Origin of the sequence: Dietzia sp. IN118 (assembly GCF_032905965.1) — a bacterium.
GTDB classification, from domain to species: Bacteria; Actinomycetota; Actinomycetes; order Mycobacteriales; family Mycobacteriaceae; genus Dietzia; species Dietzia kunjamensis.
In genome coordinates this window covers 1-55,306 of record NZ_JAUMSR010000001.1, presented here as the reverse complement: position 1 = coordinate 55,306, position 55,306 = coordinate 1, and the positions used below count along the sequence as shown (strand labels likewise).

The 55,306-nt window shown below is 69.7% G+C and carries 58 protein-coding genes and 2 pseudogenes (1 of these 60 cut by a window edge); 34 read left to right on the top strand and 26 right to left on the bottom strand.

Translation table 11 applies throughout. The features are described 5' to 3' along the window. On the top strand, positions 1-126 hold the final stretch of the coding sequence (locus Q2K20_RS00300) for a hypothetical protein (RefSeq protein ID WP_200841539.1). Its footprint begins 339 nt before the window's first position; only the last 126 of its 465 coding nucleotides appear in the window; its start codon lies off the left edge, out of view; its stop codon occupies positions 124-126. Positions 127-186: 60 nt separating this feature from the next. Here Q2K20_RS00300 and Q2K20_RS00295 read toward each other — a convergent pair whose 3' ends face one another. The 3 genes from Q2K20_RS00295 to Q2K20_RS00285 all read right to left on the bottom strand — a co-directional run bounded on the left by Q2K20_RS00295 (position 187) and on the right by Q2K20_RS00285 (position 2,292). Then, complete coding sequence (locus tag Q2K20_RS00295; protein WP_119192758.1) at positions 187-465, bottom strand: WhiB family transcriptional regulator; 279 nt, start codon at positions 463-465, stop codon at positions 187-189. A gap of 239 nt (positions 466-704) precedes the next feature. Further along, positions 705-1,718, bottom strand: a complete 1,014-nt coding sequence (locus tag Q2K20_RS00290; RefSeq protein ID WP_119192759.1) for a glycosyltransferase — start codon at positions 1,716-1,718, stop codon at positions 705-707. 13 nt (positions 1,719-1,731) lie between these two features. Next, positions 1,732-2,292, bottom strand: coding sequence for a type 1 glutamine amidotransferase domain-containing protein (locus Q2K20_RS00285; RefSeq protein ID WP_067719144.1), 561 nt, complete (start codon positions 2,290-2,292; stop codon positions 1,732-1,734). 86 nt (positions 2,293-2,378) lie between these two features. Here Q2K20_RS00285 and Q2K20_RS00280 point away from each other — a divergent pair, with 86 nt between their 5' ends. Next, on the top strand, positions 2,379-3,113 hold the full coding sequence (locus Q2K20_RS00280) for an LmeA family phospholipid-binding protein (RefSeq protein ID WP_067718862.1): 735 nt from the start codon (positions 2,379-2,381) through the stop codon (positions 3,111-3,113). A gap of 6 nt (positions 3,114-3,119) precedes the next feature. Here the strand turns inward: Q2K20_RS00280 and Q2K20_RS00275 are convergent, their stop codons facing one another. Next, positions 3,120-4,676, bottom strand: coding sequence for an adenylate/guanylate cyclase domain-containing protein (locus Q2K20_RS00275; protein ID WP_227022203.1), 1,557 nt, complete (start codon positions 4,674-4,676; stop codon positions 3,120-3,122). Between the two features lie 247 nt (positions 4,677-4,923). On the opposite strand from Q2K20_RS00275, the gene Q2K20_RS00270 reads away from it, so the two are divergent. Next, positions 4,924-6,579: a DEAD/DEAH box helicase gene (locus tag Q2K20_RS00270; protein ID WP_317176501.1), complete on the top strand. Its 1,656-nt coding sequence runs from the start codon at positions 4,924-4,926 to the stop codon at positions 6,577-6,579. A gap of 123 nt (positions 6,580-6,702) precedes the next feature. On the opposite strand, the gene Q2K20_RS00265 is transcribed toward Q2K20_RS00270, so the two are convergent. The 3 genes from Q2K20_RS00265 to Q2K20_RS00255 form a co-directional block, all read right to left on the bottom strand. Next, positions 6,703-7,527, bottom strand: a complete 825-nt coding sequence (locus Q2K20_RS00265; RefSeq protein WP_069389384.1) for a thioesterase family protein — start codon at positions 7,525-7,527, stop codon at positions 6,703-6,705. Positions 7,528-7,549: 22 nt separating this feature from the next. Continuing rightward, positions 7,550-8,752, bottom strand: a complete 1,203-nt coding sequence (locus Q2K20_RS00260) for a fatty acid desaturase family protein (protein WP_119192763.1) — start codon at positions 8,750-8,752, stop codon at positions 7,550-7,552. A gap of 93 nt (positions 8,753-8,845) precedes the next feature. Then, on the bottom strand, positions 8,846-9,874 hold the full coding sequence (locus tag Q2K20_RS00255; protein WP_069389385.1) for an LLM class flavin-dependent oxidoreductase: 1,029 nt from the start codon (positions 9,872-9,874) through the stop codon (positions 8,846-8,848). A gap of 167 nt (positions 9,875-10,041) precedes the next feature. Between Q2K20_RS00255 and thiM the strand changes: the two genes are divergently transcribed. Together thiM and thiE are read left to right on the top strand one after the other, a co-directional pair. After that, on the top strand, positions 10,042-10,848 hold the full coding sequence (gene thiM / locus Q2K20_RS00250) for a hydroxyethylthiazole kinase (protein WP_372509942.1): 807 nt from the start codon (positions 10,042-10,044) through the stop codon (positions 10,846-10,848). Then, on the top strand, positions 10,845-11,558 hold the full coding sequence (gene thiE / locus Q2K20_RS00245; protein ID WP_317176500.1) for a thiamine phosphate synthase: 714 nt from the start codon (positions 10,845-10,847) through the stop codon (positions 11,556-11,558). The genes thiM and thiE overlap by 4 nt, the downstream gene beginning before the upstream one ends. A gap of 88 nt (positions 11,559-11,646) precedes the next feature. Here thiE and Q2K20_RS00240 read toward each other — a convergent pair whose 3' ends face one another. Further along, positions 11,647-12,327, bottom strand: a complete 681-nt coding sequence (locus tag Q2K20_RS00240) for a potassium channel family protein (RefSeq protein ID WP_269503548.1) — start codon at positions 12,325-12,327, stop codon at positions 11,647-11,649. After that, positions 12,320-13,696, bottom strand: a complete 1,377-nt coding sequence (locus Q2K20_RS00235; RefSeq protein ID WP_119193322.1) for a TrkH family potassium uptake protein — start codon at positions 13,694-13,696, stop codon at positions 12,320-12,322. Before Q2K20_RS00235 ends, Q2K20_RS00240 begins: the two co-directional genes overlap by 8 nt. Positions 13,697-13,785: 89 nt before the next feature. On the opposite strand from Q2K20_RS00235, the gene Q2K20_RS00230 reads away from it, so the two are divergent. Next, a complete protein-coding gene (locus Q2K20_RS00230; protein ID WP_119193321.1) occupies positions 13,786-14,139 on the top strand; it encodes a VOC family protein in 354 nt (117 codons plus the stop codon). A 5-nt stretch (positions 14,140-14,144) separates the two neighbouring features. On the opposite strand, the gene Q2K20_RS00225 is transcribed toward Q2K20_RS00230, so the two are convergent. Together Q2K20_RS00225 and Q2K20_RS00220 are read right to left on the bottom strand one after the other, a co-directional pair. Continuing rightward, the gene (locus Q2K20_RS00225) at positions 14,145-15,098 is read right to left on the bottom strand and encodes a sigma-70 family RNA polymerase sigma factor (RefSeq protein ID WP_119193320.1); all 954 of its coding nucleotides are present in this window, start codon (positions 15,096-15,098) and stop codon (positions 14,145-14,147) included. Next, a complete protein-coding gene (locus Q2K20_RS00220; protein ID WP_235027733.1) occupies positions 15,095-15,595 on the bottom strand; it encodes a carboxymuconolactone decarboxylase family protein in 501 nt (166 codons plus the stop codon). Before Q2K20_RS00220 ends, Q2K20_RS00225 begins: the two co-directional genes overlap by 4 nt. A 149-nt stretch (positions 15,596-15,744) precedes the next feature. Here Q2K20_RS00220 and Q2K20_RS00215 point away from each other — a divergent pair, with 149 nt between their 5' ends. Beyond that, entirely contained in the window at positions 15,745-16,386 is a 642-nt protein-coding gene (locus tag Q2K20_RS00215; protein ID WP_069389580.1) for a DUF1707 domain-containing protein, read from the top strand. 1 nt (position 16,387) lies between these two features. Here Q2K20_RS00215 and Q2K20_RS00210 read toward each other — a convergent pair whose 3' ends face one another. Both Q2K20_RS00210 and Q2K20_RS00205 read right to left on the bottom strand, forming a co-directional pair. After that, positions 16,388-16,855, bottom strand: coding sequence for a hypothetical protein (locus tag Q2K20_RS00210; protein ID WP_119193318.1), 468 nt, complete (start codon positions 16,853-16,855; stop codon positions 16,388-16,390). Positions 16,856-16,941: 86 nt separating this feature from the next. Then, positions 16,942-18,336: an MFS transporter gene (locus Q2K20_RS00205; protein ID WP_317176499.1), complete on the bottom strand. Its 1,395-nt coding sequence runs from the start codon at positions 18,334-18,336 to the stop codon at positions 16,942-16,944. 125 nt (positions 18,337-18,461) lie between these two features. Between Q2K20_RS00205 and Q2K20_RS00200 the strand changes: the two genes are divergently transcribed. Beyond that, positions 18,462-20,348, top strand: a complete 1,887-nt coding sequence (locus Q2K20_RS00200) for an N-acyl-D-amino-acid deacylase family protein (protein WP_410494215.1) — start codon at positions 18,462-18,464, stop codon at positions 20,346-20,348. Here the strand turns inward: Q2K20_RS00200 and Q2K20_RS00195 are convergent. After that, a complete protein-coding gene (locus Q2K20_RS00195) occupies positions 20,309-21,718 on the bottom strand; it encodes an MBL fold metallo-hydrolase (RefSeq protein WP_317176498.1) in 1,410 nt (469 codons plus the stop codon). The two genes, Q2K20_RS00200 and Q2K20_RS00195, sit on opposite strands and share 40 nt — an antisense overlap. A 149-nt stretch (positions 21,719-21,867) precedes the next feature. Between Q2K20_RS00195 and Q2K20_RS00190 the strand changes: the two genes are divergently transcribed. Together Q2K20_RS00190 and Q2K20_RS00185 are read left to right on the top strand one after the other, a co-directional pair. Beyond that, entirely contained in the window at positions 21,868-22,278 is a 411-nt protein-coding gene (locus Q2K20_RS00190) for a PPOX class F420-dependent oxidoreductase (RefSeq protein WP_067718824.1), read from the top strand. 105 nt (positions 22,279-22,383) lie between these two features. Next, on the top strand, positions 22,384-22,956 hold the full coding sequence (locus Q2K20_RS00185) for a peroxidase-related enzyme (RefSeq protein WP_096906562.1): 573 nt from the start codon (positions 22,384-22,386) through the stop codon (positions 22,954-22,956). 16 nt (positions 22,957-22,972) lie between these two features. Here Q2K20_RS00185 and Q2K20_RS00180 read toward each other — a convergent pair whose 3' ends face one another. Further along, positions 22,973-23,710, bottom strand: a complete 738-nt coding sequence (locus Q2K20_RS00180) for a superoxide dismutase family protein (protein WP_096906561.1) — start codon at positions 23,708-23,710, stop codon at positions 22,973-22,975. 445 nt (positions 23,711-24,155) lie between these two features. On the opposite strand from Q2K20_RS00180, the gene Q2K20_RS00175 reads away from it, so the two are divergent. From Q2K20_RS00175 to Q2K20_RS00135, 9 genes are all read left to right on the top strand, one after another. Continuing rightward, positions 24,156-24,377 carry a Flp family type IVb pilin gene (locus tag Q2K20_RS00175; RefSeq protein ID WP_096906560.1) on the top strand — a complete coding sequence of 74 codons (222 nt, stop codon included), beginning with the start codon at positions 24,156-24,158 and terminating at the stop codon, positions 24,375-24,377. Next, the gene (locus tag Q2K20_RS00170; protein WP_317176497.1) at positions 24,334-24,867 is read left to right on the top strand and encodes a TadE/TadG family type IV pilus assembly protein; all 534 of its coding nucleotides are present in this window, start codon (positions 24,334-24,336) and stop codon (positions 24,865-24,867) included. Before Q2K20_RS00175 ends, Q2K20_RS00170 begins: the two co-directional genes overlap by 44 nt. Continuing rightward, positions 24,864-25,784 (top strand): TadE/TadG family type IV pilus assembly protein, encoded by a 921-nt coding sequence (locus Q2K20_RS00165; protein ID WP_254050572.1) that lies wholly within the window; start codon positions 24,864-24,866, stop codon positions 25,782-25,784. Before Q2K20_RS00170 ends, Q2K20_RS00165 begins: the two co-directional genes overlap by 4 nt. Positions 25,785-25,794: 10 nt before the next feature. Next, entirely contained in the window at positions 25,795-26,514 is a 720-nt protein-coding gene (gene cpaB, locus Q2K20_RS00160; protein WP_096906557.1) for a Flp pilus assembly protein CpaB, read from the top strand. Further along, a complete protein-coding gene (locus Q2K20_RS00155; protein WP_096906556.1) occupies positions 26,514-27,746 on the top strand; it encodes a CpaE family protein in 1,233 nt (410 codons plus the stop codon). The genes cpaB and Q2K20_RS00155 overlap by 1 nt, the downstream gene beginning before the upstream one ends. Continuing rightward, complete coding sequence (locus Q2K20_RS00150) at positions 27,743-29,242, top strand: CpaF family protein (protein WP_096906555.1); 1,500 nt, start codon at positions 27,743-27,745, stop codon at positions 29,240-29,242. The genes Q2K20_RS00155 and Q2K20_RS00150 overlap by 4 nt, the downstream gene beginning before the upstream one ends. After that, entirely contained in the window at positions 29,239-30,183 is a 945-nt protein-coding gene (locus Q2K20_RS00145) for a type II secretion system F family protein (RefSeq protein WP_096906554.1), read from the top strand. The genes Q2K20_RS00150 and Q2K20_RS00145 overlap by 4 nt, the downstream gene beginning before the upstream one ends. Before the next feature lie 68 nt (positions 30,184-30,251). After that, positions 30,252-31,160 (top strand): type II secretion system F family protein, encoded by a 909-nt coding sequence (locus Q2K20_RS00140; RefSeq protein WP_254050571.1) that lies wholly within the window; start codon positions 30,252-30,254, stop codon positions 31,158-31,160. A 1-nt stretch (position 31,161) separates the two neighbouring features. Then, positions 31,162-31,815: a prepilin peptidase gene (locus Q2K20_RS00135; RefSeq protein ID WP_096906553.1), complete on the top strand. Its 654-nt coding sequence runs from the start codon at positions 31,162-31,164 to the stop codon at positions 31,813-31,815. Here Q2K20_RS00135 and Q2K20_RS00130 read toward each other — a convergent pair. The 4 genes from Q2K20_RS00130 to Q2K20_RS00115 all read right to left on the bottom strand — a co-directional run bounded on the left by Q2K20_RS00130 (position 31,779) and on the right by Q2K20_RS00115 (position 35,887). Next, complete coding sequence (locus Q2K20_RS00130) at positions 31,779-32,708, bottom strand: TspO/MBR family protein (RefSeq protein ID WP_254050570.1); 930 nt, start codon at positions 32,706-32,708, stop codon at positions 31,779-31,781. The genes Q2K20_RS00135 and Q2K20_RS00130 overlap by 37 nt on opposite strands. 167 nt (positions 32,709-32,875) lie before the next feature. Further along, positions 32,876-35,305: a heavy metal translocating P-type ATPase gene (locus Q2K20_RS00125; RefSeq protein WP_096906551.1), complete on the bottom strand. Its 2,430-nt coding sequence runs from the start codon at positions 35,303-35,305 to the stop codon at positions 32,876-32,878. Positions 35,306-35,312: 7 nt separating this feature from the next. Then, the gene (locus Q2K20_RS00120; RefSeq protein WP_007633030.1) at positions 35,313-35,528 is read right to left on the bottom strand and encodes a heavy-metal-associated domain-containing protein; all 216 of its coding nucleotides are present in this window, start codon (positions 35,526-35,528) and stop codon (positions 35,313-35,315) included. A 68-nt stretch (positions 35,529-35,596) separates the two neighbouring features. Continuing rightward, on the bottom strand, positions 35,597-35,887 hold the full coding sequence (locus Q2K20_RS00115) for a metal-sensitive transcriptional regulator (protein WP_007633032.1): 291 nt from the start codon (positions 35,885-35,887) through the stop codon (positions 35,597-35,599). A gap of 235 nt (positions 35,888-36,122) precedes the next feature. Between Q2K20_RS00115 and Q2K20_RS00110 the strand changes: the two genes are divergently transcribed. Further along, positions 36,123-36,527: a DUF4383 domain-containing protein gene (locus tag Q2K20_RS00110; RefSeq protein WP_069388650.1), complete on the top strand. Its 405-nt coding sequence runs from the start codon at positions 36,123-36,125 to the stop codon at positions 36,525-36,527. 110 nt (positions 36,528-36,637) lie between these two features. Here the strand turns inward: Q2K20_RS00110 and Q2K20_RS00105 are convergent, their stop codons facing one another. From Q2K20_RS00105 to Q2K20_RS00095, 3 genes and pseudogenes are all read right to left on the bottom strand, one after another. Then, complete coding sequence (locus tag Q2K20_RS00105; protein ID WP_007633035.1) at positions 36,638-36,826, bottom strand: hypothetical protein; 189 nt, start codon at positions 36,824-36,826, stop codon at positions 36,638-36,640. A gap of 163 nt (positions 36,827-36,989) precedes the next feature. Continuing rightward, a complete protein-coding gene (locus Q2K20_RS00100) occupies positions 36,990-37,322 on the bottom strand; it encodes a hypothetical protein (protein WP_253695454.1) in 333 nt (110 codons plus the stop codon). Between the two features lie 70 nt (positions 37,323-37,392). After that, positions 37,393-37,623, bottom strand: a pseudogene (locus Q2K20_RS00095) (tellurite resistance protein permease); the annotation flags it as partial. A 401-nt stretch (positions 37,624-38,024) separates the two neighbouring features. On the opposite strand from Q2K20_RS00095, the gene Q2K20_RS00090 reads away from it, so the two are divergent. The 9 genes from Q2K20_RS00090 (at position 38,025) to Q2K20_RS00050 (ending at position 46,609) form a co-directional block, all read left to right on the top strand. Next, positions 38,025-38,429, top strand: coding sequence for a four-helix bundle copper-binding protein (locus Q2K20_RS00090; protein ID WP_096906550.1), 405 nt, complete (start codon positions 38,025-38,027; stop codon positions 38,427-38,429). Positions 38,430-38,523: 94 nt separating this feature from the next. Next, entirely contained in the window at positions 38,524-38,841 is a 318-nt protein-coding gene (locus tag Q2K20_RS00085; RefSeq protein ID WP_043568772.1) for a YrhK family protein, read from the top strand. Positions 38,842-38,987: 146 nt separating this feature from the next. Continuing rightward, positions 38,988-41,396 (top strand): molybdopterin oxidoreductase family protein, encoded by a 2,409-nt coding sequence (locus tag Q2K20_RS00080; protein WP_227022444.1) that lies wholly within the window; start codon positions 38,988-38,990, stop codon positions 41,394-41,396. Then, a complete protein-coding gene (locus Q2K20_RS00075; protein ID WP_096906549.1) occupies positions 41,393-41,875 on the top strand; it encodes a hypothetical protein in 483 nt (160 codons plus the stop codon). Before Q2K20_RS00080 ends, Q2K20_RS00075 begins: the two co-directional genes overlap by 4 nt. 18 nt (positions 41,876-41,893) lie before the next feature. After that, entirely contained in the window at positions 41,894-42,322 is a 429-nt protein-coding gene (locus Q2K20_RS00070; protein WP_096906548.1) for a ChaB family protein, read from the top strand. Positions 42,323-42,443: 121 nt separating this feature from the next. After that, the gene (locus tag Q2K20_RS00065) at positions 42,444-42,923 is read left to right on the top strand and encodes an APC family permease (protein WP_007633049.1); all 480 of its coding nucleotides are present in this window, start codon (positions 42,444-42,446) and stop codon (positions 42,921-42,923) included. Between the two features lie 440 nt (positions 42,924-43,363). Further along, a complete protein-coding gene (locus tag Q2K20_RS00060; RefSeq protein WP_069388651.1) occupies positions 43,364-44,689 on the top strand; it encodes a lipase family protein in 1,326 nt (441 codons plus the stop codon). A 76-nt stretch (positions 44,690-44,765) separates the two neighbouring features. After that, positions 44,766-45,209, top strand: a complete 444-nt coding sequence (locus Q2K20_RS00055; RefSeq protein WP_227022445.1) for a MarR family winged helix-turn-helix transcriptional regulator — start codon at positions 44,766-44,768, stop codon at positions 45,207-45,209. Further along, entirely contained in the window at positions 45,206-46,609 is a 1,404-nt protein-coding gene (locus tag Q2K20_RS00050) for an MFS transporter (protein ID WP_317176496.1), read from the top strand. The genes Q2K20_RS00055 and Q2K20_RS00050 overlap by 4 nt, the downstream gene beginning before the upstream one ends. A gap of 75 nt (positions 46,610-46,684) precedes the next feature. On the opposite strand, the gene Q2K20_RS00045 is transcribed toward Q2K20_RS00050, so the two are convergent. Then, on the bottom strand, positions 46,685-47,050 hold the full coding sequence (locus tag Q2K20_RS00045) for a DUF1330 domain-containing protein (protein ID WP_007633060.1): 366 nt from the start codon (positions 47,048-47,050) through the stop codon (positions 46,685-46,687). A gap of 49 nt (positions 47,051-47,099) precedes the next feature. Beyond that, positions 47,100-47,837, bottom strand: coding sequence for a hypothetical protein (locus Q2K20_RS00040; protein WP_096906546.1), 738 nt, complete (start codon positions 47,835-47,837; stop codon positions 47,100-47,102). Positions 47,838-47,920: 83 nt separating this feature from the next. Between Q2K20_RS00040 and Q2K20_RS00035 the strand changes: the two genes are divergently transcribed. Then, on the top strand, positions 47,921-48,640 hold the full coding sequence (locus Q2K20_RS00035; protein ID WP_096906545.1) for a haloacid dehalogenase type II: 720 nt from the start codon (positions 47,921-47,923) through the stop codon (positions 48,638-48,640). A 287-nt stretch (positions 48,641-48,927) separates the two neighbouring features. Here the strand turns inward: Q2K20_RS00035 and Q2K20_RS00030 are convergent, their stop codons facing one another. Together Q2K20_RS00030 and Q2K20_RS00025 are read right to left on the bottom strand one after the other, a co-directional pair. Then, the gene (locus tag Q2K20_RS00030; protein ID WP_069388656.1) at positions 48,928-50,463 is read right to left on the bottom strand and encodes a class I adenylate-forming enzyme family protein; all 1,536 of its coding nucleotides are present in this window, start codon (positions 50,461-50,463) and stop codon (positions 48,928-48,930) included. Between the two features lie 116 nt (positions 50,464-50,579). Continuing rightward, positions 50,580-51,218 (bottom strand): TetR/AcrR family transcriptional regulator, encoded by a 639-nt coding sequence (locus Q2K20_RS00025; RefSeq protein ID WP_069388657.1) that lies wholly within the window; start codon positions 51,216-51,218, stop codon positions 50,580-50,582. Between the two features lie 98 nt (positions 51,219-51,316). On the opposite strand from Q2K20_RS00025, the gene Q2K20_RS00020 reads away from it, so the two are divergent. From Q2K20_RS00020 to Q2K20_RS00005, 4 genes and pseudogenes are all read left to right on the top strand, one after another. After that, complete coding sequence (locus tag Q2K20_RS00020) at positions 51,317-52,231, top strand: CoA transferase (protein ID WP_119193243.1); 915 nt, start codon at positions 51,317-51,319, stop codon at positions 52,229-52,231. Continuing rightward, the gene (locus Q2K20_RS00015; RefSeq protein ID WP_069388659.1) at positions 52,228-53,433 is read left to right on the top strand and encodes a thiolase family protein; all 1,206 of its coding nucleotides are present in this window, start codon (positions 52,228-52,230) and stop codon (positions 53,431-53,433) included. Before Q2K20_RS00020 ends, Q2K20_RS00015 begins: the two co-directional genes overlap by 4 nt. A 51-nt stretch (positions 53,434-53,484) precedes the next feature. After that, complete coding sequence (locus tag Q2K20_RS00010) at positions 53,485-55,158, top strand: long-chain-fatty-acid--CoA ligase (protein WP_096906541.1); 1,674 nt, start codon at positions 53,485-53,487, stop codon at positions 55,156-55,158. Further along, a pseudogene (locus Q2K20_RS00005) lies at positions 55,155-55,306 on the top strand (2,3-dehydroadipyl-CoA hydratase); the annotation flags it as partial. The gene Q2K20_RS00010 and the pseudogene Q2K20_RS00005, both read left to right, overlap by 4 nt.

Genomic DNA, 55,306 nt, shown 5'->3' with positions numbered 1-55,306 from the left:
CTGGACAGTGCGGTGCGCGACGAGCTCACCGGAGGACGACGGCATGTCCACGAGGCGGAGATGAAGGAGGCCAACCGGACCGGCGGCCGCCGGGGGCACGAGGCCACCCCGCAGGATCGCAACTAGATCCCGCGGACCGCCAGCCTGCCACCCGGGTACACGGCCGCCGACTCGCCGCCCGGGTCGTCAGCCGGTGCGGTGGCGGCCGGAGATCCTGTGCCTCTCGGCCTCGGTGAGTCCGCCCCACACTCCGTAGAGTTCACCGGAATTGAGGGCGAACTGCCGACAGGTATCGAAGACCGGGCACGTGGCGCAGACCGACTTGGCCTGCTCCTCCTTCTTGCGCCGCTCCGCCTTCGACTCCTCCTCCAGGCTGTAGAACAGGTCTTCGTGCCCGATGCACGCGGCGTTGTCACGCCAGGACCAGAAGTCCGAGGTGGGTTCGAGGTTCCTGTATCTCGGCATTCATCCTCCGTCCCTGCGCCTCGCGAAGTGCCCTGCCTCGAGCCCTGAAAGTTCGTCGTTCGCAGTCGATGACGCAATACTGTCAGGGTTCCGGGGACGTCCCGCCGCACTTTCGGGGCCGTGAGATGAAGTATCGCCCCCGGGGACGGCATGTGTGCAGCAGTTATCAGCCTTCGTGATGGCATCGTGAGAAAACGCCTAGGCGTGGTCCGGGTGGCGTGGATCACCCGAAAAGGGGCCTACTTCGTCGTCGTCGTCGCCCGGATGACCTCCGCGGCGCGGTGTGCCGCCCCGTCCACCCCCCACCACGACCGGATCCCGGCGGCCTCGCCGTCGAGGGCGCGGTCCACCTGTGCGCGCACCTCGCGCGCGACCGCCGTCGGGCCGTCGCCGTAGCGCAGGACCGACGCGCCGGGGATGGAGCCGAGCGCCTCGGCGGTGGCGTCGTGTTCGCCGTACTCGTGCTTCCCGGGGACGACGACCAGCGGCACATCGGCGCAGGCCGCGTCGGCGACGGACGCCTGACCCGCGCCGGTCACCACGACGTTCGCAGAGCTCAGCACGGGCCAGGGGTCGGAGTGCCACTCGCCGTCGGGCCCGCCCAGTTCCACCCAGTCCGTCACGCCCAGCTCCGCCGCGGTGGTCCGCACGGCGCGCCAGAAGCGGTGGTCACCGCCGGTGCCGGAGGCGTTGAGGTGGACGACACGGGGGCGACGACGAGCCCGCTCCTCGCGTCCGCGTCGCTCGAACCGGGAGACGCCCCCGATCTCGCTCACCCGCTTCTCCGCCCGCGCCACGGTCTCGCGGTGCACGCCCGGCGGCCAGGCGGCGATGAGCCTCTCGGCCGCCCGGCACCGCAGCAGATGCGGTTCGTCGTCGCGCACGCCCGGGGGAAGGGTGCTCACCATGGGTGTACCGGTCATGCGGGCGGCCAGCGACATCGCCGGGGAGCCGTCGACCCACAGCGCGCGGGGGCGTTCACGGTCCATCCACGCCACGGCGGCACGACGGGCGGCGAGGGTGATCTCGTCCCGCGCCGGCGGTCCGGCCGCGTGCGCGGCGGCGGGCCCGGTCCGTGCGTCCGGCTCTGTCGGCAGGTGGACCACGCGGGTCCCGGGGGGACGCTGGGTGTCGTCGAAGGGGCCGGTGACGAGCATCGTGACCTCGTCGCCCCGGTCGCGGAGCGCGGCGACGACCGGCAGCACCCGGTGCAGGTGCCCCCGTCCACGGTTGTGGACGTACACGCCGATCATCGCCCGGTCGCCCCTAGGCCGACCCCCGGGCGGCGCCGACGAGCGCCTCGCAGAAAGCCGGGAGATCGTCGGGCCGGCGGCTCGTGAAGACCCCGTCGTCGCTGACGAGCTCGGAGTCGACCCACTCCGCGCCAGCGTTGACCAGGTCGGTCCGCAGGCTCGGGAAGGAGGTGACCTTCCGGCCGCGCACCACGTCCGCCTCGATGAGGACCCACGGCGCGTGGCAGATCGCGAACACCGGCTTGCCAGCCTCGACCATCTCGCGCACGAGGGTCACCGCGTGCTGGTCCCCGCGCAGGGCGTCCGGGTTCGCGACGCCGCCGGGCAGGACGAGCACGTCCACGTCGGCCGCGGAGATGTCCGCACTCGTGCGGTCCACGGGCCGGGTGCCGGCCGGGCTGAGGTGATCGACCAGCCCGACCTCGCCGTCCTCCGTGCTGACGAGGACCGGCCGGAAGCCGGCGTCGGAGACGGCGTCCCACGGTTCGGTGAGCTCGACGCGCTCGATCCCCTCGGAGGCCACGAGGAAGGCGACGGTACGGGTGTCAGTGAGTGCATCCTGTGTCTCGGTCATGATCCCGATCGTGAGGTCCTGCTCGCCGCGCCGCAACCGGTCCGGCGACGGTAGACCCGGGTGCTCCGGTCCGGCACGATACCCCCATGGGCAGACGAGATCGGATGGACCGCAGAGGGCGTCGTGACAATAGGCGCGGTGGGTGCGGGTGCGGGTGCTCGCTGGTCCTGCTGCTCCTGCTTCTGGCGGGTCTGGTGGTGGCCGCGGAGTTCGGCGCGCGCTGGTACCTGTCGGACCGGGCCGAGCGCGAGGCGTCGGCGGAGCTCGGGGCGCCGGTGTCCGTGGAGTTCGGGACCAGCCCCGTGTTGTGGGACCTGGCCACGCAGCAGGCCGTGGGCACGGTCCGCCTGACCTCCCCCGGTGACGCCACCGTGCCGCGGATCGACGTGACCGGCTACTCGGTCTCGCAGGTCGACGGCGGTATCCGCGCCGAGTCCGCGGACGGCACCGCCACACTCAGCGCCGACCAGCTCGCGGCGGCCGCCGCGGAGGGCAACCCAGCGGAGGGCTCGCCGATCGCGGGCATGACGGAGGTGCGCTCGGTGCGCCCCGACGCACCGGCCGGCCTGCTGCGCGCCGACATCGGCGGCATCGCGGAGATCGGGGTGCAGCCCGGGGTGAACGACGGGCAGCTCACGCTCACGCCGCAGCAGACCTCGCTGCTGGGGTTCCCGCTGCCGGACGGGCTGTTCTCCGGCATCACCGGCACCGTCGACACGACCATGGCCTCACTGCCCGAGGGAGTGGTGATCGAGGACGCGCGCGTGGTCGACGACGGCCTCGAGGTGATGCTCGGCGGGCGTGACGTGGTGCTGCGCTAGGGGTGGTCAGTCGGGCGCCGGCGCGCACAGTCTCGTGGGCTCGGTGCGGCCGCGCACGACCTCGGACCCGACCTCCTGCCAGCGGCCACGCTCGGACTCCGCGGCGGCGTCGGCCGCCACGCCGGAGGCCAGCACCAGGCCGGGCTGCTCCTTGGCCAGCTCGCACAGCCGCGAGGCCTCGTTCACGGCGTCGCCGATGACGGTGTACTCGAAGCGGTCGTCCGAGCCCACGTACCCGGCCACGACGTCCCCGTAGGACGCCCCTATGCCGGCGCGGCAGTCCGGCACCCGCGCGGGCAGGCGCTCGGCCAGCACCCGCGCGCAGGCCAGGGTCGCGGTCGCCGGGTCCGCCATCGACCGGGGCGCGCCGAACACGACGAGCGCGGCATCGCCGAGGAAACTGTCGACGATGCCGTCGTACTCCTCCACGGTCTCCACGACCACGGAGAAGAACCGGTTGAGCACGTCCACCACCTCGCCGGCCTCGGACCGCACGGCCATCTCGGTCGAGCCGATGAGGTCGACGAACACCACGCCCACGCGCGAGTCGCGCCCGCCCAGCTCGGGATCGTCGAGCTCCGCGGCCTCGGCAACCTCGCGCCCGACGTGTCGACCGAACAGGTCGCGCAGCCGTTCGCGCTCCTGCAGCCCCGAGGCCATCTCGTTGAACCCGCGCTGCAGCTCACCGAGCTCCGTGGCGTCATAGACCACCACGCGCCGAGAGAGCGTGCCGTCGCTGATGTCCTGCATCGCCCACCGGACGCTGCGCAGCGGGGCGATCATCGACCCCGTCGCGAGGGAGATGAGGAGGAACCCGGCCAGGAGGGACGTGGCACCCAGGACGATGACGACGACGGCGAGGCGTTCCAGCGACAGGGCACGGCCCGCGAGTGTGTAGATCGCGACGATGATCAGGCCCGTGACGGGCACCCCGCTACCCAGGGCCCACGCCACCCGGAGCCGCGTCATGGCGCCGAGGAACCGAGCCCGCGGGGCGCGGCCCGTGGACAGTGCGACCGCCGCCACGGGCCGCAGGCCGAAGTCGGCGAGCAGGAACGCGGCGCCGCACACGACCATGCCGGCGAAGGAGATGGTGAACCCGACCACCGGGATCGACGTGGGGTCGACCAGGCCGTACGCGGGGGTGACGACCGCGACGCCGAGCAGCCACAGGAAGGCCTGGATGAGGGTGATGCGGGCGGGCAGGCGCAGGGTCCGGGCGCGGTCACGGTCGGTGGGCTCGCGGCCGTCGAGGAACCACCGGACGCGGCGGTAGACCGCACCGGTGACCCAGATCGTGCCCACGATGACCGCCATCGTCACGTAGACGGGCACCACGATCACCGAGGGGACGAGGAACTCCCGCGACAGCACCGCCGGGCCCGGCAGCACGAAGAAGACCAGCACCACGGCCACCGCGACGCCCACCAGGTTGGAGGCGAGCAGGGTCAGGAGCAGCAGGATCCGGACGCGCCACGCGCGCAGGCGGGCGGACTCCTCCTCCCGGCCGAGAAGCACAGACCCCAGTTCCGGTCGACGCAGCAGGGACAGGTCTATTCGCACGCCTCGTATCGTGCCACCACGGGGAGGCGATCGTGATGCCCTCGTCACACCCGGGCCGCGGGGCTGGGGTGTGGGGCCCGCTACGCGTAGGGTGGTCCTCGGACGGCCCGCACCACTCTTGCCTCGGGCCGTGCGGTTGTCGACCTCCCCGTGGTCGCGCACCGGGCGCATCGCTCATCGAAGTGGATGCGACTCCCCGCGAGCGCGCCGGGCAAGACGCCATTCTCTATGTACGGAGCCTTCTCCCTTGTCACGTTCTTTCGCCGATCTCGGCGTTCCTTCCCCCCTGCTCGACGTTCTCGGCAGCGCGGGGATCACCACCCCCACCCCCATCCAGTCGGCCACGCTGCCGGACGCACTGACCGGCCGTGACGTGCTGGGCCGGGGCCGCACCGGCTCCGGCAAGACCTACGCGTTCTGCATCCCGCTGGTCGCCCGCCTCGCCGCGTCCGGCGGCCGCCGCGCCCGCAACTCCCCGCGTGGGCTGATCCTGGCGCCGACCCGTGAGCTCGCCCGGCAGATCAACGAGACCCTCGAGCCGCTGGCGACCTCCATGGGCCTGAAGACCACCGTCATCTTCGGCGGCGTCTCCCAGGGCCGTCAGGTCGATGCGCTCAATCGTGGCGTCGACATCGTCGTGGCCTGCCCGGGTCGACTCGAGGATCTCATGGGGCAGAAGCACTGCCGCATGGACTCGATCGAGATCAGCGTGCTGGACGAGGCCGACCACATGGCCGACCTGGGCTTCCTGCCCGGCGTCACCCGCATCCTCGCGGCGACCCCGTCCGGTGCGCAGCGACTGCTGTTCTCCGCAACCCTGGACTCCGGCGTCCAGAAGCTGGTCACCAAGTTCCTCACCGATCCCGTGGACCACTCGGTCGACGACGGCACCGCCACCTCCGGCCCGACCGCCCACCACGTGGTGCGCGTCGACGCCGACGACCGCGTCCGCGCGCTGGCCGACCTGGCCGTGGCGCACCCGCGGACTGTGATGTTCACCCGCACCAAGCACGGTGCCAAGCGTCTGGCCAAGCAGCTCACCGGCCGCGGCGTCGTGAGCGTGGACCTGCACGGCAACCTGTCGCAGAACGCCCGCGTGCGTAACCTCGACGCGTTCTCCTCCGGGCAGGCGACCGTGCTCGTGGCCACCGACATCGCCGCCCGCGGCATCCACGTCGACGACGTCGGGCTGGTCGTCCACGCCGATCCGCCGGCCGAGCACAAGGCCTACGTCCACCGTTCGGGCCGCACCGCCCGCGCGGGCGCCATCGGCACCGTCGTGACCGTCGCCACCTCCGACCAGGTGCGCGAGGTGCGGTCGCTGCTGCGCGCGGCCGGGGTCACCGCCGGCGAGATCGAGCTGCCCATCGGCGCCGATGCCGCCGTCGCGTTGGCCGACGCCCCGGAGCCGCCCGCGCACGTGCCGTCCGACGACGGCGCCGAGGGCCAGTCCGTTCGCGGGCAGGCCCGTCGCAGCCGCGGCCAGGGCCGTCAGAACCAGAACCAGCAGCGTCAGGGCCGCGGTGCCGGTCAGGGGCGCGACGGCGAGCAGAGCCGCGGCGGCGGGCAGGGTCGTGACGGCGGTCAGAGCCGCCACGGCGGTCAGAGCCGTGACGGCGCCGGCCGTGGTGGTTCAGAACGCGGTGGTTCAGAACGCGGTGGCCGTGATCAGCAGGGCTCCGGCACCGGCGGCGCTCGTCGTCGTCCCCAGACCGCCGACGCCCACGGTTCGCCCCGCCAGGGCTCCGCACGTCAGGGCTCCGGCACCCGGGGCTCGGGCGGGCAGCGCTCGGCCGGCCAGGGTTCCGCGACCCAGGGCTCCGGCGCCCGCCAGTCGGTGGGCCAGGCGGCCGGGCGGCCCCGCAGCGACCAGCGTCGCCGCTCCACCCGCACCGCCGGCTGACCCGAGGGGAGCCACCCCTCCCCTCCCCACCCGAAAATCCGCTACTCGAAATCCGGATCGGCTACTCCAATCGGACTAGCCGATCCGGATTTCGGGTAGCGGATTTTGGCGTTGGGGCGCCGGTCAGCCGAAGACTGTGATGGTCTGCCGGCTGATCGCCACCAGCTCGCCGTCCGGCCGCCACAGCATCGCGTGGGTGTGCGCGTAGCCGTCACGGGCGGTATCGGTGGCGGCGGCGTATCCGAGCATAGAGTCGGCCGGGAACGCCTCCGGGCCCACCTCGGCGATCAGCTCCAGCGTCCACGTCAGGCTGCTGCCGGGCGCGAACCCGTCGAGCATCTGGATGGGAGCCGGCGGCCACGCGTCGGCCAACACCACCAGGTGCTCCTCCTCGAACCGCTCCGGAGTCTCGCGCAGCGACGCCCACCCGGACAGGTCGGCCGTCTCGGAACCGGAGAACGGCAACTGGCCGCCGACCTGCCGCAGCTCGACAAACTGGTAGAACTCCGGCGTCAGCTTCTCGATGTAGGGGAACGCCTCGATCGCCGTCGGATCGCCCAGCGCCGGCATCGGATGGGCGGGCGCGACCGAGATCGACGACTGCCGGTGCTTGCCGAACGCGGCCAGCGCGGTCGCGACGATCGCGCCCTCCTGCCGAACGGTCGCCTGGCACTGGACGACGTTGGAGCCCACGCGCAGGATCTCGGCGTCGACCTCGACGGGGCCGGTCGTCGCGGGGCCGATGAACGACACGGTGATTGACCTCAGTGGGTGGACGACGGGGGCCGAGCCGTCTCCGGTGTCCCGGCTGCGCAGGCACCCCTTCATCGCGGCGAGCAGCAGGGCGCCGGTCAGGCCCCCGAAGATCGCCCTGCCCTGCGTCCAACCCTGCTCGACCTCGACGGTCCCGCCGCGCGCAGCGGCCTCCAACATGTTCGTCAGCGACATGCGGTCATTCTGTCACCGGGGGTCAGCGGCTCTGGTGGGCGCGTCCCTTCCGGACCCCGGCCAGCGCAGTGGCCAGGCCGGGCATGCGCGGCCCGAGGGCGAACATTTTCTCGCTGCGGGTCTCCGGGGCGTTGTCGGCGGTGCGGCGCAGGTAGCGGTCCGGCAGGGACAGCCGCGCGATGGTGCGCCACGACTGCAGGTACTGCTTCCACAGCGGCCCGCTGACGTACGGCAGGTCGTATCGCTCGCACAGTTCGCGGACCTTGAGCGAGATCTCCGAGTACCGGTTGGACGGCAGGTCCGGGAACATGTGGTGCTCGATCTGGAACGACAGGTTGCCGGACATGAGGTTCATCGCCGGGCCGCCGTCGAGGTTGGCGCTGCCGAGCATCTGCCGCAGGTACCACTCCGCCTGCGTCTCGGTCTCGATGTCCGACAGGGTGAACTTCTCGGCGCCGTCGGGGAAGTGCCCGCAGAAGATCACGGCGTTGGTCCAGATATTGCGGATGATGTTGGCCGTGATCGTGGCGGTGAGGGCCTGGCGGCCGCTCGGTCCGGCGAGCACCGGGAACAGGATGTAGTCCTTGAGGATCTGCTGGCCGGCCTTGCGCAGGAACGCGCGGGCCCGGCGGCGGTCGGCCGGGGACGCGTCGCGGTCGAACGCGTCGGCCGTGTCGACCGCCTGCAGGCCGATGCCCCACTCGAAGCCGAGCATGAGGACGGCGTTGACGAGGATGTTCCCGGCGAACCGGGGCTCCCAGGGGATGTCCCGGGTCACGCGCAGGACACCGAACCCGACGTCGTCATCGATGCCGACGATGTTGGTGTACTTGTGATGCAGGTAGTTGTGGGTGTGCTTCCAGTCGGCGGAGCTGCCGACGAGGTCCCACTCCCAGTTGGTCGAGTGGATCTCCGGATCGTTCATCCAGTCCCACTGGCCGTGCATGATGTTGTGGCCGAGTTCCATGTTCTCGAGGATCTTGGCCACGGCGAGTGTGCCGGTCCCGAGGGCCCACACGGTGCGGTTGCGGGCGCCGAGGTACAGCAGCGCGCGGGCACCGAACTCCAGGCCTCGCTGGAGTTTGATGATGCTGTGGATGTAGCGGTAGTCGCGCTCACCGCGGGAGGCGATGACCTCGGCGCGGACAGCGTCGAGCTCCCGCCCGAGCTCCTCTATCTGATCGGAGCTGAGGTGGGCGTATTCGCCGACATCGGAGATCGCCATGAGTTCAGGATAGGCCGGTTCGGGTGCCCGCGGCTACGGCTGCGGGTCCGGCCGCCCTGCTTTCGTGATCAAGGGCACCCGATCCGACCGGCGTCAGTCACTCCAGGCGCGGCGCAACACTTCCAGGGAGCCGTGGATCCGCTCGACCGTCGATCCCACCGGCGCGATCATCAGTTCGTCGGCCCCCGCCGTGCGCGCGAAGTCGGTGAGGTACTCGCGCACCGCCGGCCCGTCGCCGACCGCCGTGTAGTGGATCATGTGCAGGATCTGGCGACCGCCGGCGGACTCCATGATCATGTCGAGTTCCTCGTCGGAGAACTCGCGTCCGCGGCCGGCCATGAGCTTGACCCGCTGGCGGCGGTACCACTGCAGTTCGCGTTCGGCCCGCTCGGTATCGTCGTCGGCCACCACGTTGACGGCGGCGATCATGTACGGCTCGGCCAGCTGCTCGCTGGGCTGGAAGCGCTCGCGGTAAACCTGCGAGGCCTGTTCGAGGGCGTCGGGCGCGAAGTGCGAGGCGAACGCGTACGGCAGCCCGTAGGCGGCGGCGAGCTGCGCGCCGAACAGGGACGAACCGAGGATGTACAGCGGCACCTTGGTGCCCCGCCCGGGGATGGCCGCGATCCCGCGCGTGCGGGCGAAGTCGGAGGGCGAGTCGCCGAGGAACGCCTGCAGTTCGCGGACGTCGTCGGGGAAGTTCTCCGCCGCCGACGGTTCGCGGCGCAGCGCACGCAGGGTCTGCGGGTCGGTGCCGGGGGCGCGCCCCAGGCCGAGGTCGATGCGTCCGGGGTGTAGCTCGGCGAGGGTGCCGAACTGCTCGGCGATCACGATCGGCGAGTGGTTGGGCAGCATCACGCCGCCGGAGCCGAGCCGGATCCGCTCCGTTTGCGAGGCGATGTGCGCCATGAGTACCGCCGGCGCCGAGGAGGCGATGGACGGCATGTTGTGGTGCTCGGAGTACCAGACCCGCTCGTAGCCCAGTTCCTCCGCCTTCTGCGCCAGCGCCACCGAATCCCGCAGTCCCTCCCCGATGCTCTGGCCGGGGCGGACGGTCGCGAAGTCGATGACGGACAGAGGCAGGGCGGCACTGGACTGGGGGGAGCTGGTCTCGGGGGAGGTCATGCCCCGTGCAACCCGGGCCCCCGGCAGGCTATTCCTGTTGGCGCCCGGGCGGGGGCGGCAGACTGGGGGGCATGTCCCCCGCTGCTGACCGCCCCGCTGACCGCCCCACCGACAGCCCCGACAGCCCCGCCGGCCGTCCCATCGACCTCGCCCGCCTCGTGACCGTCATGCGCGAGACCGGCCCGCTCGTGCACTGCCTGACCAACTCGGTGGTCCGGCAGATCACCGCGGACGTGCTGCTCGCCGCCGGGGCGGCGCCCGCGATGGTCGACCACCCCGACGAGGCCTCCGATTTCGCCGCCATCGCCTCCGGCGTGCTCATCAACGTGGGCAACCCGACGGCCGAGCAGGTCGAGGGCATGCACGCCGCGATCGCCTCCGCCCGCGCCGCCGGCACCCCGTGGGTGCTGGACCCGGTGGCGGTCGGCGGTCTGGTCCTGCGGACGGGGCTGGCCACCGACTGGCTCGAGGCCGGGCCCGCCGCGATCCGGGCGAACGCGTCGGAGACCATCGCGCTCGCCGGCACGGGAGCGGGCGGCCGGGGCGTGGATTCCACGGAGGACGTCCTCGCCGCCGAGTCCGCTGCCCGGGACCTCTCGGCCCGGTCGGGGGCCGTGGTCGCCGTGACGGGGCCGCGGGACCTCGTCGTCACCCAGCGCCCCGGCCACCTCGGCGAGGCCGCGCCTCCCACCCGCACCACGTGGGTCGAGTCGGGTCACCCGCTGCTGCAGAAGGTCATCGGCACCGGCTGCGCCCTCGGGGCGCTCACGGCGGCCTATCTCGGGGCGGCGCGGTCGGCCGGGATCGCGGACCACGACGCGGTGGTCGCCGCTCACGCCCACGCCGGCGCCGCGGGGACGGTCGCCGCGCGCACCGCGGCGGGCCCGGGCAGCTTCGCCGTGGCGTGGCTCGACGCCCTGTACACGCTGACCCCGGAGGAGATCGCGGGCCTGGTCACGGTGTCGGAGGCGTGAGCGGCGCCGGCGTCGACTGGCGGCTCTACCTGGTCACCGACCCCCACCTGGGCGGCGGGCGCGACGCGGTGCCGGGGATCGTCCACGAGGCGGTGCTGGGCGGGGTGGGTGTGGTCCAGGTGCGGGACAAGGAGTGCGACGACGACGAGTTCGCCACACACGCCGCCGCCGTCGCCGAGTCCGTCGCGCGGGCGTGCACCGAGACGGGCCGTGACGTGCCGGTGTTCGTCAACGATCGTCTCGACGTCGCGCGGGAGCTGGGGCTGCACCTGCACATCGGGCAGCGGGACGTGCCGTTCGCGGCGGCCCGCGCGGCGCTGCCGGACGGGCTGATGCTCGGGTTGTCGATCGAGTCGGACGCGCAGTTGGCGGCTGCGATGACGGGGCCGGGACCGGCGCCGGACGTGATCGGGGTGAGCCCGGTGTGGTCGACGGCCACCAAGACCGACACCGCCGAGGCGCTCGGTCCCGAGGGTGCGGACCGGTTGGCCCGGGCCGCGCACTCGTACCGCCGACCCGGGGGCGTCACCGGCGTCGCCGACGCGGGCATCCGCGCGGTGGGCATCGGCGGGGTCACGCCCCTGACCGTCGCGCGGTTGGCCGCCACCGAGCTGGACGGGGTCTGCGTGGTCTCGTCGATCATGGCCGCCCCCGACCCGCGGGCCGCGGCCGCCGACCTGCTCGCCCGCTGGGACGCCGCACGCCGCTGATCCGGGCACGGGTGCAGGGACCGGGCACGGGTGCAGGATGCGGGCCCGGGGCGCAGGTCCGACCCGGCCCACGGGCGCGTGGCGCTCGTTATCTCTTGCGCTCGGAGAAGTCGGCGAACCGCTCCAGATCGCGGACGTGGCCGGACACGATGATGACGTCGTCCGCGCCGATGATGGTCTCCGGCTGGGCGTACTGGAACGGGCTGCCCGGGGCCTTGATGCCGACGATGTTGACCTTGTGACGCTTGCGCGGGTGGCAGTAGTCGATCGACTTGCCGATGACGTCCCGCGGTGGCCGCATCTTGACGATGGCGAAGTCCTCGTCGAATTCGATGAAGTCCATCATCTGGTTGGCCACCAGGTGGGCCACGCGGACGCCGGCGTCGTGCTCGGGGAACACCACGTGGTCGCATCCGATGCGGGTGAGGATCTTGCCGTGGGCCTGGTTGATCGCCTTGGCCCAGACCTGGTCGATCCCCAGGTCGACGAGGTTCACCGCGACCAGCACGGACGACTCGATCGAGGTGCCCACGCCGACGACGGCGGTGGAGAAGTCCTGGGCCCCGAGCTGTTGGAGCGCCTCGAGGTCGGTGGCGTCGGCTTCCACCACGTGGGTCAGGGAGTCGGCGTACCTCTGGACGAGTCCGTGGTCGCGTTCGACCGCGAGGACCTCCCGGCCCTGGCCGACGAGTTGGGTGGCGAGGGAGACGCCGAACCGGCCCAGGCCGATGATGAGGACTGGGGACTGGCGACGGGTGCGATCAGCCAATGATCGGCCTCTCTGTGGGTAGGCGATACCTGGTCCGCTTTGCTCGCATGGTCAGCGCGGTGGCGAAGGTGATGATGCCGACTCGTCCGGCGAACATCAGCCCGGACAGAAGGTACACCCCCGCCGGCTCGAGTTCGGCGCTGAGACCTGAACTCAACCCGCAGGTGGCGAAGGCGGAGATGGACTCGAACAGGGGGCGTCCGAGATCCTCACCGGTGAGGATCATCAGGGCCAGGGCGGATCCGGCGACCAGCGTGAGCCCCATCCCGGCCACGGACACCGCGACCCGGATCGACGAGGTGGGCAGCGCGCGCCCGTGTGCCGTGGCGTCCTCCCGGCCCCGGGCCTCGGCGAGGAAGGCCAGGAAGATGACGGCCAGGGTGGTGACCTTGACGCCGCCGGCGGTCGAGACCGAACCGCCCCCCACGAACATCAGGGCGTCGGTGATGAGCATGGTCGACGCCGTCGTGTCGACGGGGTCGATGATGGCGAAACCCCCGGAGCGCATCATCACCGAGGCGAACACCGAGTGCTGCAGTTTGTCGACCACGCCCTCGCCACCGAGGGTGGCCCCGTTGCTCCACTCGAGCGCGGCGAACCCGAGGGCGCCGACGAGCATGAGCAGCACGCTGACCTCGACCGTGAGGCGGGTGTGGAGGTTCCAGCGTCCCAGGTGCCACTGGTGCTTCCACAGCACCAACAGGACGGGGAAACCCAGACTGCCCAGGAACACGGCGCAGATCAGCGCCCAGAACACGACCGGGTCGTCGGCCACCGAAGCCAGGCCGTCGGGGTGGAGGACGAACCCGGCGTTGTTGAACGCCGACACCGCGTAGAACACCGCGCGCCACAGCCCGTCCCCGAACGTGCCCTGCTGGGCGATGAACCGGGGCGCGAGGATGAGCGCGATCACGAGTTCCACCAGGGCGGACGAGACGACGATGGTCTTGATCAATGATCGGACCTCGCCCAGTCCACCCGCCGACACGCCCGTCTGGGCGAGCAGCCGGGTACGCACCCCGAACTGCCGGGTCACCGAGAGTGCCAACAGGGAGGAGATCGTGACGATCCCCAGGCCACCGACCTGGATGCCCGCCAGGATCACCACCTGCCCGGCCGTGGACCAGTGGGTCGCGGTGTCGACGGTGGTCAGGCCGGTCACCGACACGGCGGAGGTGGCGGTGAACACCGCGTCGTGCAGGTGTGCGTGCTCTCCCGAGGAGGTGGCCCAGGGCATCATCAGCAGCACCGTGAAGACCGCGATCGCCGCGGCGAACGCCAGGAGCGCCGAGCGGGCCGGGGAACTGTAGGTGAACGCCCGGGCTGCCTGCGCGCCTGAGGACAGGACCCCCGGAATCGTCGAGACCATGCCGCGAGGGTAATCCCGACCGCCGCGTCGGCCACAGTTGGTGCGCGAAGTCGTTACTGAACGGCGTCAACACTCGTAACGTCGGCGGTATGCCACGGATCCCTCTCGAAATCACGCTGGTCGAGTTCCCCAGTACCTCGATGTCCGCCACGAGCGAGTTCCTCGCGACGGTCTGCGGCTGGGAACCCACCGTGTACGGGGAGTCGTACGCATGCCTGGTCGGCGGGGGCATCGACGTGGGCGTGCAGGGGGACGACGACGAGCAGTCCCCCGCCCCGCTCATGGTGATCCGCGTGCCGGACCTCGACGAGGCCCGCGAGCAGGTCGAGGCCGCCGGTGGCATGGTGACGTTCGGGCCGTTCGACTTTCCCGGTGGCCGCCGTTTCCATTTCCGTGAGCCCGGCGGGAGCGAGATGGCGATGTGGGTGCCGGCGCCAGCCTAGAACCGTCAGGCCGGCGCGAACCCCTCGGGCAGTGCCAGCCGGGTGAGCTTGTCCGGGTTGCTGTGGAAGTAGAGGCGTGAGATCTGGCCGTCGACCACGCCGACCTGCGCCACCCGCAGGACCCCGCGGGCGAGGACCGCCAGCGCGACCTCGCCGTTGACCTCGACGGGCGCGATCATCCCGCCCGAGAATTCCGTGGCCTTGATGAGGAAGTACGCACACTTACGGGCCCCCACGATGTCCCGCCGGGCGGCATTGACCTTGCCGCCGCCGTCCGAGATCACGCGGGCATCGGCGGTGAGGGCGGCGATCGTCTGCGGAAGATCGCCGGCCAGGACGGCCTCCACCAGGGTCGAGATCACCGCGTCCGAGGCGGGTTCGGGTGGACGCAGGTCGGACTCCAGGCGGTGCCGGGCCCGGCTCACCCACTGGCGGACGGTGGCCACAGCCGCGCCCAGGGTGTCGGCGATCTCGGCGTAGGGCAGGTCGTACGCCTCACGAAGGACGAACGCCGCGCGCTCATCCGGGCCCAGCTGTTCGTAGGCCAGCAGCACGGCGATCCGCAGATCGTCGCGGCGCTCGGCCCGGTCCGCCGGCAGCAGGGCGGTGTCGACGGGCTCGGGCAGCCACTCGCCCGCGTAGTCCTCCCGCTTGCGCCTGCGCAGCCGGTCCAGACACAGCCGCGTCGCCACGGTGGTCAGCCACGCGTCGACGTTCCGGGGCGCGGACGACGGATCGAGCGCCACCCACCGCGCCAGTGCCTCGTCAGCGGCGTCCTCGGCGTCGGCCCAGGTCCCGGTGATGCGGTAGCCCACCCCGAGCAGTCGGCCCCGCACCTGCTCCAGCGCGGCGCGGTCCGCCAGCGCGGTGCCGGCCGTGCTGGCCGTACTGGCTGCGGCACGGTCGGCCACCGGCGCCGCCCCATCGGCCACGGGGGTCGCGGGTGGGGCCACGGTCATGGCCGGGTCGCCGGTTCCAGGTCGCTCGGGACGAGACCGCGCAGCGTCGCCAGGTCCTTGCGGGTGGCGATCGCTATCCGGTTCCATGCGTTGATCGTGACGATCTCCATGACCAGCTGTCCAGCCCCACCTTCGCCCCGGTGGTGGACCACCTCGTCCCACAGCTCGTCGGGCACGGAGTCCTCACCGTCGATGCGGGTGACGGCGTCCGCGAACGCCAGGACCGCCCGCTCGGCCGGGGACAGCTCGTCGGCGTGGGCGTGCCAGTTTTCGGAGACCGCGATCCGGGTGCCGCTCCAGCCGTCCCTGCGGGCATCGCGTCGGTGCATGGCCAGGCAATAGCGGCAGCCGTTCACCGCGGAGACGCGGAGCCGGATGAGGTGGCTGTCCTCCCGGGAGACCCGCGCCCGCGAGTAGGCCTCGAGTGCCAACATGGGTGCCATCGCGCCCGCGCTGACCTGTTTGCGCTGTTCGGTGCTGCGTCGTGGTGTGCTCATGCCTCTTCGACGCACGAGCACCGCGAAGTGTGACACCGAGTCGCCACGCCGGACCCGCGCCCCAGCCCGGAAAGCCACCGGCACCCCGCCGGGCGCATCGGGGCGTTCCCCTATGTCATCGAGGGCCTAGCGGTTCTAGCATTGAGCCCATGACCGACCCGGACGACCTGCTGCTCTCCGACTCCGAGCGGCTGCACGCCCTCATGGCGCTCGGCGACCACTACGCGTCCGGCCGGCTCGACGACGCCGAGTTCCACGCCCGGTCCGGCGACGTGGCCGCGTCCCGCACCCTCGGCCAGCTCCGCGGCTCGTTCGTCGACCTGCCCGGCGGGACGCCGCTGACCTCGGTCGACGGCATGATCGTGCAGTCGGCCACTGCCACCGGTGGCGAGCTGGAGGTCTCGTCGTCGTCCTCGTCGACTTCGTCCGCCCTGTCGCCGGGGTCCCCCACAGGCGCCGGGGCGCCCGCGACCCGCGGCACCGACGCCGACCTGGAGGACCTGCGCAGGCGCGGGAAGCTGGTCGAGTCGCTCGACGGCGTGGTGATCGGACTGACGCTCATCACGTTCCTCGTCCTGCAGATCATCGTGGACTGGCAGTACGCGTGGATGGTGTGGCCTTCGCTGGTTCTCACGCTGGGCCTCCCCCGGCTCGTGCTGCGCTACACGGATTCCGACGAGAAGACGTACGAGAAGCTCAAGAAGGCCGACGAGAAAGCGCGCGAGGAGCGGCTGCGGGCGGCGACCGAGCGGATCCGTGAGCTGGGTGACGGGCGGGAGAACCGCGACTGACCTACCCGGTCGCGTTCGGTGGGCCACCGCTCCCCGCGCGGGTGCCACTGCCCCCACCGCTAGTGCCGCTGTTCCGCCCGCCGATGCGGTCGGCCTCATCACGCCTGGCCAGGGCAGTGGCCACCACGGGGAACAGCCCCATCCCCACGCCGACGGCCACGATCGTCGCGCCGATCCCCAGGGAGGCCAGCACGGGGACCCGGCGCTGGGCGAGCGCGGCATCACACGCCTCCTGCGCCTCCGTGCTCGGCTGGGGGCGCTCTCCCCGGAGGAGGTCCTTCCAGCTCAGCGAGGTGAGGGCGTTGTCCTTGTCGCGAGCCTCGGTGTAGTCGGGGCTGAAGTAGGTCCCGCAGTCCACCCGCTGCACGAAGCCCCCCGTGGACACGCCGATGCTGCCCAGCAGGATCCCGCCGAGCACCACGAGCAGGCCGAGAACCGCAACGAGTGCGCCGATCACGCGAGTGGTCACCGCGCCATCGTCACATCCGCGGGGCCGCACCGCATCCGCGCCGGACGCCCGCGGTCAGGTGTCCTCGGGCTCAGGTGTCCTCGGGCTCAGGTGTCCTCGAGTGCGACGCCCTTGCGCTCGGGAAGGGTGAAGGCGGCGAGGGCGGCGACGACGAAGGCCGCGGCGAAGACCCCGAAGACCATCACAGTGTCGCCCAGATCGAGCAGGAGCGGCACGAGCAGTGGCGCGATGATCGAGGCGATCCGCCCGAACGCCGCCGCGGCGCCGGTGCCGGACCCGCGGGTCGAGGTGGGGTAGAGCTCCGGGCCGATCGCGTACAGGGCTCCCCACGCGCCGAGGTTGAAGAACGACAGCGCCATGCCGGCGGCGATGATCGTGGCCGGGGAGTCCGCCAGGCCGAACAGTCCGGCCGCCACCGCCGAACCGGTGAGGAACACCGCGAGCGTGACCCGCCGACCCCAGATCTCGATGAGCCACGCCGCCACCGCGTACCCCGGCAGCTGGGCGAGGGTGATGATGAGCGTGTAGCCGAACGACTTCACCAGATCGAAGCCCTGAGAGACGAGCAGGCTGGGTAGCCAGATGAAGGCGCCGTAGTAGGAGAAGTTGATCCCGAACCACACGACCCACAGAGCGGCGGTGCGCTTACGCAGGCGCGCGGACCAGATGGACTCGGCGGACTCGGCGGGCGATGCGAGCGCCGCGCCGGCGGAGGCGGACGCGGCCCCGGCGTGAGAGGGCGTGGCCCCGTCGGCGCCGGCATGAGCGGGCGCCGACGCGGACGGCCCGGACGGCGCGGCCGGCGGCTCGACCCCCGCGGACGCCTCGTAGTCGCGGACGATCCGCTCGGCCTCGTCGACGCGGCCCGTCGATTCCAGGTAGCGCACAGATTCGGGCAGTCCGAATCGCACGACCAGCGCGTACGCGGCCGGGATGATCCCGATGGCCAGGGCCCACCGCCACCCGTCGTCGCCGACCGGCACCACGAAGTAGCCGATGAGGGCGGCCATGATCCAGCCGACGGCCCAGAACCCCTCGAGGATCACCACCACCCTGCCGCGGATCCGGCGGGGCGCGAACTCGCTGACCAGGGTGGACGCCACCGGCAGCTCGGCGCCCAGGCCGAGGCCGACGATGAACCGCAGCACGATGAGCATGGCGATGCCGGTCGACAGGGCCGCCGCGCCGGTGGCGAGGCCGTAGACCAGCAGGGTGACGGCGAAGACCTGGCGTCGACCGATCTTGTCGGCGAGCAGTCCGCCGAGGGCGGCGCCGATCGCCATCCCCACGAACCCGATGGACCCGACCCAGGACAGCTCGGTGGGCGAGAGCGACCAGTGGACGGCCAGCGCGGCCATGACGAAGGAGATGAGGCCGACGTCCATGGCGTCGAGTGCCCAACCCACGCCCGAGCCGAGCAGCAACTTGCGGTGCTTGCGGGTGAACGGCAGACCGTCCAGGCGCTCCGTGCGGGTCGTCATGGCGGCCACGCTACTCGGCGACCCCGACACAGCCCGGTGCCAACCCGGGCTGGACGTGGACGAATGTCCGAGTAACCTGCGGGTAGCTGTGTTCCACATCACATCAAGAGGAGTTCCTCGTGAGCATCACCGAGAACGCCGATCGCGCTGAAAACGCCGAGAACGCGGAGAACGCCAGCCCGGGTGGGACGGACTTCGACGTCGTCATCCGCGGGGGCACGGTCTTCGACGGCACCGGCGCCCCCGGTGTCCGCGCGGACGTCGGGATCCGGGCCGGCGTCGTGGCCGCGATTAGCCCTGCGCCACTGCCCGTCTCGCCCGGCACACAGGTCGTGGAAGCCGAGGGGCGGTGGGTGACACCCGGGTTCGTGGACACCCACACCCACTACGACGTCGAACTTCTCGTCTCCCCGGGCCTGGGGGAGTCCGTCCGCCACGGGGTGACCACCGTCCTGGTGGGCAACTGTTCCATCTCGGGCGTGTACTCGGGCACCGTCGACGTCGCCGACCTGTTCAGCCGCGTCGAGGCCCTGCCCCGCGACTCGGTGCTCGAGGCGCTCGAGCAGAAGAAGACCTGGTCGGGGCCGGCGGACTGGCGGCGCACAGTCGAGGACCTGCCACTGGGGCCCAACGTCGCGTCGTTCCTCGGCCACTCCGACGTCCGCGCCTCGGTGATGGGGTTGGGCCGGGCGACCGACCCCACGCAGTCCCCCAGCCGCGACGAGTTGCGCAAGATCGACCGTCGCATCAACGCCGCTCTCGACGAGGGCTTCCTGGGCGTGTCCACCATGACCAATCCGTGGGACAAGATGGACGGTGACCGCTACCGCTCACGGACGCTGCCCTCCACGCATGCCTCGTGGGGCGAGTTCCGGCGGATCAGCCGTCTTCTTCGTCGTCGTGACCGGGTCCTGCAGGGCGTACCCAACCTCAACACCAAGGTCGACGTGGCCTTCTACGCCGCCACGAGCACCGGGCTGTTCCGCAAGCCCCTGCGTGTCTCCCTGCTGGCCGCCGCCGACACGCTGGCCGAGCCGTGGGTCAACCGCATCTTCCGGCCCATCGCCTTTGCTGCCAACACGCTGGGCAAGGGCAAGTTCGTGTGGCAGCACCTGCCCACGACGTTCAAGGTGTGGGCCGACGGGATCGACCTGGTGGTGTTCGAGGAGTTCGGCTCCGGCCGCGAGGCACTGCACCTCGTCGACGAGATGGCCCGCACCGACCTGCTCGAGCAGGAGAGCTACCGGCGCTGGTTCCGCCGCGACTTCGAGAAGCGCTTCAGCCCACGCGTGTGGCACCGGGACTTCGACGACGCGCTCATCGTGGCCTGCCCCGACGAGTCACTGGTCGGCCAGACCGTCGGCGACGTCGCGCGCGCCCGGAAGCTCCACCCGGCGGACGCCTACCTCGACCTGGTGGTGGAGTACGGCACCGACTTCCGCTGGACCACCACCATCGCCAACGCGCGGGAGAAGGTCGCCAACCGGCTGGCACGGACTCCCGGTGTGACGATCGGTTTCTCCGATGCCGGCGCGCACCTGCGGAACATGGCGTTCTACAACTTCGGGATCCGCCTGCTCGAGCGCGTGCACCAGGCACAACTCAAGGGCGCGCCGTTCCTCACCACCGAGGAGGCCGTGTACAAGCTCACCGGCGAGCTGGCGGACTTCTACCGCCTCGACGCCGGGCGCCTGCAGGTCGGCGCCCGGGCCGATGTGGTGGTGGTCGACCCGTCCGGGCTCGACGGCGAGTCCCTCGAGTACCACGAGGAGGCCATGGACGAGTTCGGCGGGATCCGCCGGATGGTCAACCGCAACGACCGGGCGGTCGCGGCGACGATCATCGGCGGCCACGTGGTGTGGTCCGACGGTCAGTTCGCCGAGGGCTACGGCCGGAGGTTCGCGGCGGGCCGGTTCCTCCCCTCGGGCGAGGCCGTGGGGCCGCGCCCGGTGGCGGCGCCACGGCCGGCCGGTCACTCCGTGGGCATCCCGGCGTCCTCCCAGGCGGAGTAGCTGCCCTCGAGCTCGGTGACGTCGTAGCCGACGCTGCGCAGTGAGCTGGCGACGACCGAGCTGCGGGTGCCGGACTGGCAGTAGGTGACGATCTTCCCCGAGTCGGGGAGCTCGTCCCGCTCCCACATCACCTGGCCGCCGTGCAGCTGGGTGGCGTCGGGGACGTGGCCGTCGGAGTACTCGGAGGTGGCGCGGACGTCGAGCACCATGGCGTGCTCGTGGGACTCCAGGTCCTTCGGGTCGACGGTCTCCGGGTGGAACGTGGGCAGTCCGTCGGTGGAGGTGACGTACCCGCGCGTGGTGTCGACCCCCACCCGGATGACGTGGCGCCGCAGCTCGTCGGCCTCCTCGGCGTCCTCGGCGAGGAACACCAGGCCGCGGGTGTCCTTCTCGGGGTCGATCGCCCAGCCGGCGTAGGTGCCCGCCTGGCCGGCGGGGAGGTTGATGGCGCGTTCGACGGTGCCGTCGTGGACGTCGTCGGCGGGGCGGGGGTCGACGACGACGAGGTCACCGGAGTCGATGCCGGAGGCCACCTCCTCGGCGGGCAGCTCCCGCAGCTCTGGTAGGGGATTGCCGAGCACGGAGGGGCCGTCCCGGTTCTCGCGCTTCATCCGCCCGAAGTACGCCGGCGCGTCGGGCTGGCCGTCGAGGAGTTCGGAGATGAAGCCCTCCTCGTCGTCGTTCTCCACGTACTCGGGCCACCACGCGAACTTCCGCTCGTAACCCACCGAGCTGGACGGCAAGGCCCCCAGGGACTTGCCGCAGGCCGAGCCCGCGCCGTGGGCCGGGAACACCTGGACGTGGTCGGGCAGGGTGAGGAAGCGCTCGCGCAGGCTGGCGAACAGCTGCTTGGCGCTGTCGACGCGGGTGTCCTCGTCGTTCGACGCGTTGCCGCCGGTGGTCTCGTCGAGCAGGTCCGGTCGGCCGAGGTCACCACAGAACACGAAGTCGCCGGTGAGCGCGTAGCCGGGCTCGTCGGCGAACGCGCCGTCGGTGACGAGGAACATGAGGTGCTCGGGCGTGTGGCCGGGGGTGTGCACGGCCTTGAGCTGGACGTTGCCGAGCTCGATGGTGTCGCCGTCGCGGAGCCGCTCTCCCTCGAAGCCGTAGCGCCAGTCGTCACCGCCCTCGTCGGAGAGGTAGACGGTGGCGCCGGTCGCGGCGGCCAGCTCGCGGGTGCCGGACAGGTAGTCGGCGTGGATGTGGGTCTCGGTGACCTTGACGATGCCCATGCCGTGCTGGTCGGCCATGTCGAAATAGGCCCGCAGGTCGCGGCTGGGGTCCACGACGATCGCCTCGCTGCTGCTCTGGCAGCCGATGAAGTAGCTGGCGTGGGCCAGGTCGTAGTCATAGATGCGTTCGAAAAGCATCGTGCTGTGTCCTTTTTCCTTGGGGGAACAGGTACATCAGCCACCGTAAAACCCTGCGGGGTATCTGGCTACCGACCGGTTCGTGCGCCGTCGCGGTCGGGCAGCGCACACTGGGGGCGAACCGCAACGCCGATGGAAGGATCCCCGCCGTGACCGATTCCCACCTGGACGACGACACCCGCGCCGTCCTGCTCGCACCCAACCCGGCCGTCATGGCGACGCTGCGCAAGGACGGCTCCCCGGTCACCGTGCCGACCTGGTACCGGCTGGTCGAGGGCGACCGGATCCACCTCAACCTCGACGCCGGCCGCGTGCGACTGCAGCACCTCCGGCGCGACCCGCGGGTGGCACTGTCCGTCATCGCGTCCGAGGACTGGTACACCCACGCGAGCATCCAGGGGCGGGTCGTGGAGATCGCCGACGACCCGGACCTGTCCGGCATCGACGCCCTGAGCACGCACTACACCGGCGAGCCGTACCCGGTGCGCGACCGCGCCCGCGTGGACGCGTGGGTGGAGATCGACCACGTCCACGTGTGGGGTCAGCTCCGCGAGTCCTGAGCGCAGGTGGGGAGCGCGGGGGAGGGCCCGCTGAACGCGTCCGGCGATCCCGCGTGCGTCCTACGCTGAGGCGACCCCTCGCCCGTCTACGCCCCGGAGACCTCCATGTCGGACCGCTATCCCCTCGCCGAGCTCAACGACCTGCCCGATGACCTGCGCGAGCGGATCCTCGCCGAGCAGGAGAAGGCCGGGTTCGTGCCCGAGGTGTTCCTGATGTTCGGGCGCCGCCCCGCCGAGTCGCGGGCGTTCTTCGCCTATCACGACGCGTTGATGGAGCGCGAGGGCAACCTGTCCAAGGCGGACAAGGAGATGATCGTGGTGACCATCTCCGGGCAGAACAGCTGCCTGTTCTGCGTGGTGGCGCACGGGGCGATCCTGCGGATCGTCAAGAAGGCGCCGATGCTCGCCGACCAGCTGGCGGTGAACTACCGCAAGGCCGACCTCACGCCGCGCGAGCGGGCGATCTGCGATTTTGCGACCAAGGTCAACCTGCACTCCGACGAACTGGGCGACGCCGACTTCGCCGCCCTGCACGAGCACGGCCTCGACGACGAGGACGCGTGGGACATCGCCGCGATCACCGGGCTGTTCGGGCTGAGCAACCGGCTGGCCAACGCCACCGACATGCGCCCGAACCCGGAGTTCTACCTCATGGGCCGGGTGCCGCGGCAGAAGTAGTCAGTTCTGCTCGGTGTCAGTTCTGCTCGGTGACGACCCCGCAGGCCGCGCGGCTACCGCCGTCGCCGGCGTTGCGCGTCTCCTCGTCGGCCCCCTCGGGCGCGTAGCGCTCGGGGATGTTGGCGAGGTTGTCCGAGTTCTCGTGGACCATCACGGCCGAGCCGTCCTCGTCCAGGAGAAGGTCGCGGTCCAGGCGGTCGGTGAGCGTGACGATCCGGGCCGTGCCGTCCTCGGTCACGTAGAGGGTCGGCAGGTCCCCGGCGTGCTCGGGGTGGCTCGCTTCGCCGCCGGGACCGGCCAGGTGCCCGCCGGCGGAGAGGAACGCGCCCCGCTCGCCCGGCTGGGTGGGGTTCTCACTGTCGGGCTCGCACAGGCCCGCGCCGTGGATGTGCAGGCCGTGGAATCCGGGCTCCAGGTCGGTCGCGTTGACGGTGACGAGAGTGCCGCCATCGGACTCTACGAACTCGGCGGTACCCCGCGGTTCACCCTCGGGGTTCACCAGTTCGGCGGTCGCGAACGCCTGGCCGCCGGCGTTCTGGCCGGACGTCTTTGTGGTGGTCTCGGAGGTGCTGGTCTCGGACGCTGCGGTCTCTGACGTGTCGGCCGCACCGTCCTGGGGCGTGACGTCACCCCCTGCGGCCGGAGAGTCCTCTCCGGTGCCGCATGAGGCCAGCAGAAGCGCGGCTGCAGACAGGGCCACGAAGGTCGAACTCCTCCGGGCGCGGCGGGCGGTGGACACGGTGCGTGCGGTCATCACAAACCTCCTCGGACGGCGTCGTGTAAGTGACGGTACCGAGGCGGACCCGACACGCAACCGCGCATGTGACAGGCATTTTCGCTGGCAGATCACACACCGGCGACCACTACCACAAAGTAAGAAGTCACTTTCACTCCTTACTCAGGTGCCGTTCACCTCGCAGCCGAGCTAACGGACCGGCGTCCTGATGTCGTGCACGAGCGGACCGGCCAGCGCCTCCGAGACTCGTTGCGCTGGTCACTATCTCGGGGGAGCAGGGACCGCGAGCATGGCAAATGCGCGCCTCCTATGAAGTTCATCACGCAAACATATCTGAACGCTTGCACAACCTGAGAAGCGCGTGCATACTCTTCTCAGCCCCATCACAGACTGTTCCGACAGCCGAGGGGGCGTCCCTCCCCCTCGAGCCACCGGCTCAATCCCTCGCAAGAAAGGGTTCATCATGAACCAGGTCTATGCCCTCATGGCCACCTTCCAGGCGTTCCTCGACGATCGCTTCGAGAACCGCAAGGACCGCGGCGCGACCGCCGTGGAGTACGGCCTGATGGTCGGGCTGATTGCGGTCGCAATTATCGCCGCGGTCATCCTCTTGGGCGACAGCCTCACGGATCTCTTCACCGATGTTTCGACCACCATTCCCGAGGTTCCCGCCGCTGGCGCCTAGGGCTAATCAAACCGGGGCCAGCGCAGCGTCACACCTTTCGCTGCGCTGGCCCCGAATCTCCTCCCCCACGTCCCTCCCACCCTCTCCCTCAGGCGCCGCAATGCTCACGCCCTCACGTGACCGCGGATCAGCCGCTGTCGAATTCGCGCTTGTACTGCCCATACTTCTGCTCTTGGTTATCGGAATTCTGGAGTTCGGGCGCGCCTACCACGTGCAAACGACACTCTCCAACGCTGCCCGCGATGGCGTTCGGGTGATGGCGCTGCAAGATAGCGCCACGGCTGCACGTGCGACGGTTGCGGATTCCGCCCCCTCCCTCACCCTCACCGACGCGATGATCGACGTCACACCCTCTAGCTGCTCTTCCGCTACCACCACCCCTGGACAGGTATCGGTCACCATCTCGTACCCGTTCGCGCTGGTTTCAGGGTTCCTCCCTATAGATGACCTCACCCTCACTGGCAGGGGGACCATGCGATGTTTCGGATGAGAGATGATCGTGGCGCTGTCGCCGTCATAGTCGCCGTACTCATGGTGCCGCTCATCGGGTTCGCAGCGATCTCGATCGACATTGCCGCTGTCCATGCTGAGAAGCAGCAAATCCAGGCAGGCGCCGACGCCGCAGCCCTGGCGATCGCCCAGGACTGTGCTCGCGACGCCTGCGGGTCGCCGCGTGCGACCGCGCAAAGCTTCGCAGAACTCAACAGCAACTCGGGCGAGGTGGTGGCTAGCCTCCCGTCCGTTCCGACCGCGGCTACAGGCCGAGTTACCGTGGCCAGCTATGCAGTCCGCTCCCACTGGTTTGCACCCGTCCTCGGAGTGGACTCGACCGAGGTTGCAGCCTCCGCGAGCGCAGCCTGGGGCTCTCCCATCGGTGGAACAGCCGTCCTTCCACTGATCTTCTCCCTATGCGACTTCAAGGCCCAGACCGGCGGCGGTCTCCCATCGGGCACCCTCGAGCGCATCATCTTGTCCACCAAGACCGCGAACACCGGGTGCACTGAGAACGGGAACTACGTGCCCGGCGGATTCGGCTGGCTGGAAACAGACACTGGCAATAGTTGTCACGCAACCACCCGAATCGGTACGAACGCGTACAGCGAACCAGGCAACACCCCGAAGCGGTGCGACCTTTCCACGATCCGAGGAAAGACCGTCCTCCTACCCGTGTTCGACGGCGAGTTCGGCGGGAACGGCCGAGGCGCCTGGTACCGGGTCTACGGCTACGCCGCCTTCACCGTGACCGGATACAACTTCTCCGGACAGAGTTGGAACCCGCCCTGCCGCGGGAACGACCGCTGTATCGGCGGGTACTTCACCGAGATGCACACCACAGACCCCGACTTCGACTACGGCCCGGGCGCACCGAACCTCGGCGCTTCCGCCGTCCACCTACTACCTGACTAGTGAGAGACCCATGAACAGACGTCTCGTCTCGGCTATTGCAGCCGGTGCGCTCGCCGTCCTCGGCGCAGTCCTGCTCGTCAGCTACGTCAACAACGCGGACAGTCGCGCGATGGCGAACATGGACCCGATCGAGGTGCTGGTCGTGTCCGCACCCATAGCCCAGGGGACACCTGCTGAAGAAGTCGCCGCGTCAGTGACGATCCAGCGCCTGCCCAAGGCTGCGGTCGGACCCGATGCCGTCCGCTCACTCGCAGAGGTGGCCGGCCGCGTTGCCGCGACCGACCTCCAGGCCGGCGAGCAGGTCCTTGGCGCCCGATTCGTGACCCGCCAGTCATTGGAGCGGTTCGGAGGCATTCCGGTTCCGGAGGGCTACCACCAGGTGACCATCCCCCTCGAGGCACCGCGAGTCGTCGGCGGTACCGTCACTCCCGGGGACACGGTCGGCGTGTTCGTCACCCTCGGCGACGGATCCACCCACCTGGTCCTGCGGAAGATCCTCGTGACCCGCGTCCAGGGCGGGCTCGGTGCGACCCAGCCGAACGAGGGGATCGAGAACCCCGACGCGGCACCCGTCCCAGAGGGTGGCGCCATGATCACGATGGCGCTCACAACTGACCAGGCCCAAACGGTCGCGTTCTCAGTCGAGCACGGGAGCATCTGGCTGTCACTCGAGGATTCCACCGTTCCGCAGGACGGCACCGGCCGGGTCGATGCAAGGGATTTCTACTGATGAGCCGCATACTGATCGCCACCGATTCCGCCGACCTCCGCGGGAGGGTCGCCACCGCGGCCGGCGAGCCGATCTCGATGATCGCGGGGCGCCCGCTCCCCGGCGGGCCGTCGCAGTTGTTCCAGGAACTCGGACCGGGCGTCGCCATCCCCCAGGTCGTGGTGATCGACGTCGCCGCCGGCCGCAACGAGGCTCTGCAGCTCTCGTCGCGGCTCGCCGCCGAGTGCCCCGGCATGGCCGTGGTGCTGGCGAGCGAACATCCCGACGCTTTCGCCCTCGCCGCCCTCCGTGCCGGCGCGTGCGACGTGGTGCACCCCGAAGCCGAGGTCGGCGAGCTGGCCGCGGTACTCGGCCGGGCCGCTCAGGTCGCCGCCTCGACCGCACCTCAGGGTCCGGGCGACCCCGCAATGAACGGCAGCGCAAGCACGCGTGGCCGCGTCATCAGCGTCGTCTCGCCCAAGGGTGGAGTCGGCAAGACGACCGTCGCCACCAATCTCGCGGTCGGCCTGGCCCGGACGGCCCCGCTCTCGACCGTGATCGTCGACCTCGACGTGCAGTTCGGCGACGTGGCCAGCGCCCTCAACTTGGACCCCGAGCACACCCTCCTCGACGTGGTCCGCGGCCCGGCCGTCCAGGACTCCATGGTGCTCAAGACGTTCCTCACCCAGCACCAGACGGGCCTCTACGCCGTGTGCGGACCGACCTCACCCGCCGACGCCGACGACATCACCGCCGCCGACGTGGCCCAGCTCCTGCAGACCCTCGCCTCGGAATTTCGTTACGTCGTGGTGGACACCGCTCCCGGACTCGACGACCACGCCCTCGCCGCAATCGACCAGGCCGACGAACTGGTCACGCTGACCAGCCTTGACGTGCCCGGGGTCCGCGGTTTGCGCAAGGAACTGAACATCCTTCGCGACCTGGGACTGAATCTCGAGAAGCGGCACGTCGTGGTGAACTTCGCCGACCCCCGCAGCGGGCTGACCAAGGCCGACGTCGAGGCCACCATCGGCACCGGCGTCGACCTGGTCCTCCCCCGCAGCAAGGCGGTCCCCGTGTCGGTCAACCAGGGAGTGCCCCTCCTGCAGAGCGACGGCCGCGATGCGATGGCCAAGCAATTGCGCAAGCTGGTCGACCGGTTCACCCCGGCCCCCATGCGCCCCACCGCGACGGCCGTACTGACCGCCGAAGGTGGCCGGCATCGACTCCGCCGGAAGCGGGTGAAGGCGTGAGCCTGTCCGAACGTCTCCGCGCGGCCCGCGTCGCTCCGAGCGGAACTGACACGCCCGCGTCCGACGCCGCATCGTCTGCCCCCGCCGCGCCGCCCTCGACGCCGACCGTGGTCGCCCCGACGGGGACGACGACGAAGCCGGCCACGGCCACCAGCATCCCGTCCACGAAGACCTCCGGGAACGCACCCGCCGACGATCCCACTGTCGATCCGCTGGTCGCCCTCAAGGAGCGCGCGGCCAGCGCGCTATTCGAGCGCATCGGTGCTCGCCTGAACAACCCCTCGCTCACCGAGGAACAACTCCACGCCATGGTGCGGAGCGAGCTCAATAAGGTTGTCGAGGACGAGACCGTCCCCCTCACCAGCGACCAGCGGGTGCGACTTATCACCGACGTGCAGGCCGACGTGCTGGGTCACGGCCCGCTCGAGAAGATGCTCGACGACCCGGAGATCACCGAAATCATGGTCAACGGACCCGACATGATCTTCGTCGAACGCGCAGGCCAGCTCACTCGACATCCCTCCAGGTTCGCCTCGGAGGAACACCTCCGTCAGGTCATCGAGCGGATCGTCTCCCGCATCGGCCGCCGCGTCGACGAATCCTCCCCGCTGGTCGACGCCCGACTCGCCGACGGTTCGCGAGTCAACGCCGTCATCCCGCCGCTCGCTGTCAACGGCTCCTCGCTGACCATCCGGAAGTTCTCCAAGGACCCGTTCAAGGTGCACGACCTCATCCGGTTCGGCACTCTCACCCCGGAGATGTCCGAACTGCTCCAGGCGTGCGTGGAGGCACGGCTCAACATCATCGTCTCCGGAGGCACCGGCTCCGGCAAGACCACCCTGCTCAACGTGCTGTCCTCGTACATCCCGGAGGGCGAGCGGATCGTCACCATCGAAGACGCCGTTGAGCTGCAGCTCCAGCAGGACCACGTGGTCCGTCTCGAGTCGCGCCCGGCCAACATCGAAGGCCGCGGCGAGATCACGATCCGCGAGTTGGTGCGCAACTCCCTGCGTATGCGGCCCGACCGCATCGTCGTCGGCGAGGTCCGCGGCGGAGAGACCCTCGACATGCTCCAGGCCATGAACACCGGCCACGACGGGTCACTTTCCACCGTCCACTCCAATTCGCCACGTGACGCCATCGCCCGACTGGAGACCCTCGTCCTCATGGCCGGCATGGACCTGCCCCTGCGGGCCATCCGCGAGCAGATCGCCTCCGCGGTCGACGTGATCATCCAGCTCACCCGGCTCCGCGACGGCACCCGTCGCGTCACCGCCGTCACCGAGGTCCAGGGCATGGAGGGCCAGACCGTCACCCTGCAGGATGCCTTTCTCTTCGACTACTCCGCCGGTCTCGGCCCGGACGGCAAGTTCCTCGGCAAGCCGCAGGCCACCGGCGTCCGGCCCCGCTTCACCGACCGGTTCAACGAACTCGGCATCACCCTGTCCCCACGCGTGTTCGGCGCGACCACCGAGAACCCCGGATCCATCCGATGAGTCAGACGCTGCTGTCCCCCGCGGGGTTCGCGATCGCCGCCCTCACGCTCGCGCTGCTCACGGGCGGCTACCTCATCCTCTCTCCCGCGCCGGGGCGGATTCCCCGGGAACGCCGACGGCCCGGCATGGCCGAAGGACCCGGACCGATCAGCCGCGCGGCCACCGCCGCCACCGAGGCAATCGATTCCCTCCTGCGCCGCCGCGGGACCACCGGAGCCGGCCAGCTCGAACGCGCCGGAGTCCGCATGGGGCTCCAGGACTACGTCTTCCTCGTCGTCGTCGCCTCGATCGTCGCGTTCGCCCTCGGCCTCATCCTCGTCGGTCCGCTGATGGGCACGTTCCTGGCCCTTCTCGCGCCCGCAGGTGGCTACGCCCTTCTACAGATTCTCGCTTCTCGCCGTCGCGCCAAGTTCGCCGACCAACTCGACGATTCCCTGCAGCTCATGTCCAGCAGCCTGCGCGCCGGACACTCCATGCTGCAGGCGCTGGCCTCCGTCGCACGCGAAGCCGAACAACCTACGTCCGAGGAGTTCGCGCGGATCATCAACGAGACCCGCGTCGGCCGCGACCTCGGCCCCGCCCTCGAGGAGACCGCCAACCGGATGGGCAGCCAGGACTTCGTGTGGGTCACCCAGGCCATCGCGATCAACCGCGAGGTCGGCGGCAACCTCGCCGAGGTTCTCGACGCCGTGGGCCACACCATCCGCGAACGCAACCAGATCCGCCGGCAGGTGGCAGCGCTCGCCGCCGAAGGGAAGCTGTCGGCGTACGTCCTCATGGCGCTGCCGTTCGGCATCGGCGGGTTCCTGTTTATCTCCAACCCGTCCTACATCGGCGTGCTCACCCAGAGCCCGCTCGGCTGGGGGATGATCGCGGCCGGCGTCGTGATGCTGACAATCGGCGGCATCTGGTTGAGCAAGGTCGTCCGCATCAAGTTCTGACAGGGTCGGCCCCTCCCTCAGGGTCACCCTTCCTCCCCTACCCTCTCGCCCCTCGAAAGGAGCCCCGCGTGAGTTCACTGCCTGCCGCGGTGGCCGTGTTCGTTCTGACCGCTTCGGTCTTCATGCTGGCCTTCGCGGTATTCGCCGGCCGCGACACCGTCCGCGCGCGCACCGTCGCCAACCTCCGCCGGGGGATCGACGAGGGGTACGCCGCCGCGCCCGTTGACCTCACCGGGGTCGACGACGACGACTCCCGCAGTCGCCTGTACGAGGTCGCCCGCCGACTCACGCCGACGGGCACCATCCGCAGGCTCGAGAGGCTGACCATCCGCGCCGGCCGACCCACGGGCTGGTCACTCCCGCGGCTGGTGGTGGCCAAGATCGTCCTGCCACTCGTCGTGATCCTGCTGGGCCTGCTGCTGCTGCGGGCCAAGCCGGAGCCGCTCCTGCTGCTCCTTGTTCTGGGCACGGCGGCGGTCTGCTACTTCCTGCCCGAGCTGCTCCTGAGCAGCCGCAGCCAGGAGCGCAATGACGAGATCCAGCTCGAGCTTGCCGACACCCTCGACCAGATGACTATCGCGGTCGAGGCCGGCCTCGGCTTCGACGCCGCCATGGCCCGAGCCGGTCGCAACGGCACCGGCCCGCTCGCCCAGGAGCTCATCCGCACCCTGCAGGAGATCCAGGTGGGCCAGCTTCGCCGTACCGCCTACGAGTCGCTTGCCCTGCGGACCGACGTCCCCGACCTGCGGCGCTTCGTCCGGGCGATCATCCAGGCCGACGCCTACGGCATCTCCGTTGCCGACGTCCTGCGCACCCAGGCGAGCGAAATGCGAGTCAAGCGTCGCCAGCGCGCAGAGGAAAAGGCTCAGCAGGTGCCCGTCAAGGTGATCTTCCCGCTCCTGACGTGCATCCTGCCCGTACTGTTTATCGTGCTGCTCGGTCCCACCGTGATCAACATGATGGAGGCGTTCTCCTGACATGCTCGTCGTGATCGCCGTGGCCTCGGCCGTCGTATCCGGGCTGGCCGCGGCGGCGCTCGGGCGGTGGATGCGCTCCCTCGCCGAGTCCGATTCCCGGTGGTTGCGCAGTGGCCTGCACGTGGTGCTGGCTGCGGCCGGAGGCTTCGGTGCCGCGTACTTGGCTCTGGGCTGGGCCGATCTGGTGACGTTCGCTGCACTGGCTGTGGGGTGCGCGCTACTGATCGCGGTCGACCTCGCGGTCTTCCGACTGCCCGACAAGATCGTCCTGCCGCTGTACCCCGTGGTGTTCGGCGGACTGGCCGTGACGGCCGCGATGTTCGATGTCTGGGGTTCGCTCGGTCGGGCCGCCGCCGCCGCGGCCGCGCTGCTCGCGTTCTACTTCGTGCTGGCGCTCATCAATCCGTCCGGTCTCGGCCTGGGCGACGTCAAACTCTCCGGCGCGCTCGGCGCGTTCCTCGGCTGGCTGGGCTGGCCCGCCGTGCTCGCCGGGACGTTGGCCGCGTTCGTCATCAACGCCGTCGTCGCACTCGTGCTGCTAGCTGCGGGTCGGGTGGGGGCCAAGAGCGGCATCGCGTTCGGCCCGGCCATGGTGATCGGCGCAGTCGCGGGCGCCGCCTACTGGGCCGTGCGCTCCACGGCGTTGGCTGGCTGAGCCGCTCGGCGCCGCTGCCTCTTGCCGACCGTGAGTCGCCGGACGAGGGCAACGACGACCACCACGACCGACGCGATCGCCGCCGTCCACACCAGGGCCGCCGATTCGTGGGCGCCCGAGGTGCGACCGTAGGCGACCCACGCCAGCCCCCAGGCCGTCGCCAGCGCCGGTGGGATGCGCCCGCCACTGATGAGCGCGGTCGCCACGCCGACAGCCGCGGCCACGACGATGCCGACGATCCCGAAAGGCACCTCGGTCACCACCTCGACGCCGGCGCTCGCGAGCCACGCGTAGGTGTTGGCGAAGAACGCCACCGACACCCAGCCCAGGTACAGGCCGAACGTGCCGTCGGTGACCACGGTCTCGACCACCCCGCCGATGCGCGGCGCGCCGAGAATGAACATGATGCGGATCAGCACCGCCAGCAGCAGCACGATCACGATGACCGAGCCGAGGATCAACCCCAGTTGCACTGACCAGATCCACGCGGCGTTGAGCAGCACCGAGGCCAGCGCCCACGGCCGCAGCGCCGCCTGTCGGGCGGAGCGCCGGGCCATCGGGGTCAGCTGCCAGATCGCGTACGCGGCGAGCCCGAGGTAGATCACGCTCCAGATGCTGAACGCCGACCCGGCGGGAGCCACCGGGGTCGCGTCGGCGGACAGCACCCCGCCGGCAGCCTCGGCGATCGGGGTGCCGCCGAGCGCTCCACTGCCGATGAACGCGGCCACGATCGCGGCGGCGGTCCCCAGCAGGGTGATGATGGGCAGCGCCCAGCCGGTGGGGGCGCCCAGCTCACCGGATCCGCCGGCGTCGGCGGGCCCTCCCGGCAGTCCGGCGGGCCCCGGGCCTGTCGCTCGGTCACGGCTAGCGGGGTTACCGCTCGCGGGAGTCATGTGAGAGCTCATAACTCCACCGAACCACGCGACACCCGACGGTGCAGCCGGTCGCCGACGCACCCCGGCCGCCCCCAGCCGCGAAATCGGCTACTCCGAATCGGGATCGGCGAGCCCAATTGGACTAGCGGATGCCGATTCGGAGTAGCGGATCTGCGAGGGGGTGGTCAGATGGTCGCGCGGAACCTCCGCAGCCGCAGGCTGTTGGCCACCACGAACACCGAAGAGAACGCCATCGCGGCGCCCGCGATCATCGGGTTGAGCAGCCCCGCCGCGGCCAGCGGGAGCGCCGCGACGTTGTAGGCGAACGCCCAGAACAGGTTGCCCCGGATGGTGCCGAGCGTGCTCCGCGAGAGCCGGATCGCGTCGGCCGCCGAGCGTAGATCGCCGCGGACCAGCGTGAGGTCGGAGGCCTCGATCGCCGCGTCCGTGCCGGTGCCGATCGCCAGACCCAGGTCGGCGGTGGCGAGGGCGGCCGCGTCGTTGACGCCGTCGCCCACCATCGCGACGACCCGGCCCTCGGACTGCAGGCGGCGGACCACCTCGACCTTCTCCGCGGGCATGACCTCGGCGATGACGGTCTCCGGGCCGGGATCGATCCCGACCTCGGCGGCCACCGAGGCGGCCACGGCGGCGTTGTCGCCCGTGAGCAGGACGGGCGTGAGCCCGAGCTCGCGGAAGCGACGAATGGCCTCAGCCGAGGTGTCCTTGATCTGATCGGCCACCACGAGAACCCCGCGGGCCTTCCCGCCCCAGCCCACTGCGACCGCCGTGCGGCCGGCCTGCGCGGCCTCGCCGAGGGCCACCTCCAGCTCCTGCGGCAGCGGCATGCCCCGCTCTGCCAGTAGCGCGGGCCGGCCCACGACGACCACCTCATCGTCGTCGACACCCTCCACGGCGTCCGCGCCGACCGCACCGCGGGCACCGGCGCCGCCACCTACCCGGCCCGATACGCCCAGGCCCTCGTGGTTCCGGAAGCCCTCGACCGCCGGAAGCGCGCCGACCGCCTCGCGCGCGCCGGCGGCGATCGCACGGGCGATGGGGTGCTCGGAGGCGTCCTCCACGGCCCCGGCGCGGCGCAGCACCTCGGCTCGATCCTCACCGGTCGCGACAGTCGTAGAGACCAATGCGTGCTGACCGGTGGTGACGGTGCCGGTCTTGTCCAGGACGATCGTGTCGACCTTGCGGGTGGACTCCAGGACCTCGGGGCCCTTGATGAGGATGCCCAACTGCGCGCCGCGGCCGGTGCCCACCATCAGGGCCATCGGCGTGGCCAGGCCGAGCGCACACGGGCAGGCGATGATGAGCACCGCCACGGCCGCGGTGAACGCCAGGGCGGCGCCGCCTCCGGTGAGCATCCAGAAGGCGAACGTCGCCACGGCCAGCACCAGCACGACGGGGACGAAGATCCCGGAGATGCGGTCGGCGAGGCGCTGCGCGGCGGCCTTGCCGGACTGGGCGTCCTCCACCATCTGCGCCATCTGGGCGAGCTGGGTGTCGGAACCGACGCGGGTGGCGCGCACGGTCAGGCGGCCGCTGGCATTGACGGTGCCGCCCACCACGGCGTCGCCGGGACCGACCTCGGCGGGCACGGACTCGCCGGTGACCATCGAGGTGTCGACCGCGGAGGCGCCGTCGACGATCTCGCCATCGGTGGCGATCTTCTCGCCGGGGCGGACGACGAACTCGTCGTCGACCTGCAGATCCTCCACCGGGATGCGGGTCTCCACACGCCCGCCATCAACACCCCCGCGAAGCACGGCGACGTCCTTGGCGCCCAGCTCGAGCAGCGACCGCAATGCGGCGCCTGCCGTGCGCTTGGACCGCGCCTCGAAGTAGCGGCCCAGCAGGATGAACGTGGTCACCCCGGCCGCGGCCTCGAGGTAGATGTCGCCGGCGCCGTCACTGGGCGAGAGGCTGAACTCGAACCCGTGGGTCATCCCGGGCATGCCCGCGTGGCCGAAGAACAGGGCGTACAGCGACCAGAGGAACGCCGCGGACGTGCCCAGGGACACGAGCGTGTCCATGGTGAACGCACCGTGGCGCAGGTTGATCGCGGCGGCGCGGTGGAACGGCCACGCGCCCCACACGATGACCGGGGCGGCCAGCGTCAGCGACAGCCACTGCCAGTTGGTGAACTGCAGCGCCGGGACCATGGCCATCGCGATCACGGGGATCGACAGGACGGCGGAGATGATCACGCGTTGGCGCAGCTCGTCGACCCGGTCGGGCGCGGCGGTGTCGTCGGTGGCGTTGCCTGCGTGGCCGGTCGACTGCCCGGCGTCGGCCGCGGCACCGGACGCGTCGCCCCCGCCGGGCGCGGACGTGCGTGGCTGAGTGCTCCGGGGACGCGGCAGCTGCGCGTGGTACCCGGCCTGCTCGACGGTATCGAGCAGCAGCTGCGGCTGCAGGCCCTCGGGGATCCGGACGCGGGCCTTCTCTGTGGCGTAGTTGACCTCGGCGGTGACGTCGTCGAGTTTGTTGAGTTTGCGCTCGATCCGGTTGGCGCACGAGGCGCAGGTCATTCCCTCGATCTGCAGCTCGACCAAGGTGGTCCCGGCGGAGAGCGCCGTGTCCCGGCTGTCGGTGGTGGTCATGGTGTGCTCACTCCTGCGCTGTGACTGTGTACCCGGCCTCGTCCACGGCGGCGCGGACCGCCGCGGGATCGACCGGGTCGGAGGAGACGACGACGAGGCGACCCGACTCCAGATCGACTTCGACCTCGGTGACTCCCGAGATTTCCGAGACCTCCTCCGTCACGGAGGCGACGCAGTGGCCGCAGGTCATGCCGGAGACGGTGTAGGTGGCAGTGGCGGACATGGTGTTCTCCTCGTTCGGGTGGTGGGTGTGCGGTGACTGTCGGGGCCCGCGATCGGACGGCGCGGTGATCAGGACCTGACCAGGCGGGCGATGGCGGCGTTGGCCTCGGCGAGCTTGGCCTCGGCTTCCTCCGGGCTGCCGCTGGCGATGGAGCCGGCGACGCAGTGCCCGAGGTGCTCGGAGAGCAGGCTCAGCGAGACGGACTGCAGGGCCCGGGTCATGGCGGAGACCTGCGTGAGGATGTCAATGCAGTACTTGTCCTCCTCGACCATCCGTTGCAGCCCGCGGGCCTGACCCTCGATGCGGCGCAGCCGCTTGAGGTGGTCCTCCTTGTGCGGGGTGTATCCATGCTCGGCCATGGCACATACGGTACCCCCCTAGGGTAAGTGCCGCAACGGTGGATCGCGTTCTCCGACGAGCGCTCCGACCCCCGGCACCGGTTTTCAATCCGGCCCCTGCTGTTTAAGGTCGGGACAGCGTCACTTCCGATGTCGATCAGTCGAGAAAGGAATGGACTCATGACGGACACGACCCAGACCCGCTCGCCCGGCCCGGCACCGCTCCCCCGTCCAGTACGTAGCCCTCGCCTTCGGCGTGGTGTTCCTGCTCGTGGGGATCGCCGGCTTCATCCCCGGGATTACCGCCGCGTACGACACCATGCAGTTCGCCGGCCACGAATCCGAGGCCATGCTGCTGGGCCTGTTCCAGGTGTCGATCCTCCACAACATCGTCCACCTGCTCTACGGCGTCGTCGGGATCCTGATGTCCCGGACCGCCCCACAGGCTCGTATCTACCTACTGGCCGGCGGCATCGTCTACCTGGCCCTGTGGGTCTATGGCCTGGTGATCGGCCACGATTCGGCGGCCAACTTCGTGCCGCTCAACACGGCCGACAACTGGCTGCACCTGATCCTGGGCCTCGCCATGGTCGCCCTGTCCTTCCTCCACCGCGACCGCTTGCGCGAACAGCGTCATCAGGCTGAGCCGCGGCAGCCCTGAGGCGACACGCTCCATTCGACCCCTGTCGACGATCTCGGTCGTCGCCAGGGGTCGTCTGGCACAGCAGGGCCGCAGCGCGGACGGTTGGCCGCGGTGGGTGCCCACCTCGCCTACCCTGTGTCGTCGGCGCGCTCACCGTGACGGGGTCTGAACCAGGACCACACCATCATCGCGGTGGCGACGAGCCACGCGAGGAGGGCGACCCACATCCACGCCGCACCGATCTGCTCCACGATCGGCAGTGAATCGGCCCGCCCCACATACATCCCGGCGACGGCGTACATGCCGAGCGGGAACACGACGCTCCACCAGGACGACTCGTACGCAGCGGAATGTGGTGCACCACGTGTCTCCACACCCCGGCCGAGATGAGAAGCGGGATCAGCCAAGTCGCCCAGGCCCACCACAGCACGGTAAGTCCAGAAATGAGTCCGGCCGTCGCGTCCACCATCGGGGCGGACGTCAGCTCGACGATTTTGGCGCCGCGGCGACCACCGTGATCGCCGCGGCGCCCATCGCCACCCAGTACGGCGGGTCAAGATCCCGTGGCCGCAGCGGATAGAGCATGAGACGCAGGGCCACGAACACCGCACAGGCGGCGTAGAGAACGATCCCCACCGACCATGCCACCACCGCTACGACGGCGAGTTCGCCTCTCCCGGTGGGCACCAGAGGTTCGAGACTGGCCGACGCGGTGGCGATGGACTGGACGGCGACCACCCAGATGAACCAGGTCCCATCGGCCTCGGACAGCACCGGTCGCTCGGTCCGGGACAGGACTGCGGTCCAGGGCACCGCATAGGGCGAGCAGCAGCCCGGTGACGAAGCCGAGAGCGAGCAGCCCCACCGCGAGAAGGCGGTAATCGTCGGCCAGTCGGACGGCGAGCACATTCGTCCCCGCCGCGAGCGTGAAGAACCCGAAGGCGCGGCCGGGGTCATGGATATCGGCCACGACCCGGTCGCGATACCAGAGAAGTCGGCCTGCCGTGAGCATGAGAAGAGCCACCCAGGCGGTGCCGGCCAGGACGAGGCCGATGCGCGACGCCCCCGCCAGTTCCTGCCGGGACAGTCCGACCGAGAGGATCCCCGTCGCCATCACGAAGGCGAAAGCTCCCGGCGGCAGCCCCATGACGGCCTCCCGTATGCGGCTCGTCACCATCGACCTCCTGAAGATCATCGCCGTGGGCGCCGGGGCGGTCCCCGCTACTGCCAGGCGAAGAAAGCGAGCGTCACCCACGGCGGAGCGGTATTCCACAACAACGGCGGGATCTTTATCCCCGCACCCTACGAGCCCGTCCACTCGGGGCTAACCGCTCCATCAGCGGCGAGTGATTCTCTCGGTGGTGACGTCCTCGCGGTCGGCGTAGCGTCGTGGACGCCTACGAGCCGGGGAGCGAGGCTGTAGCGCCGTGCTACCGCCGATCACCATCCCGGCCGTCCGATTCGACAAGCCATGCTCCTGCTACTCGGCAGTGAGACGACGAAGCGGAGGAACCCATGAGCATCAGCTCGATCATCACCACCCACCCCAATCCGACTGCGGATCTGCAGGTGGACCACCTCGCCGAGGCAATCGACGCCGCCGCCGCGTGCGCGGTCACGTGCGCCGCGTGCGCGGATGCGTGTCTCGCCGAGGACTCGGTCGCCGACCTGCGTGACTGCATCCGCACCGATCACGACTGCGCTGCCGTGTGCGCGACCACCGCCTCGGTGCTGAGCCGCCGGACCGGCAGCGACTTGGGCACCGCCAAGGAACTGCTCACCGCGTGCCGCGCCGCGTGCGCGAGCTGCGCAGACGAGTGTGAGAGCCACGCGAGCATGCACGAGCACTGCAGGATCTGCGCCGAAGCGTGCCGACGCTGCGAGAAGGCCTGCACCGACCTACTCGGAGCCATCGGCTGATCTCTCCACCTCCCCCGGAGGTCCACGTCGCACTCCGTCCCCGGTGGTCACGCGGCCGCCGGACGCGCCGACTCTCTTAAGAGGTTGCGTTTTCATGAGCACCAACACTCACACCAGCAGCGGACCGTCCCCCGGTTCCTCATCGCTCCGGCTTCTCGTCGGGCGCGAGGAAGTGGTCATCAACGACCGCTACGAGACGCTGTCGATCGCCAATGACGTTCTGATAGCCCTGTTCTTCCTCGTGGGCAGCGTCCTGTTCTTCTTCGACTCCACACAGACCATCGGCACCTGGTTGTTCCTGCTCGGCTCTCTGGAGTTCCTCGCACGACCGGCCATCCGTCTCGCCCGTCGGGTCCACCTGAAGCGGATCGGCACGAACTCGGGGAACCACGGCAGCGACTACGACTACTGAGCCGAAACGCCACCGCCCGCGAACCGCTCCGAGAGACACTCCATGGCGTCTCCGGTCCGGGCTCTTCACGCCGTTCCGGTGGTCCGTTCGCCGGGCCGCGCGTACGGTCGGCAAGCAGCCCACAGACCTCGTCGCGAGGAATGTCAATGTCACACGGGAATCAGTCAGCCCCCGATCGAGTGGAACGCCCCTGGGGCGAACGCACCCCCTACGGCCCCGGCGAGCAGTGGCCGGTCCGAGTGGACACCTACCTGGCCGACGGAATGGCCGAGGCGGATGTCGACCGCTGGGTACAGACGGCGTCGATCCTGCACTCCAACGGCGACGGACTGGACATCGCCGTGAAGGACGACCGAATCTGCGGGGTGCGTGGACGTGCCGACGACCGGGTCAATCGCGGACGACTGGGGGTCAAGGACCTCTACGGCTGGCAGGCGAACTCCTCACCGGACCGGCTGACCCGCCCGCTGGTACGCGAGAACGGCGTATTGGTGGAGACCGACTGGGACACGGCGATGGACCGGGTCGTCGGCCGGACCACCGAGTTGCTGGACGAGCAGGGCCCCAGCGCGATCGGTTTCTACACCACCGGGCAACTCTTCGCCGAGGAGTACTACACCCTCGGTGTGATCGCCCACGGTGGCATCGGCACCAACCACGTCGACGGCAACACCCGGCTGTGCACCGCGACGGCCGCCGCGGCGCTCAAGGCGTCCTTCGGATGTGACGGTCAGCCCGGCTCGTACGCCGACATCGACCACGCCGACGTCGTCTGCCTCTACGGACACAACATGGCCGAGACGCAGAGCGTGACCTGGATGCGGATCCTGGATCGTCTGGCCGGGGACGACCCGCCCGCGATCCTGTGCGTGGACCCACGCCCCACCCCGGTCGCCGAGCACGCCACCCTCCATCTGACCCCGAGGCCGGGCACCAACCTGGCGCTGATGAATGGTCTGATCCACGAACTGCTCGAGGCCGGCCACATCGACCGCGACTACATCGACCAGCACACGGTCGGATACTCGTCACTGGCCGAGCAGGTCGCCGACTACCCGCCGGAGCGGGTGGCCGAGATCTGTGACGTGCCGGCCGAGCAGATCCGCCGGGCCGCCCGGCTCATCGGGGGCGCCGAGCGGCTGATGTCCACGGTGCTGCAGGGTTTCTACCAGTCCAACCAGGCCACCGCGGCCGCTGTGCAGGTCAACAACATCCACCTGCTGCGCGGGATGCTCGGCCGGCCCGGGTGCGGCGTGCTGCAGATGAACGGCCAGCCCACCGCCCAGAACACCCGTGAGTGTGGCGCCGACGGCGACCTGGCGGCCTTCCGGAACTGGTCCAACACCTCGCACGTGCAGCACCTGGCCCGGGTGTGGAACGTCGACCCGATGGACATCCCGCATTACTCGGCACCCACCCACGCCATGCAGATTATGCGGTATGTGGAGGACGGTTCGATCCGGCTGTTGTGGGTCAGCGGCACCAACCCGGCCGTCTCCCTGCCGGAACTCACACGCATCCGCTCGATCCTGTCCCAGGAGCGACTGACACTGGTGGTGCAGGACATCTTCCTCACCGAGACCGCCAGGCTCGCCGATGTCGTCCTGCCGGCCGCCACATGGGGCGAGAAGACCGGCACGTTCACCAACACCGACCGGACGGTGCACCTGTCGGAGAAGGCCGTCGATCCGCCCGGCCAGGCCAGGGCCGACCTGGACATCTTCATCGACTTCGCCCACCGCCTGGGGCTCAAGGACAAGGACGGCGGGCCGCTGGTCAAGTGGCACGACCCCGAATCGGCGTTCGAGGCGTGGAAGGACTGCACCGCCGGCCGGCCGTGCGACTACACCGGGCTGACCTACGACAGACTGCGCGGCGGCTCCGGTATCCAGTGGCCGTGCAACGACGACAACCCCGACGGCACCGAGCGGCTCTATTCGGACGGGAAGTTCTGGGCGGACCCGGATTACTGCGAGAACTACGGTCGCGACCTGGTCACCGGCGCCCCCAAGGACGCCACCGAGTACACGGCGATGAATCCGGAGGGCAAGGCGATGCTCAAGGGCGCGGAATACCTCCCCGCGCACGAACCGCCCGACGAGCACTTCCCCCTGCAGCTGATCACGGGCCGGACCATCTACCACTTCCACACCCGCACCAAGACCGGCAGAGCCCCCGAGTTGCAGGCAGCCGCTCCGCAGGTGTGGGTGGAGATCTGCGCCGCCGACGCCGCGGCCGCCGGCATCACCGAGGGAGACCTCACGGAGATCGCCACCCCCCGCGGACGGGTGCGGGCGGCCGCCCGGATCACCGGGATCCGACCGGGAGTGATCTTCCTGCCGTTCCATTACGGCTACTGGGACACCGGCGACAGCGCCGGACCGGAGGGCGACGCCGTGGGGACGGCGGCCAACGAGCTGACCCCCACGGACTGGGACCCCGCCTCCAAACAGCCGATCTTCAAGACCGCCGCCGCACGCATCGCCCGGGTCGCCGACCGCGACACCACCTCCCGTGGCCGCCCGACACGCGTATCGACAGGAGGCCCGACATGAGGCTCGGACCCGTTCTCCGCGAACTACACCGCTCCGAGGTCGGGCTCGCGCACAAACTTCTGCAGGTTTCCGAGCGCCACAAGGTCGATCATGAGATCTACCACGTCGCACGGGACCTGGTGGGCTGGTCCCGCAGCCACATCGCCGGGATCGCCCGGATCGGTGGCGACTACGGCCAGGACCTCGACCCCGCCCCCCGACTCGAACTCGGACTGGCCGAACGGGCGCGGGAGAAGGGCAGCGAACTGCTCGGCAGACACCACACCCCGGAGCTGCTCCTGCTCGAGGACCTACGGACCGTCTACATGGAGGCCTCCGGGGTCGCCATGGACTGGCTCCTCATCGCCCAGGCCGCGCAGGGCCTACGGCACCGCGACCTTCTCGAAGTCGCGGAGAAATGCCAACCCCAGACCACGCGCCAGGCCACATGGGCCCAGGCCAAGCTCAAAGAGACCGCCACCCAGATCCTGGTGAGCTGACAAACGAGAGGAATCGCCATGCCGAAGACAGACAGCGACGGGAACGCGAAGGACAGCGAGCTGCCCTCGACGCTGCAGCGAAGCGACCAGAAGGCCAAGGACACCTTCGCCAAGGCCTATGACTCGGCGGAGGAGGAGTACAGCGACGAGTCCCGTGTCGCGCGGACCGCCTGGAGCGCCGTCAAGCACACGCACGAGAAGGTGGGCGACCACTGGGAGCCCAAGGACGGCAAGGGACCCTCGGATTCACGCTCGGAGAGCGGCGGCCCGAACCCCTCCGGAGAGTCGAAGGGCGGGGTGGACGCCAACGCCAGCAAGGACCACCTCTACGAGCAGGCGCAGCGGCTCGACATCGAGGGCCGCTCCGACATGACGAAGGACGAGCTCGTGGAGGCGCTGCGCAAGGCCAACGACCGGAAGACGAGGGAGAGCCGAGACGACTCGTGAGCCCGGCAGGACGGGTCCCGCCCCGGCCCCCTCGCACCGAGGATGAGACCACAGATGGACCACGCCCGTGCCCGGGAATCACTCTCACTCACCGGCTCGGTCGCGCCGGGCACGGGGGGCCATGATCGGAGCCGGCATCCTCGCGCTGGGCGGCCAGGTCGGCGAGCTGGCAGGCGGGTTGATGCCACGGGCGTTGTTCGCCGGGGCCGTGGTCGCGGACTTCAGCGCCTACTCGTACATCCGGAATTCGGCGAGCACCCCGTCGTCCGGTGGTATCGCGATGCTGCTCGAGGCCGCGTACGGCCTCGCAGTGATCGCCGGCTCGTTCTCCCTTCTCATGTACGTGTCGATGATCCTCGCCGAGTCCCTCCTCGGGAGGAACCGCGGCGACCTCGACCCCGACCTGGATCCGGAGACGGTCGTGACCACGCTCGTGGCGCCACTGGTGCTGACGCCGCTCGTTCCCGTCCGATCGCTGCGTCAGGGGGTGCGCCTCGATGGATTCCGGCCTGGCCTCAAGATCGGACTTGGCCGTCCGGACGGACTGATCGACCTTCCACAGGTCGTGGACCGTCCATCACGGCCGGGTAGATATTGCTGACGTACCCCTTGTGGCCGGCCGCCTGGCGCGACCGCTCGCTCGGTGCCTCGTCCGAGGTGACGTTCTGTCCGATGACCTCGACGAACCGTTGCTTCTTCAGTGGTTCGGCCCGGTCGGCCTCCTCGAGGGCATTCAAGTTAGCCGCCGAGAGCATCCCCACATCGGCCACGACTACCATGTCAGCGATCGTGTGCCGCCCCCCCGGAAGGCGGTGATGACCGGGATCAACGTCTTGGTCTCTGCCTTGTCAGACCCACCAACCCGGGTCCCGCTCAATTGGTGACCCCCGCGCCACACGCTCAGCCTCATGAATTGCAGCAAACCTAGCGAATCAGCCGGGAACGACGTCAACTTGCGGAACTCAGGTTAGACTCAGCTCAATTTTGTGAGACAGAACACAACCAGCCCCAGGGGGGACCGTGCAACTTCGCCGAACCGGAATGCGCGCAGCCGCATTCGCCACCGCCATCGCCACCGCATTCGCCGGAGGGGCCGTGGTCGCCCCCGCCGCCGGCGCGCAGGGATCGTCCAACGACCCGGCGCCCGCCTTCTACCAGCCGCCCGCGGACCTGCCCGCAGCCTCCGGCGAGCTCATCAAGACCGAGCCGTTCCCCCTCGCCGCCGCGATCCCGCCGATCCCCGGCGCCGACTCGATCTCCGATGCAGCCGGACCGCTGTCCACCGACGCGCAGCGCATCATGTACACCTCCGTCGGATCGCGCGACCAGGCGATCGCCGTGACCGGCGCCTATCTGCAGCCGCGCGCACCGTGGACCGGCCCGGGCACCCGCCCCCTGGCCGTGATGGCGCCCGGAACCCAGGGGCAAGGCGACCACTGCGCGCCGTCCAAGACGTTCCAGAACCTGGCCACCGTCCGCACCGACCCGCCGGGAGTCGGGTTCGGTTACGAGCTGTTCCAGACCTACGCGCTGCTCGCCCGCGGGTACGCCGTCGCGATGACCGACTACGAGGGGCTCGGCACCCCTGGGCTGCACTCGTACGTCAACCGCGAGTCGCAGGCCCGCGCAGTGCTCGACCTCGCGCGCGCCGCGTCGTCGGTACCGGGCGCCGACGTCGAGCCGGACGCCCGCACCGTGTTCGTCGGCTACTCCCAGGGCGGCGGGGCGGTGGCCGCGGCCGCCGAACTCCACCCGCAGTACGCGCCCGAGATCAACTTGGTGGGTACCGCCGCGGGCTCCCCGCCGGCCGACCTGCTCGCCACGCTCGAGCAGATCGACGGCACCGCCATCGCCGGGGCGATCGGCTACGCGATCAACAGCCTGATCGACGCCTACCCGGAGATGGGCCCCCTGATCAACCCGTACTTCAACGACCGGGGCCGGGCCATGCTCGCCGTCACCTCTGACCAGTGCATCGGCGAGACCGCGGTCCAATTCTTCCAGCAGCGCACCACTGACTTCACGATCTCGGGCCTGTCGGCCGGCGACATCGTGCGCAGCGAGCCCGAGATCCTGGCGTTCCTCGAGCGTCAGCGCATCGGCCGCCTTGCCCCGACCACGCCCGTGCGTGTGCTCTCGCCCGTCAACGACGACGTCGTCCCCGGCCACCAGTCGCAGCAGCTCGGCCGAGACTGGTGCGCGCAGGGCGCCGCCGTCGACATGGTCATCGACCCGATGCCTCCCGTCGCACCCGGTCTGGCGATCGGCCACGCCGTGCCCATGCTCACCGGTCTGGAGGGCAACCTCCGGTACCTCGACGACCGCGTCAACGGAGTCCCGGCGTCGAGCAACTGCGGAACCTACTGAGGCCGGGCGGGCCCCGGCGCCGGACCCGCCGCCCTTATGCAAGCAGGTTGCGCAACTCGGTTGTAGACTCGCCGGAGTGACGCCCACCGACCCGCCGCCCGACATCGCCGCCCTGGCGGACGATCTCCGCCACGCGCTGCGCCCCCTGTGGCGACGGTTCAACTCCCACCGGACGTTGTCGATGGGCAAGGTCGGGATCCTGTCCCACCTGGAGCAGCGCGGGTCCCTGACTGCGACCGACCTGGCAGGCCTTGAGCGGATCAGCCATCAGGCCGTCGCCAACGCCGTCCGCGAACTCCGCGACCTGGGCCTGGTCTCCCGCAGCCCGGACCCCGCCGACGGCCGACGCACCCTCGTCACCATCACTACAGGCGGGCGCGAGAAGCTCCGCACCGAGCGCGCCGCGGGCCAGGACTGGCTGGCTCACGCGATCGCCGACCACCTCGATGACGCCGAGCGCGACCGTCTCGCGGCCGCGGTCCCCCTGCTCCGCCGCCTCGACTCCGAGGACGCCCGATGACCCCTCACCGGCGCCCGGCGCCCCGCTGGTTCGTCGAGGCCCTCGTCTACGCCGCCCTGACCAGCTCGATCGTCAGTTCCCTCGGCATGCTGCTGGTGCCGTCGGTCTCGGCGGAGTTCGGCATCCCGGTGAGCACGGCGCAGTGGATGCTCACGGCCAACCTGCTCGTCGGCGCGGTCGCGACCCCGATCATGGGCCGCCTCGCCGATGGTCCCCATACCCGGAGGCTGCTCCTGACCAGCCTCGGCGTGATCTTCCTCGGGTCCATCATCGCCACCGTCGCGCCGAACTTCACCGTCTTCCTCATCGGCCGCGCGATGCAGGGGCTCCTCTACGGCACGGTGCCCATCACCATCGCCCTGGCCCGCCGGCACCTCACCTTCACCGAATCGCAGCCCACCATCTCGACCCTCTCGGTCACGGTGTCGGTGGGGATGGGGCTGGGTTACCCGCTCACCGGCATCCTCGCGGCGACGTTCGACCTGCGGGCCGCGTTCGCCTTCGCGGCGCTGTTCGTGGCCACCGCGGCGTTCGGCGTGTGGCGATTCATCCCCGCGGGCCCCGATCCGCTCGCGCCCCGCACGCCGTTCGACATCGGCGGGGCCCTGCTGTTGGGCGGCGGTCTGGCCGCGCTGCTGCTGTGGATCTCCGAGGGGCAGATCTGGGGCTGGGGGTCCGCGACGGCGCTCGTCGTCCTCGTGGTCGCGCTGAACACGCTGCTCTTCTGGATCGTGCACAGCATCCGCACCCTGCATCCCCTGGTCAACCTCCGCGCGGTCCGCCGGCCGGAAGTCCTGCTGGCCAACGCCACCGCGATCGGCCTGGGCACCGCGATGTACATCGGGTTGTCCATCGCGAGCCTCGTGGCGCAGGCACCCGCCGACACCGGCTTCGGCCTGGCGGTGCCGCTGATGTGGGCGGGCTTCATGATGGCGCCGCTGTCGGCGGGCAGTCTCGTGGCCAACCGCACGGTCCGTGCCCTGTCCCGCCGCTACGACATGGCGGTGTTCCTCCCCGTCGGCGCGGCCGTGATGACGGTGGCGTCGGTGCTGTTGTGGTTGCGGCACGGCGACTTCTGGACGCTGGCGATCGGCATGTTCCTCTTCGGCGCCGGGATCGGCTCGGGTTACGCCGCGATGCCCGCGCTCATCGCCCGCAGCGTGGCGGTGGACCAGCTCGGCAGCGCGGTGAGCTTCAACCAGGTGCTGCGCACGGTCGGCGGCGCGGTCGGCGCGGCCCTGTCGGCCGCCGTCCTCGCCGCGCACCCCTCCGACTCCGCGTACTCGACCGACGAGGGCATCACCATGGCGTTCGGCGTGGGTGTGATCTGCTGCGCGACGGTGATGCTCGCGTTGGTGCTTCACGCCATCGCAGGTCGACGACGACGAGCCCAGCAGTAGCCCCGGCGTCCCGCATTCTGCGCGCGATCGCACTCGGGCATGCGCGTCGGATTCGACGTGCCTACGGGGTCGGAGTCAGGCCCAGGGGGTCGTGGCCTGAAGCACCGCTTCCTGCAACGCGCTGGTACGCAGTGCCGTGACGGTCTGATATTCGGGGTCGGCGACCATCTCGCTGAACGCGGCGCGGCTGGGGTACCGGACCAGCAGAACGGCATCCCAGTCCTGGCCGGTCTCGGCGACCAGGGCTGTGGAACCGTCACCGGCGTAGAGCACCTCGGCGCCATAGCGGGGAAGGAAGGTCTCGTTCAGCGCCGCGGCGTACTTCGCGTAGTCCTCACGCCCGCCATCGGCGAACCGGAGCAGGTTCAGCATCACCACCGGGCCGCCGGGGTCGTCGGCGAGGTAGCGCTTGAGGTCTCTTCCGCGGGGATCGATAGCCATCAGGCGAGTATCTCCGCCAGTTCCGCCGCTGTGGCGCGAACGGCCATCCTCACTTCTTCTGCCGACGGCTTCCGCCGTGCCAGTCCTCCTGCGTGCCGACCGTGTCCGCGTCGACTCCGAACGCGGCGAGCTGCGGCTTCTCGCGCAGGCTGCGCTTGAGCTCGGCGAAACCCGGGAAGCGGGCGAGCCCCACCACGTGGTCCCAGAGCTCGGCCGCCGAGTCCTCGTGTGGCAGCCGGCTGATCACGGGTCCGAAGAAGGCGACACCGGTCGGTGGTTCGAAGTGGATGATGGGCGTGCCCACATCCTTGCCCGTCAGCGAGAGCGCCTCGTCGGTCTCCCGGCGGATCTCGGCGTCCCACGACTCGTCGTCGACGGCGTCCGCCAGTTCGAGCGGCAGGCCAGCGTCGGCGAGGACCAGCCTGGCGAACTCGCTCGTGCCGCGCCGCTCACGCTCGTCGCCTTCGCTGCGGTCGTCGCCGGCGTCCGGAGCGGTGTCGAAGATGCGCGCCCCGAAGGCGGCGTACAGCGGCGCCATCGCCTCCCGGCCGTGCTCGGCTCGCGCCCGAGCCGCCACTCTCAGGAGCCGCAGCCCGGCGGTGTGGCCGGCTTCGTACTCAGGGGGGAAGTGCGCGTCGTAGTCGACCTCGGCGTTGACCAGGCGCAACGAGATGAACCGCCAGTCGACGGTGTAGTCGCGCTGCGCTTGTACTTGGCGCACCCATTTGCTGGTCATCCAGGCGAAGGGGCAGACCGGGTCGAAGTAGAAGTTGATGTCGGCGTCCATGCGCCCACCCTAGCCAGGTGTTCCGGCCGCGCAGCCCGCTGGCGAATAGCATGGTGCACAACCGGTGGCCAGGAGGACTCCGCGTGACCGACACACCAGCCGATCGCGAACAGAACCGGGGCGACGGGCTTGGGCTTCGCCGCCCGCGGGTGATCGTGTTCGACGTCAACGAAACCCTGTCCGACACCACGGCGATGGCGGCCCGGTTCTCCGACGTCGGGGCACCCGGCTCGATGTATCCCCTGTGGTTCGCCGACCTCCTGCGCGACGGCTTCGCCCTCACCGCCGCAGGCGCCGCTCGCCCGTTCGCTGACATCGGTACCGGGCTCCTGCAGGTCATGCTGTCGGAGGTGGAGCTCAACCGACCTCTCGACGAGGCGATCGAGCACATTATGAGCGGGTTCGTCGGACTCGACCCCCATCCCGATGTCGCCGACGGCGTCACGGCGTTGACGGAGCTGGGGATCCGGTTGGTCACCCTCAGCAACGGTTCGACACACGTCGCCGAGAAGCTCCTCACGTCAGCCGGTGTACGACGCGACTTCGACTTGCTGCTGTCGGTCGACTCCGCCGGCGCGTGGAAACCAGCCGCCCCTGCCTACGAGTTCGCACTCGAACAGTGTGCTGTTGCCCCCTCGGACGCCATGCTCGTGGCCGTCCATCCCTGGGACATCGACGGCGCCCACCGGTTCGGCATGACAACGGCGTGGATCAACCGCACCAACGGTGTGTACCCGAAGCACTTCAGCAACCCGGACCTCGAGGTCACGGACATCACGCAGTTGGCCCGCCGCCTCAGTTGAGAAAGCGGTTGACCATTCCCTTGGGCTGCGGGTCTCGGGCAACCCTCGGCGCGAGGCTTCAGAACACACTGCGGGCGAGAGTTCCTATCGCCATGCAATGCCATAGAGGGGTCCAACAGTTCCCGCGCACCTGCTGAAAGCCGAAGCCGAAGCGCCACTCGTGCCGGCACCGATAACCAGACGTTATGACAAGTAGACGATGCCGAGTATCCCGCGAACTCGACCCCTCCCCGAGCGGGCCAAATGGCAGGTGGATCAGCAGAGGAACCTAACGAGCTATCCGATTGCTAGTTGGTGGCGACTGCGCCTTCCGTGATTGCATCGCGCAGCACGTGCTTGAGAATCTTCCCCGAGGGGTTACGCGGAATGGGCCGGGTGATGAGCTCGCGCGGAAGCTTATAACCCGCAATGTACTGGGATCCGTACTCGCGGAGTGACTCCAAGGCGACGTCGCGGCCCTCAACCGGGGTGACGACGGCGATGATGCTCTCCCCGAACATCTCGTCCGGCCGCCCGACGACCGCCACATCGGCCACGTCCGGGTGGCTGGCGAGGGCCTGTTCGACCTCCACCGAGTAGACGTTGCGCCCGCCCGTGATGATCATGTCTTTCATCCGATCAACGATTGTGATAAACCCGTCAGCGTCCCGGACCGCCACGTCGCCGCTGTGCAGCCAGCCGTTGCGGAGCGCATCCATGGTGGCCTCGGGTTTGTTCCAGTAGCCCTTCATGATGGTCTCGCCTCGGTAAATGATCTCCCCGGGCTCGCCGACCGCGGTGTCGTTGCCCTCGTCATCGACGATCCGCGTCTCGGCATTGGTGATGGACATCCGTCCGGTGGCATCCGGGCGGGCGCGTACTTCGTCCGGGGTGAGGAAGATTCCGGTCGGGCCGCCCTCGGTCTGGCCGCACAGCTGGAAGAACTGCACGTGCGGCAAGGTGGCGAGCAAGCTGGTCGCCGCGTTCGGCGGCATTGGTGCGGCGCCAAAGAAGCCCAGCCGCCATGCGGACAGATCGCGCGTGCCGAGTTCGGGGTACTGCAGCAGCATCTGGTACATGGTGGGCACGCCCAGGAACACGGTGATGCGGTGCTTCTCCAGCGCATCCAGGACCGCCTTGGGCTCGAACGCTGGCAGCACCACGTGAGTGGTGCCCAGGCTGAACCCTGACATCACGAACAGGACCAACTCCGCGCAGTGGTACATCGGCGCGACGTGCAGATTCCGGTCGAAGCTATTCATGCCGAGTGCGGAAACCGAGTTCCCCACCCACAGCATGCGGTGGTGGTCGAACAACGCTCCCTTGGGGCGCCCGGTCGTGCCTGAGGTGTAGAGGATGATGCAGTCGTCGTCCTCGATGACCTCCGCCTCCGGCGCGGTGGTCGGCATGGTGTCTGCGAGCCGCGCGATGCCCTGCGCTGCGGCCTCGTCCAGCACCAGGCTTTGCGGCGCGGACGGCAGCGGATCGAGCTCGTCGAGACCGGCCACCACCACCGCGAGCTCCTCGGAATACAGCAGCACCGTCGCACCGGAGTCCTCGAGCAGGTAGCGAAGTTCGCGGGCCGGCACGCGAGGGTTGAGAGGCACAGCGATGGCCCCCAGTCGGAACGCTCCGTACAAGCCCAGGACGTACGCATCGGAGTTCGGGCTCAGCAGCGCCACCCTGTCGCCCTTACCGACTCCGAGCGACGCCAACGCATGCGCGTACTGATCGGTCCGGGCCGCAAGCTGCTCATACGAGTAGATGCTCTCGCCGAAGATCAGTGCAGTTTTGTCCGGGTGCCGACGGGCATTGAGCGCGAGGGCGCCTCCGAGAGTGGCCATGGTGACTCCTGAGGTGTTGAAGACTCCGGGATCGGACATGTGACCCCGGACACAGCCGAAACTGTAACCGCCAGCGCGGTGCTTGTACAAATGTTCAGTGAAGCCGGAAACGCGGCTCAGGTGGCGGGCCCGGGGAAACGATCGACAGCTCCACCCTCGGACACGCTCACGCCGAGTTCGGGCTTGCTGTGCCCCTCGGTGTGAGTGAAGGTCCCGAGGTGAGTCCAGACGGCATCGACCAGCGGCTGCAGGAACAGCCGGCCCATCTGGTTGATCATCACGTCGACCACCTGGACGGAATCGGCGCGACCTCGCGAGGCCGCGCCAGTCTCGCGCATCGCAACGACCTCCCGGTGGGTGAGTTCGGTAAGTCGCTCCAGCAGTTGCCCCCGCCGGCCACCGGGTTCAAGTAGCGCCTGTCGGAGGTAGTTGACCACCTCCGGGTTTCTGACCAGCATTTCCGCGACGGACTCGTTCCGGACGCGAGCGATTTGTTCGCCGGCCCCATCGGTCGGGGCAGAAGCAAGGGCCGACGCGAAACGTTCCACGACGATCTGCTCCACAGCCTCGCGGAGGCCGTCTTTGGACCCGTAGTGATGAACCACCAGCCCGACGGTCACCCCGGCGGCGGCCGCGACTGCCCGCATCGGTGTGCGGTCCTCGCCGTTGGCCGCGTAAAGCTCGAGAGCGGCGTTGCGGATTCGCGCTTTGGCGGTGAGGTCTTGGTCGTCGAAATGCTGGGCGGGGCGGTCCACGCGGCCTCCCTTCCGTTGATAAACGAGTCTACGGGGACGCGCCAACCGTTAGCGCTATACGATGACTAAGTTTACTGACCGCTTGTATAGTCACCGAAATGAGTCTTCGATCGCTCCGACCCCTAGCCGGCATACAGGTCGTCTCATTGGCTACCAACCTGCCCGGTCCGCTAGCCGTAGCAGGCCTTAGTGACCTCGGCGCCGCGGTGATCAAAGTGGAGCCGCCGGCGGGTGACGCCTTGGCCGTGGCCGCGCCCTCCTGGTACGCAGAACTGACACAGGGGGTGGAGGTCCGTCGGGTCGACCTCAAGAGTGGTAGCGGCCCGGAGGAGCTGACCAGGCTGCTCGATACGGCGGACGTGTTGGTGACCGCCATGCGCCCGTCAGCGCTTCGCCGTCTCGGCCTCGGCAACCTCGGCGACCGCTTCCCGCGGTTGTGTCATGTGGAGATCGTGGGCTACGACGGCGCCGACGAGGAAGTCGCGGGCCACGACCTGACATATCAGGCAAGATACGGCACCATCCGACCGCCACACCTGCCGCTGGTCCCGGTCGCCGACACCATCGGTGGGGAGCGGGCCATCTCGGCCGCCCTGGCCCTGCTGCTGGCGCGGGGACAGCACGACTCCGGTGGACATCAACGCATCACTCTCGACGCGGCCGCGTACGACTCCGCGGCCGCCCTCCGACACGGACTGTTCGGCGATGGAGCACCACTGGGCGGGGCTCTGCCCTCCTACAACATCTATGCCACCGCCGACGGCCATATCGCTCTGGGGGCACTCGAGCCGCACTTCGAGGTCCACATCAGAGAGGTACTCGATTGTGACGGCACATACGCCGCCTACGCCCGCGCCTTCAGCGCGCACCCCACGGCCCACTGGGAGGATCTGGCCGCGCGCCACGACATCCCGCTCAGCGCCGTTCGCCATGCCCGGCCGGCCACAGCGCAGACCACCCACGCGCTCACGGCGACCACCACCCGACCACCCCGAGGAAGGACCCAGTCATGACCGACTCCCCCCAGCCCCGTAGCTTCCGCACCACCCGCGAGGCCGTGATCATCGATGCCGTCCGGACACCGGTCGGCAAGCGCGGCGGGGCGCTGGCCGCCTGGCATCCCGCCGATCTGCTGGGGGCCACCCTCAAGGAACTGGTTCGCCGCAGTGATGTGGCGCCGGAGAAGATCGACGACGTGATCGCCGGATGTGTGATGACGCACGACCAGCAGAGCTCCAACATCGCCCGCCATGCAGTGCTCTCCTCCGGCCTGCCCGATTCGGTGCCGGCAGTGACCGTGGACCGACAGTGCGGCTCGGGGCAACAAGCTGTGGCATTTGCCGCCCACGGTGTGGAGGCGGGGTCCTACGACCTCGCCATCGCATGCGGCGTGGAGTCGATGTCGCAGGTGGCACTGCCGTCGTCCCTACAGCCCGGAGCCCCGCTCGGCCCGCAGTACTCCCCCCGGGAACTGGCCCGCTACGACGGCGGACTGCTGGTGCAAGGCCCGTCCAGTGAGCTGATGAACACCCGCTTCGACCTCAGCCGAGAGGAACTCGACGCGTTCAGCCGCCGGAGCCACGAGCGGGCGCTGGCCGCCACCCGCGACGGCCGCTTCGAGACCCAGCTGGTTCCGCTGCGCCGCGACCCGCTCGATGACTCCAGCGAGCCCGTTACCGCGGATGAGGGGATCCGGGCCGAGCTCGACCCGGAGAAGATGGCGTCCCTGCGGACAGTGTTCGCCGAGGACGGCAAGACCACCGCAGCCAACTCCTCCCAGCTCAGCGACGGCGCCGCCGCACTGCTCATCGCCGACCGCGAGTTCGCCGAGGCCAACGGGCTCACCCCCCGCGCCCGCTTCGTGGTCCACGCGGTCGCGGCGGCCGATCCGATCATCCAGTTCACCGCAATCCTCGAGTCCACCCGCAAGGCCCTTCACCGGTCGGGGCTCACGGTGGACGACATCGACCTGTTCGAGGTCAACGAAGCGTTCGCCGGCGTGCCGCTGATGTTCCAAAGAGAGTTCGGCGTCCCCGACGACAAACTCAACGTCAACGGCGGCTCGGTGGCCGTGGGCCACCCCCTCGGATCCACCGGCGCCCGCATGATGACCGACCTGCTGACCGAGCTCGAACGCACCGGCAGCCGATACGGACTACAGACCATCTGCGAAGCCCACGGCACCGCTAACACCACCATCATCGAACGCCTCTGACGAGTCCCGTCCGTCCCAGCCACCGTCCCAGCCCCACTGAGGAGCACCACCATGACGTCCCACCCCATCGTCACCGGTCTGCCGTCGACACACGGTGACAGTTATCAGCTCAACACCACGACCCTGCTGCGGCACTCCACCCGGACCTACCCCGAGCAGGAGATCGTATTTCGCACCGTCGACGGGGGCTGGGACCGCTACACCTACGCCGACATGTTCGAGCGGGTCGGGAAGTCAGCCCACGCGCTGACCGGGCTGGGTGCCGGGCCCGGAACGGTGGTGGGAATCCTGGATTGGAACTCTAAACGCCATATGGAGCTGTACTGGGCGATTCCCGGTATCGCATCGGTGATGCTGCAGATGAACCTGCGCCTCGCCCCGGTGGACCTGGCATATGTCACCGACCACGCCGAAGCCTCGATCGTGCTGGTCGACGAGTCCCTACTGCCCGTGGCTGAGGCGCTGGTCGAGCAGGGTGTCGGGGTGAAGACGTGGGTGGTCATGACGGACAAACCACTCTCGGAGATCTCCACCACCCTGCCCGGGGTCGTCCACTGGGAAGACGCGCTGACGGCCGCGGAACCGGGCTTCGACTGGCCAATGATCGACGAGACCTCGGCGTACAGCGCGTGCTACACCACCGGCACCACCGGCCGCCCCAAGGGCGTGTACTACTCCCATCGCGGGATCTACCTCCACACCCTCTCCGAGGCAGCGCAGTTGAAGATGGGTGACGACGACACCGTCATGATCATCACCCCGATGTTCCACGGCCAGGGCTGGGGACTGCCGCAGTCGGCCATCTACTCGGCCGCGAAGGTGGTGCTGCCCGGGCGGTATACGGCCGAGGACACCTCTGCGCTGGTTGACGCGATGATCTCCGAGTCCGTCACCGTGGCCAACGGTGCCCCCGCCATCTTCGAGCCGATGCTCGACTACATCCGGACACTCAAGACACGCCCGGACTTCAGCCGCGCCCGTCTGCTGTCCGGGGCGACCGAACCGTCGCTGACGCTCATGCGCGGCTTCCATGACCTCACCGGTGCTGACATCATCCACGCCTACGGCGCCACGGAGACCACTCCGCTGGTCACCGTCAACGCAGGCCTGAAGCACACGCTGCGGGACGTGCTCAGCGAGGACGAGAAGTGGGATCTCAAGCGGGCCCAGGGTCTGCTGGTCAACGGGATCGACATTAAGGTCGTCGGACCGGACGGAACCGAACTACCCCACGACGGTGTCTCCCAGGGCGAGGTGCTCATGCGTGGCCCGTGGATCATCGAGCGGTACCACAAGATGGAGGACAAGGGCGACGCGTTCGCCGACGGTTGGTGGCGCAGCGGCGATGCCGGCACGATCCGCTCCGACGGTTACCTCAAGCTGACCGACCGCATCAAGGACGTGGTCAAGAGCGGCGGCGAATGGATCTCCTCGATCGACATGGAAAATGCGATCGTCGCCCACCCACAGGTCCGCGAAGCCGCAGTGGTGGGGATCGAGCACCCCAAGTGGCAAGAGCGCCCGGTTGCGATCGTCGTCCAGGAAGACGGCGCCGATCTCGGCGTCGACGACATCCACGCCGTGTTGGAAGACAAGTTCGCCAAGTGGCAACTGCCCGACATCGTCATCTTCGCCGACGCGCTGCCGCGCACCAGCGTCGGCAAGCTGGACAAGAAGACGCTGCGCACCGACCACGCCGATCTCTACCGGGGAGCCGAGGAATGAGCGGCCAGAACGGACACGATGACGTGGTCCTCAGCGAACGACGCGGCGCCGTCGCGATCCTGCGCATCAACCGACCCGAGGCCCGGAATGCACTGAACGCCGCGGTGTTCGACGCCTTGAACAAGCACCTCGCCGAGCTGCGGACCGA

Excerpts from the sequence above, each read along its gene's own strand:
- Q2K20_RS00040 (WP_096906546.1), bottom strand. The coding sequence starts at position 47,837 with ATGGACGCCGACATCAACTTCTACTTCGACCCGGTCTGCCCCTTCGCC.
- Q2K20_RS00015 (WP_069388659.1), top strand. The coding sequence starts at position 52,228 with ATGACCGACTCCCCCCAGCCCCGTAGCTTCCGCACCACCCGCGAGGCC.
- thiM (WP_372509942.1), top strand. The coding sequence starts at position 10,042 with ATGCGCGAGACCGGCCCGCTCGTGCACTGCCTGACCAACTCGGTGGTC.
- Q2K20_RS00045 (WP_007633060.1), bottom strand. The coding sequence starts at position 47,050 with ATGGCTATCGATCCCCGCGGAAGAGACCTCAAGCGCTACCTCGCCGAC.
- Q2K20_RS00225 (WP_119193320.1), bottom strand. The coding sequence starts at position 15,098 with ATGACCGTGGCCCCACCCGCGACCCCCGTGGCCGATGGGGCGGCGCCG.
- Q2K20_RS00280 (WP_067718862.1), top strand. The coding sequence starts at position 2,379 with ATGGGCAGACGAGATCGGATGGACCGCAGAGGGCGTCGTGACAATAGG.
- Q2K20_RS00020 (WP_119193243.1), top strand. The coding sequence starts at position 51,317 with ATGAGTCTTCGATCGCTCCGACCCCTAGCCGGCATACAGGTCGTCTCA.
- Q2K20_RS00085 (WP_043568772.1), top strand. The coding sequence starts at position 38,524 with ATGAGCACCAACACTCACACCAGCAGCGGACCGTCCCCCGGTTCCTCA.
- Q2K20_RS00180 (WP_096906561.1), bottom strand. The coding sequence starts at position 23,710 with ATGACCGCACGCACCGTGTCCACCGCCCGCCGCGCCCGGAGGAGTTCG.
- Q2K20_RS00205 (WP_317176499.1), bottom strand. The coding sequence starts at position 18,336 with ATGACGACCCGCACGGAGCGCCTGGACGGTCTGCCGTTCACCCGCAAG.
- Q2K20_RS00215 (WP_069389580.1), top strand. The coding sequence starts at position 15,745 with ATGACCGACCCGGACGACCTGCTGCTCTCCGACTCCGAGCGGCTGCAC.
- Q2K20_RS00090 (WP_096906550.1), top strand. The coding sequence starts at position 38,025 with ATGAGCATCAGCTCGATCATCACCACCCACCCCAATCCGACTGCGGAT.
- Q2K20_RS00050 (WP_317176496.1), top strand. The coding sequence starts at position 45,206 with ATGACCCCTCACCGGCGCCCGGCGCCCCGCTGGTTCGTCGAGGCCCTC.
- Q2K20_RS00295 (WP_119192758.1), bottom strand. The coding sequence starts at position 465 with ATGCCGAGATACAGGAACCTCGAACCCACCTCGGACTTCTGGTCCTGG.
- Q2K20_RS00135 (WP_096906553.1), top strand. The coding sequence starts at position 31,162 with ATGCTCGTCGTGATCGCCGTGGCCTCGGCCGTCGTATCCGGGCTGGCC.
- Q2K20_RS00115 (WP_007633032.1), bottom strand. The coding sequence starts at position 35,887 with ATGGCCGAGCATGGATACACCCCGCACAAGGAGGACCACCTCAAGCGG.
- Q2K20_RS00120 (WP_007633030.1), bottom strand. The coding sequence starts at position 35,528 with ATGTCCGCCACTGCCACCTACACCGTCTCCGGCATGACCTGCGGCCAC.
- Q2K20_RS00125 (WP_096906551.1), bottom strand. The coding sequence starts at position 35,305 with ATGACCACCACCGACAGCCGGGACACGGCGCTCTCCGCCGGGACCACC.
- Q2K20_RS00290 (WP_119192759.1), bottom strand. The coding sequence starts at position 1,718 with ATGATCGGCGTGTACGTCCACAACCGTGGACGGGGGCACCTGCACCGG.
- Q2K20_RS00060 (WP_069388651.1), top strand. The coding sequence starts at position 43,364 with ATGCGCGCAGCCGCATTCGCCACCGCCATCGCCACCGCATTCGCCGGA.
- Q2K20_RS00130 (WP_254050570.1), bottom strand. The coding sequence starts at position 32,708 with ATGACTCCCGCGAGCGGTAACCCCGCTAGCCGTGACCGAGCGACAGGC.
- Q2K20_RS00185 (WP_096906562.1), top strand. The coding sequence starts at position 22,384 with ATGTCGGACCGCTATCCCCTCGCCGAGCTCAACGACCTGCCCGATGAC.
- Q2K20_RS00065 (WP_007633049.1), top strand. The coding sequence starts at position 42,444 with ATGATCGGAGCCGGCATCCTCGCGCTGGGCGGCCAGGTCGGCGAGCTG.
- Q2K20_RS00170 (WP_317176497.1), top strand. The coding sequence starts at position 24,334 with ATGTTTCGACCACCATTCCCGAGGTTCCCGCCGCTGGCGCCTAGGGCT.
- Q2K20_RS00010 (WP_096906541.1), top strand. The coding sequence starts at position 53,485 with ATGACGTCCCACCCCATCGTCACCGGTCTGCCGTCGACACACGGTGAC.
- Q2K20_RS00195 (WP_317176498.1), bottom strand. The coding sequence starts at position 21,718 with ATGCTTTTCGAACGCATCTATGACTACGACCTGGCCCACGCCAGCTAC.
- Q2K20_RS00235 (WP_119193322.1), bottom strand. The coding sequence starts at position 13,696 with ATGGTCTCGACGATTCCGGGGGTCCTGTCCTCAGGCGCGCAGGCAGCC.
- Q2K20_RS00260 (WP_119192763.1), bottom strand. The coding sequence starts at position 8,752 with ATGGCGATCTCCGATGTCGGCGAATACGCCCACCTCAGCTCCGATCAG.
- cpaB (WP_096906557.1), top strand. The coding sequence starts at position 25,795 with ATGAACAGACGTCTCGTCTCGGCTATTGCAGCCGGTGCGCTCGCCGTC.
- Q2K20_RS00265 (WP_069389384.1), bottom strand. The coding sequence starts at position 7,527 with ATGTCGCTGACGAACATGTTGGAGGCCGCTGCGCGCGGCGGGACCGTC.
- Q2K20_RS00080 (WP_227022444.1), top strand. The coding sequence starts at position 38,988 with ATGTCACACGGGAATCAGTCAGCCCCCGATCGAGTGGAACGCCCCTGG.
- Q2K20_RS00230 (WP_119193321.1), top strand. The coding sequence starts at position 13,786 with ATGCCACGGATCCCTCTCGAAATCACGCTGGTCGAGTTCCCCAGTACC.
- Q2K20_RS00165 (WP_254050572.1), top strand. The coding sequence starts at position 24,864 with ATGAGAGATGATCGTGGCGCTGTCGCCGTCATAGTCGCCGTACTCATG.
- Q2K20_RS00175 (WP_096906560.1), top strand. The coding sequence starts at position 24,156 with ATGAACCAGGTCTATGCCCTCATGGCCACCTTCCAGGCGTTCCTCGAC.
- Q2K20_RS00220 (WP_235027733.1), bottom strand. The coding sequence starts at position 15,595 with ATGAGCACACCACGACGCAGCACCGAACAGCGCAAACAGGTCAGCGCG.
- Q2K20_RS00285 (WP_067719144.1), bottom strand. The coding sequence starts at position 2,292 with ATGACCGAGACACAGGATGCACTCACTGACACCCGTACCGTCGCCTTC.
- Q2K20_RS00155 (WP_096906556.1), top strand. The coding sequence starts at position 26,514 with ATGAGCCGCATACTGATCGCCACCGATTCCGCCGACCTCCGCGGGAGG.
- Q2K20_RS00075 (WP_096906549.1), top strand. The coding sequence starts at position 41,393 with ATGAGGCTCGGACCCGTTCTCCGCGAACTACACCGCTCCGAGGTCGGG.
- Q2K20_RS00070 (WP_096906548.1), top strand. The coding sequence starts at position 41,894 with ATGCCGAAGACAGACAGCGACGGGAACGCGAAGGACAGCGAGCTGCCC.
- Q2K20_RS00255 (WP_069389385.1), bottom strand. The coding sequence starts at position 9,874 with ATGACCTCCCCCGAGACCAGCTCCCCCCAGTCCAGTGCCGCCCTGCCT.
- Q2K20_RS00030 (WP_069388656.1), bottom strand. The coding sequence starts at position 50,463 with ATGGCCACTCTCGGAGGCGCCCTCGCGCTCAATGCCCGTCGGCACCCG.
- Q2K20_RS00145 (WP_096906554.1), top strand. The coding sequence starts at position 29,239 with ATGAGTCAGACGCTGCTGTCCCCCGCGGGGTTCGCGATCGCCGCCCTC.